The sequence below is a fragment of the Streptomyces sp. NPDC020965 genome, from assembly GCF_044333555.1.
GTDB lineage: Bacteria > Actinomycetota > Actinomycetes > Streptomycetales > Streptomycetaceae > Streptomyces.
This window is the reverse complement of the sequence record NZ_JBIRRE010000001.1, coordinates 758,793-815,055: the sequence shown is the minus strand read 5'-3', so window position 1 is coordinate 815,055 and position 56,263 is coordinate 758,793. Positions and strand designations below refer to the sequence as shown.

51 protein-coding genes and 1 riboswitch (1 of these 52 running past the window's edge) are annotated in these 56,263 nt (G+C 72.0%); of the genes, 24 read left to right on the top strand and 27 right to left on the bottom strand.

The genetic code is table 11. The annotated features are described in order from the left end of the window. Positions 1-118 carry the start of an HNH endonuclease family protein gene (locus ACH4S7_RS03530; RefSeq protein ID WP_398519383.1) on the bottom strand. 542 nt of this gene lie to the left of the window's left edge, so the window shows 118 of its 660 coding nt (coding positions 1-118); it begins with the start codon at positions 116-118; its stop codon lies off the left edge, out of view. A 360-nt stretch (positions 119-478) separates the two neighbouring features. Between ACH4S7_RS03530 and ACH4S7_RS03525 the strand changes: the two genes are divergently transcribed. Together ACH4S7_RS03525 and ACH4S7_RS03520 are read left to right on the top strand one after the other, a co-directional pair. After that, positions 479-1,237, top strand: coding sequence for an ABC transporter permease (locus ACH4S7_RS03525; protein WP_398519382.1), 759 nt, complete (start codon positions 479-481; stop codon positions 1,235-1,237). A 246-nt stretch (positions 1,238-1,483) separates the two neighbouring features. Further along, on the top strand, positions 1,484-2,065 hold the full coding sequence (locus ACH4S7_RS03520; protein ID WP_398519381.1) for a TMEM165/GDT1 family protein: 582 nt from the start codon (positions 1,484-1,486) through the stop codon (positions 2,063-2,065). A gap of 204 nt (positions 2,066-2,269) precedes the next feature. On the opposite strand, the gene ACH4S7_RS03515 is transcribed toward ACH4S7_RS03520, so the two are convergent. Further along, complete coding sequence (locus ACH4S7_RS03515; protein WP_398519380.1) at positions 2,270-2,926, bottom strand: HAD-IA family hydrolase; 657 nt, start codon at positions 2,924-2,926, stop codon at positions 2,270-2,272. Between the two features lie 268 nt (positions 2,927-3,194). Here ACH4S7_RS03515 and ACH4S7_RS03510 point away from each other — a divergent pair, with 268 nt between their 5' ends. After that, on the top strand, positions 3,195-5,246 hold the full coding sequence (locus ACH4S7_RS03510; RefSeq protein WP_398519379.1) for a DHA2 family efflux MFS transporter permease subunit: 2,052 nt from the start codon (positions 3,195-3,197) through the stop codon (positions 5,244-5,246). Positions 5,247-5,350: 104 nt separating this feature from the next. Here ACH4S7_RS03510 and ACH4S7_RS03505 read toward each other — a convergent pair whose 3' ends face one another. After that, on the bottom strand, positions 5,351-5,830 hold the full coding sequence (locus tag ACH4S7_RS03505; RefSeq protein WP_398519378.1) for a GNAT family N-acetyltransferase: 480 nt from the start codon (positions 5,828-5,830) through the stop codon (positions 5,351-5,353). 88 nt (positions 5,831-5,918) lie between these two features. Continuing rightward, entirely contained in the window at positions 5,919-6,251 is a 333-nt protein-coding gene (locus ACH4S7_RS03500) for an antibiotic biosynthesis monooxygenase family protein (RefSeq protein ID WP_398519377.1), read from the bottom strand. Positions 6,252-6,434: 183 nt separating this feature from the next. On the opposite strand from ACH4S7_RS03500, the gene ACH4S7_RS03495 reads away from it, so the two are divergent. The 5 genes from ACH4S7_RS03495 (at position 6,435) to ACH4S7_RS03475 (ending at position 9,349) form a co-directional block, all read left to right on the top strand. Continuing rightward, the gene (locus ACH4S7_RS03495) at positions 6,435-6,659 is read left to right on the top strand and encodes a hypothetical protein (RefSeq protein WP_398519376.1); all 225 of its coding nucleotides are present in this window, start codon (positions 6,435-6,437) and stop codon (positions 6,657-6,659) included. After that, positions 6,652-6,951, top strand: coding sequence for a hypothetical protein (locus ACH4S7_RS03490; protein WP_398519375.1), 300 nt, complete (start codon positions 6,652-6,654; stop codon positions 6,949-6,951). Before ACH4S7_RS03495 ends, ACH4S7_RS03490 begins: the two co-directional genes overlap by 8 nt. Before the next feature lie 110 nt (positions 6,952-7,061). Next, entirely contained in the window at positions 7,062-8,231 is a 1,170-nt protein-coding gene (locus ACH4S7_RS03485) for a helix-turn-helix domain-containing protein (protein WP_398519374.1), read from the top strand. A gap of 125 nt (positions 8,232-8,356) precedes the next feature. Beyond that, positions 8,357-8,608: a hypothetical protein gene (locus ACH4S7_RS03480; RefSeq protein WP_398519373.1), complete on the top strand. Its 252-nt coding sequence runs from the start codon at positions 8,357-8,359 to the stop codon at positions 8,606-8,608. A 465-nt stretch (positions 8,609-9,073) separates the two neighbouring features. After that, entirely contained in the window at positions 9,074-9,349 is a 276-nt protein-coding gene (locus tag ACH4S7_RS03475; RefSeq protein ID WP_398519372.1) for a hypothetical protein, read from the top strand. Between the two features lie 180 nt (positions 9,350-9,529). Here ACH4S7_RS03475 and ACH4S7_RS03470 read toward each other — a convergent pair whose 3' ends face one another. Further along, the gene (locus ACH4S7_RS03470; protein ID WP_398519371.1) at positions 9,530-10,225 is read right to left on the bottom strand and encodes an O-methyltransferase; all 696 of its coding nucleotides are present in this window, start codon (positions 10,223-10,225) and stop codon (positions 9,530-9,532) included. 525 nt (positions 10,226-10,750) lie between these two features. Between ACH4S7_RS03470 and ACH4S7_RS03465 the strand changes: the two genes are divergently transcribed. After that, positions 10,751-12,994, top strand: coding sequence for a bifunctional glycosyltransferase 87/phosphatase PAP2 family protein (locus ACH4S7_RS03465; protein WP_398519370.1), 2,244 nt, complete (start codon positions 10,751-10,753; stop codon positions 12,992-12,994). A gap of 110 nt (positions 12,995-13,104) precedes the next feature. On the opposite strand, the gene ACH4S7_RS03460 is transcribed toward ACH4S7_RS03465, so the two are convergent. Beyond that, positions 13,105-14,352: a cytochrome P450 gene (locus ACH4S7_RS03460; protein ID WP_398520012.1), complete on the bottom strand. Its 1,248-nt coding sequence runs from the start codon at positions 14,350-14,352 to the stop codon at positions 13,105-13,107. Between the two features lie 298 nt (positions 14,353-14,650). Here ACH4S7_RS03460 and ACH4S7_RS03455 point away from each other — a divergent pair, with 298 nt between their 5' ends. Next, a complete protein-coding gene (locus tag ACH4S7_RS03455; protein WP_398519369.1) occupies positions 14,651-15,820 on the top strand; it encodes a steroid 3-ketoacyl-CoA thiolase in 1,170 nt (389 codons plus the stop codon). Positions 15,821-15,905: 85 nt separating this feature from the next. Here ACH4S7_RS03455 and ACH4S7_RS03450 read toward each other — a convergent pair whose 3' ends face one another. From ACH4S7_RS03450 to ACH4S7_RS03415, 8 genes are all read right to left on the bottom strand, one after another. Beyond that, positions 15,906-16,334 carry a transglycosylase SLT domain-containing protein gene (locus ACH4S7_RS03450; protein WP_398519368.1) on the bottom strand — a complete coding sequence of 143 codons (429 nt, stop codon included), beginning with the start codon at positions 16,332-16,334 and terminating at the stop codon, positions 15,906-15,908. A 243-nt stretch (positions 16,335-16,577) separates the two neighbouring features. After that, positions 16,578-17,426 carry an ECF transporter S component gene (locus tag ACH4S7_RS03445; RefSeq protein ID WP_398519367.1) on the bottom strand — a complete coding sequence of 283 codons (849 nt, stop codon included), beginning with the start codon at positions 17,424-17,426 and terminating at the stop codon, positions 16,578-16,580. Positions 17,427-17,440: 14 nt separating this feature from the next. Next, positions 17,441-19,207 (bottom strand): ABC transporter ATP-binding protein, encoded by a 1,767-nt coding sequence (locus ACH4S7_RS03440; RefSeq protein WP_398519366.1) that lies wholly within the window; start codon positions 19,205-19,207, stop codon positions 17,441-17,443. Then, positions 19,204-20,259 carry an energy-coupling factor transporter transmembrane protein EcfT gene (locus ACH4S7_RS03435; RefSeq protein ID WP_398520011.1) on the bottom strand — a complete coding sequence of 352 codons (1,056 nt, stop codon included), beginning with the start codon at positions 20,257-20,259 and terminating at the stop codon, positions 19,204-19,206. Before ACH4S7_RS03435 ends, ACH4S7_RS03440 begins: the two co-directional genes overlap by 4 nt. A 545-nt stretch (positions 20,260-20,804) precedes the next feature. Continuing rightward, entirely contained in the window at positions 20,805-21,437 is a 633-nt protein-coding gene (locus ACH4S7_RS03430; protein ID WP_398519365.1) for an SCO2322 family protein, read from the bottom strand. After that, complete coding sequence (locus ACH4S7_RS03425; protein ID WP_398519364.1) at positions 21,434-22,645, bottom strand: prenyltransferase/squalene oxidase repeat-containing protein; 1,212 nt, start codon at positions 22,643-22,645, stop codon at positions 21,434-21,436. Before ACH4S7_RS03425 ends, ACH4S7_RS03430 begins: the two co-directional genes overlap by 4 nt. 132 nt (positions 22,646-22,777) lie before the next feature. Then, positions 22,778-22,860, bottom strand: a riboswitch (cobalamin riboswitch). Positions 22,861-23,436: 576 nt separating this feature from the next. After that, the gene (locus ACH4S7_RS03420; protein ID WP_398519363.1) at positions 23,437-24,471 is read right to left on the bottom strand and encodes an MBL fold metallo-hydrolase; all 1,035 of its coding nucleotides are present in this window, start codon (positions 24,469-24,471) and stop codon (positions 23,437-23,439) included. Between the two features lie 178 nt (positions 24,472-24,649). Continuing rightward, positions 24,650-25,366 carry a histone deacetylase gene (locus tag ACH4S7_RS03415; RefSeq protein WP_398519362.1) on the bottom strand — a complete coding sequence of 239 codons (717 nt, stop codon included), beginning with the start codon at positions 25,364-25,366 and terminating at the stop codon, positions 24,650-24,652. A 322-nt stretch (positions 25,367-25,688) separates the two neighbouring features. On the opposite strand from ACH4S7_RS03415, the gene ACH4S7_RS03410 reads away from it, so the two are divergent. Together ACH4S7_RS03410 and ACH4S7_RS03405 are read left to right on the top strand one after the other, a co-directional pair. Beyond that, complete coding sequence (locus ACH4S7_RS03410) at positions 25,689-27,161, top strand: aldehyde dehydrogenase (RefSeq protein WP_398519361.1); 1,473 nt, start codon at positions 25,689-25,691, stop codon at positions 27,159-27,161. Further along, on the top strand, positions 27,161-27,394 hold the full coding sequence (locus tag ACH4S7_RS03405; RefSeq protein WP_398519360.1) for a ferredoxin: 234 nt from the start codon (positions 27,161-27,163) through the stop codon (positions 27,392-27,394). The genes ACH4S7_RS03410 and ACH4S7_RS03405 overlap by 1 nt, the downstream gene beginning before the upstream one ends. A 42-nt stretch (positions 27,395-27,436) precedes the next feature. On the opposite strand, the gene ACH4S7_RS03400 is transcribed toward ACH4S7_RS03405, so the two are convergent. After that, complete coding sequence (locus tag ACH4S7_RS03400; protein ID WP_398519359.1) at positions 27,437-28,063, bottom strand: TetR family transcriptional regulator; 627 nt, start codon at positions 28,061-28,063, stop codon at positions 27,437-27,439. 209 nt (positions 28,064-28,272) lie between these two features. On the opposite strand from ACH4S7_RS03400, the gene ACH4S7_RS03395 reads away from it, so the two are divergent. The 3 genes from ACH4S7_RS03395 (at position 28,273) to ACH4S7_RS03385 (ending at position 31,631) form a co-directional block, all read left to right on the top strand. Continuing rightward, entirely contained in the window at positions 28,273-29,712 is a 1,440-nt protein-coding gene (locus ACH4S7_RS03395) for a glycosyltransferase family 4 protein (protein WP_398519358.1), read from the top strand. A 96-nt stretch (positions 29,713-29,808) separates the two neighbouring features. Next, positions 29,809-30,540, top strand: coding sequence for a class I SAM-dependent methyltransferase (locus tag ACH4S7_RS03390; RefSeq protein ID WP_398519357.1), 732 nt, complete (start codon positions 29,809-29,811; stop codon positions 30,538-30,540). After that, entirely contained in the window at positions 30,537-31,631 is a 1,095-nt protein-coding gene (locus ACH4S7_RS03385) for a prenyltransferase/squalene oxidase repeat-containing protein (RefSeq protein ID WP_398519356.1), read from the top strand. The genes ACH4S7_RS03390 and ACH4S7_RS03385 overlap by 4 nt, the downstream gene beginning before the upstream one ends. Before the next feature lie 460 nt (positions 31,632-32,091). On the opposite strand, the gene ACH4S7_RS03380 is transcribed toward ACH4S7_RS03385, so the two are convergent. The 5 genes from ACH4S7_RS03380 to ACH4S7_RS03360 form a co-directional block, all read right to left on the bottom strand. Next, the gene (locus ACH4S7_RS03380) at positions 32,092-32,388 is read right to left on the bottom strand and encodes a hypothetical protein (protein WP_398519355.1); all 297 of its coding nucleotides are present in this window, start codon (positions 32,386-32,388) and stop codon (positions 32,092-32,094) included. Positions 32,389-32,451: 63 nt separating this feature from the next. Further along, entirely contained in the window at positions 32,452-33,462 is a 1,011-nt protein-coding gene (locus tag ACH4S7_RS03375; protein ID WP_398519354.1) for an LLM class F420-dependent oxidoreductase, read from the bottom strand. Positions 33,463-33,621: 159 nt separating this feature from the next. Then, positions 33,622-34,443, bottom strand: a complete 822-nt coding sequence (locus ACH4S7_RS03370; RefSeq protein ID WP_398519353.1) for a hypothetical protein — start codon at positions 34,441-34,443, stop codon at positions 33,622-33,624. Between the two features lie 446 nt (positions 34,444-34,889). Continuing rightward, positions 34,890-35,978, bottom strand: a complete 1,089-nt coding sequence (locus ACH4S7_RS03365) for an N-acetylmuramoyl-L-alanine amidase (RefSeq protein ID WP_398519352.1) — start codon at positions 35,976-35,978, stop codon at positions 34,890-34,892. A 22-nt stretch (positions 35,979-36,000) separates the two neighbouring features. Beyond that, a complete protein-coding gene (locus tag ACH4S7_RS03360; protein WP_398519351.1) occupies positions 36,001-36,648 on the bottom strand; it encodes a class I SAM-dependent methyltransferase in 648 nt (215 codons plus the stop codon). 223 nt (positions 36,649-36,871) lie between these two features. Here ACH4S7_RS03360 and ACH4S7_RS03355 point away from each other — a divergent pair, with 223 nt between their 5' ends. The 3 genes from ACH4S7_RS03355 (at position 36,872) to ACH4S7_RS03345 (ending at position 42,520) form a co-directional block, all read left to right on the top strand. Next, positions 36,872-39,127, top strand: coding sequence for an acyl-CoA dehydrogenase (locus ACH4S7_RS03355; protein ID WP_398519350.1), 2,256 nt, complete (start codon positions 36,872-36,874; stop codon positions 39,125-39,127). Positions 39,128-39,368: 241 nt separating this feature from the next. Continuing rightward, complete coding sequence (locus ACH4S7_RS03350; RefSeq protein ID WP_398519349.1) at positions 39,369-40,592, top strand: lipid-transfer protein; 1,224 nt, start codon at positions 39,369-39,371, stop codon at positions 40,590-40,592. Positions 40,593-41,032: 440 nt separating this feature from the next. Beyond that, positions 41,033-42,520, top strand: a complete 1,488-nt coding sequence (locus tag ACH4S7_RS03345; RefSeq protein WP_398519348.1) for an MFS transporter — start codon at positions 41,033-41,035, stop codon at positions 42,518-42,520. Positions 42,521-42,626: 106 nt separating this feature from the next. Here the strand turns inward: ACH4S7_RS03345 and ACH4S7_RS03340 are convergent, their stop codons facing one another. From ACH4S7_RS03340 to ACH4S7_RS03325, 4 genes are all read right to left on the bottom strand, one after another. Next, positions 42,627-43,268 (bottom strand): response regulator, encoded by a 642-nt coding sequence (locus ACH4S7_RS03340; protein WP_398520010.1) that lies wholly within the window; start codon positions 43,266-43,268, stop codon positions 42,627-42,629. A gap of 251 nt (positions 43,269-43,519) precedes the next feature. Continuing rightward, positions 43,520-44,746, bottom strand: coding sequence for a sensor histidine kinase (locus tag ACH4S7_RS03335; protein WP_398519347.1), 1,227 nt, complete (start codon positions 44,744-44,746; stop codon positions 43,520-43,522). A 223-nt stretch (positions 44,747-44,969) separates the two neighbouring features. Then, complete coding sequence (locus ACH4S7_RS03330) at positions 44,970-45,695, bottom strand: ABC transporter permease (protein ID WP_398520009.1); 726 nt, start codon at positions 45,693-45,695, stop codon at positions 44,970-44,972. Positions 45,696-45,700: 5 nt separating this feature from the next. Further along, complete coding sequence (locus ACH4S7_RS03325; RefSeq protein ID WP_398519346.1) at positions 45,701-46,612, bottom strand: ABC transporter ATP-binding protein; 912 nt, start codon at positions 46,610-46,612, stop codon at positions 45,701-45,703. Positions 46,613-47,023: 411 nt separating this feature from the next. Between ACH4S7_RS03325 and ACH4S7_RS03320 the strand changes: the two genes are divergently transcribed. The 3 genes from ACH4S7_RS03320 (at position 47,024) to ACH4S7_RS03310 (ending at position 50,196) form a co-directional block, all read left to right on the top strand. Continuing rightward, positions 47,024-47,878: a MaoC/PaaZ C-terminal domain-containing protein gene (locus ACH4S7_RS03320; protein WP_398519345.1), complete on the top strand. Its 855-nt coding sequence runs from the start codon at positions 47,024-47,026 to the stop codon at positions 47,876-47,878. Positions 47,879-48,034: 156 nt separating this feature from the next. After that, positions 48,035-49,111: a Zn-dependent alcohol dehydrogenase gene (locus tag ACH4S7_RS03315; RefSeq protein WP_398519344.1), complete on the top strand. Its 1,077-nt coding sequence runs from the start codon at positions 48,035-48,037 to the stop codon at positions 49,109-49,111. 11 nt (positions 49,112-49,122) lie between these two features. Next, positions 49,123-50,196 carry a 3-oxoacyl-ACP reductase gene (locus ACH4S7_RS03310; RefSeq protein ID WP_398519343.1) on the top strand — a complete coding sequence of 358 codons (1,074 nt, stop codon included), beginning with the start codon at positions 49,123-49,125 and terminating at the stop codon, positions 50,194-50,196. A gap of 190 nt (positions 50,197-50,386) precedes the next feature. Here ACH4S7_RS03310 and ACH4S7_RS03305 read toward each other — a convergent pair whose 3' ends face one another. Both ACH4S7_RS03305 and ACH4S7_RS03300 read right to left on the bottom strand, forming a co-directional pair. Then, positions 50,387-50,539, bottom strand: coding sequence for a hypothetical protein (locus ACH4S7_RS03305; RefSeq protein WP_398519342.1), 153 nt, complete (start codon positions 50,537-50,539; stop codon positions 50,387-50,389). Positions 50,540-50,596: 57 nt separating this feature from the next. Continuing rightward, complete coding sequence (locus tag ACH4S7_RS03300) at positions 50,597-51,898, bottom strand: hypothetical protein (protein ID WP_398519341.1); 1,302 nt, start codon at positions 51,896-51,898, stop codon at positions 50,597-50,599. 513 nt (positions 51,899-52,411) lie between these two features. Between ACH4S7_RS03300 and ACH4S7_RS03295 the strand changes: the two genes are divergently transcribed. Genes ACH4S7_RS03295 through ACH4S7_RS03285 form a run of 3 tightly spaced genes read left to right on the top strand, consistent with a single transcriptional unit; the run spans position 52,412 to position 55,265 of the window. Further along, positions 52,412-53,251, top strand: a complete 840-nt coding sequence (locus ACH4S7_RS03295; RefSeq protein WP_398519340.1) for a Nif3-like dinuclear metal center hexameric protein — start codon at positions 52,412-52,414, stop codon at positions 53,249-53,251. Further along, positions 53,248-53,988 carry a zinc ribbon domain-containing protein gene (locus ACH4S7_RS03290; RefSeq protein WP_398520008.1) on the top strand — a complete coding sequence of 247 codons (741 nt, stop codon included), beginning with the start codon at positions 53,248-53,250 and terminating at the stop codon, positions 53,986-53,988. The genes ACH4S7_RS03295 and ACH4S7_RS03290 overlap by 4 nt, the downstream gene beginning before the upstream one ends. Then, positions 53,988-55,265, top strand: a complete 1,278-nt coding sequence (locus ACH4S7_RS03285) for a bifunctional RNase H/acid phosphatase (protein ID WP_398519339.1) — start codon at positions 53,988-53,990, stop codon at positions 55,263-55,265. The genes ACH4S7_RS03290 and ACH4S7_RS03285 overlap by 1 nt, the downstream gene beginning before the upstream one ends. 122 nt (positions 55,266-55,387) lie before the next feature. Here the strand turns inward: ACH4S7_RS03285 and ACH4S7_RS03280 are convergent, their stop codons facing one another. Then, positions 55,388-55,876 (bottom strand): NUDIX hydrolase, encoded by a 489-nt coding sequence (locus ACH4S7_RS03280; protein WP_398519338.1) that lies wholly within the window; start codon positions 55,874-55,876, stop codon positions 55,388-55,390. Positions 55,877-56,263: the final 387 nt, after the last annotated feature.

Here is a 56,263-nt window from a genome sequence, read left to right as displayed (position 1 = left end):
GCGGGGCGGCCTCGGCGGCGGGGGCGGTGGCCAGCAGTCCGCCGACGGTGACGGCGGCCAGGGCCGCGGCGGCGAGAGCGGTCGTACGGCGGCGGTGACGCGCGTAGACATCGGACATGCGAACTCCTTGTGAGTGGGGGGAGCTTGGCCGTGGGGCGTGGCCATGGTTGCGGCGCCGGGTTTCCTGGGGATGGGCGCCAGGTAACAGCGTGAAGACATGGACACGACAGATCAAGTGTTCTGACGTGCCGACATGAGGCGCCGGGCGAGGAGAGGTTGCCGGAGGGGGGTGTGGCGCGGTGGGCGGCGGTGGCGTGCGGCGGGTGCTGGATCGGTGCGTCCGGGGAGTGGGGGACGGGTGCCGGGCGGGTCTCGGGCGTGGGCGATGGGAGCGGGCGATGGGAGCGGGCGGCGTGCCGGTCGGTCGGTCGTGTGCGCGTGCCGGGTCGGGGCTACGGGCACGGCGTAGGGTTGCCGGGTGCTGCTGACGGTCGATGTCACCTTCGGAGTGGTGCTGGCGCTCCTGCTCGCCGTCGCGGCGACCGTCGTCGCGCTCGCTCATCTCGGGCGGGCCCGCGAGATCCTCGTCGCGGGCCTGCGCGCCGCCGCCCAGCTCGCCGCCGTCTCCCTGGTCATCGGCCTGGTGGTGCGCCATGTGCCACTGCTGCTGGCGTTCGTGCTGCTGATGTACGCCGTCGCCGTACGCACCGCCGGCCGCCGGATCACCCGTAACGGCACCTGGTGGTGGGCCTCGCTGCCCATCGCGGCCGGCGTCCTCCCCGTGGTCTCCGTGCTGCTGCTGACCGGGCTCGTGCCGCTCAAGGGCATCGCCCTCGTGCCCGTCGCCGGAATCCTGATCGGCGGCTCCCTCACCGTGACCGTGCTGGCCGGGCGGCGCGCGCTGGACGAGCTGGCGCTGCGGCACGGCGAGGTGGAGGCGGGTATGGCGCTCGGGCTGCTGGACCGTGACGCCCGGCTGGAAGTGGCGCGCGGACCGGCCGCCGACGCCTTGCTGCCGGGGCTGGATCAGACGAGGACGGTCGGCCTGGTCACGCTGCCCGGCGCCTTCGTGGGAATGCTGCTCGGCGGCGCGTCTCCGCTGCTGGCCGGCGCCGTACAGCTCTTTGTGCTGGTCGCGCTGATGGCGGTGCAGGCCGTGGCGGCGGCGGTCGTGCTGGAGCTGGTGGCGCGGGGGCGACTGCACCGCGACGAGAGGGTTCCCTCCGGCGGGCGGTGACGTACCCTTGTCGATGCGGAAGGGGAGTAGCTCTTCGCCGGAACGTCGACATACTGCTGGGCCTCGTGCCCGGCCGGCGCCCGGAGGCGAGTGGTCCGAGAGCACAGAGTTCGTGTGTGTCCCGGCATTCGCCAGCGAGACCTTCGGCCACAGTGTCCTGTTGACGCTGTCGTGCCGAAGCGACCCCTTTTCCACGGGGGCAGGTCTCTCGGTGCGGGCAGCCCGACCGATTGAGGAATTTACCCAGTGATCAGCTTCACCATCATGGCGATCACCTTCGGCGTCGTCTTTCTCGCCGAGCTGCCCGACAAGACCGCGCTCGCCGGTCTGATGCTGGGCACCCGATATCGCGCCTCATACGTCTTTGCGGGGGTCGCCGCGGCCTTCGCCGTCCATGTGGCGCTCGCCATCGCGGCCGGCAGCGTGCTGACCCTGCTGCCGCAGCGGCTGGTGCAGGCCGTCGTCGGGGCGCTGTTCCTGGCGGGGGCGCTCGTCCTGCTCCTGAGAAAGAGCGACGACGACGAGGAGAACATCAAGCCACCGGCCGACCAGTCGTTCTGGAAGGTCTCCGGCGCCGGATTCATGCTGATCCTGGTCGCCGAGTTCGGCGATCTGACCCAGATCATGACGGCGAACCTGGCCGCGCGGTACGACAACCCGGTGTCGGTGGGGCTGGGAGCCGTACTGGCGCTGTGGACGGTGGCCGGGATAGGGATCCTGGGCGGACGCACACTCATGAAGTACGTGCCGCTGAAGCTGATCACGAAGGTTGCGGCGGGACTGATGCTGGCGCTGGCGGGATTCAGTCTGTACGAGGCGATCGCCTGAGCCGGGGCGCCCCTACCGCGGGTGCCCCCGCTCAGGAGAGGCCCCCGGCGCCGATGGGTGCCGGGGGCCAGCCGCTGGACGAGCGCCCGCCCGTACCAGTCGGCGGCCCGGTGCGCGCGGGCGGGGATTGAGCCGGTCCGGGACCGTCGCGGGCGGGAGAGGCCCCGCTCGGACGGTGGCGGGCGTGGTCGTGCGAAGTCCGGCTCAGACGGTCGCGAGGTGGATGAGGCCGTCCGGGTCCACGGTCACCGTCAGGGCGCGGAGGTCCTCCACATGGAGGTCGGGCCCGAGGGCGCGGGCCCTCGGCCCCACGCCCACCACCCGCATCCCCGCCGCCCGGGCCGCCTCGATGCCCGCCGCTGAGTCCTCGAACGCCACGCACTGCTCGGGCGCGAAACCCAGCTCAGCGGCGCCCTTCAGGAAGCCCTCCGGGTCCGGCTTGCTCGCACCGACGCACTCCGCCGTGACCCGGGTGCGCGGCATGGGCAGCCCGGCCGCCCGCATCCGCGCCTCGGCCAGCGCGGCGTCCGCCGAGGTCACCAGCGCGTGCGGCAGGTCGGCCAGGGCCGCCATGAATTCCGGGGCCCCGGGCACCGGGACCACGCCGTCCATATCGGCCGTCTCCCGGGCGAGCATCACCGCGTTCTCGGCGTGGTTCCGCTCCATCGGGCGGTCCGGCAGCAGCGCCGCCATGGTGGCCCAGCCCTGTCGCCCGTGCACCACCTTGAGGGTCTCCTCGGGGTCGAGCCCGTGCTCCACGGCCCAGAGCCGCCAGATGCGCTCCACGACCGCGTCCGAGTTGACGAGGGTGCCGTCCATGTCGAGGAGGAGGGCACTGGCGGTCAGGGTGGTAGCCGGCATCTCTACGTACTCCGTACTCCGTGGTGATCGTGCGGGGGAGGGCAAACGGCCCCGTCCGCCGGTCAGGGGATACGGACGGAGCCAGTTTGTTCCGTCATGATACAAACTGGGCCGTCCCGACGCCACCCCCGCCGCTCCCCAGCACCTCTCCGTGCGCCGTCCCGGACCGCCCCCGTAGGCCGTCCCGAACCGCTCCCCGACCGCTCCGCAGGCCGGAAGCGCCCTCACCCACCACGATGGAAAGGACGCGGACCCCGAGGAGATCGGTATGGCTCAGGAAGTGAGCACGGCCCCCACGAGCCCGGCCCCCGGTGAGGGGCAGAACCGGCGGAGCGTCCTGGTCGCCATCGGCGCGCTGCTGCTCGGCATGTTGCTCGCCGCACTCGACCAGACCATCGTCTCCACCGCGCTGCCCACCATCGTCAGCGAGCTGGGCGGCCTGGAACACCTCTCCTGGGTGGTCACCGCCTATCTGCTGGCCTCCACCGCCGCCACCCCCCTCTGGGGCAAGCTCGGCGACCAGTACGGCCGCAAAAAGCTCTTCCAGACCGCCATCGTCATCTTCCTGATCGGCTCCGCGCTCTGCGGAGTCGCCCAGAACATGCCCCAGCTCATCGGCTTCCGCGCCCTCCAGGGCCTCGGCGGCGGCGGGCTGATGGTGCTCTCGATGGCGATCGTCGGCGATATCGTCCCGCCGCGCGAACGCGGTCGCTACCAGGGTCTGTTCGGCGGCGTCTTCGGGGCCAGCAGCGTCCTGGGGCCACTGCTCGGCGGCTTCTTCACCGAGCATCTGACCTGGCGCTGGGTCTTCTACATCAACCTCCCCATCGGGGTCGTCGCGCTGCTCGTCATCGCCGCCGTCCTGCACATCCCCGCGCGCTCCACCAAGCACACCATCGACTACCTCGGCACCTTCCTGATCGCCTCCGTCGCCACGGCCTTCGTCCTCGTCGCCTCGCTCGGCGGTACCACCTGGGCCTGGGGGTCGGCGCAGATCATCGGGCTCGCGGTGCTCGGCACCGTGCTGCTCGTCGTCTTCGTGTTCGTCGAGCGCCGGGCGGCCGAACCCGTACTGCCGCTGCGCCTCTTCCGCATCCGCACCTTCACCCTCGTCGCCGTCATCAGCTTCGTCATCGGGTTCGCGATGTTCGGCGCGATGACCTTCCTGCCGACCTTCCTCCAGGTCGTCCAGGGCGTCAGCCCGACGTTCTCCGGTGTGCACATGCTGCCGATGGTGTTCGGGCTGCTGATCGCGTCCACCGTGTCCGGGCAGATCGTCAGCCGCACCGGCCGCTGGAAGGTCTTCCCGATCGCCGGCACCGCCCTCACGGCGATCGGTCTGCTGCTGCTCCACCGGCTCACCGAGAACAGTTCCAACTGGACGATCAGCGTCTACTTCTTTGTCTTCGGCACCGGCCTCGGCCTGGTCATGCAGGTCCTCGTACTGGTCGTGCAGAACGCCGTCCGTTACGAGGACCTCGGCGTCGCCACCTCCGGGGCCACCTTCTTCCGCTCCATCGGGGCCTCCTTCGGCGTCTCCATCTTCGGCACGATCTTCGCCAACGGCCTCACCCGCAACCTCACCGACGCACTCGCCGGTCAGCCCGTGCCACCGGGCTCCGGGGCGGCGAAACTGGCCGCCGACCCCCAGCTCATCGACCGGCTGCCACCCGCACTGCGTCAACCGGTGATCCACGCCTATGCGATGTCCATCACCGATGTCTTCCTCTACGCCGTGCCGGTCGTCGTCGTCGCCTTCGCCTTCGCCTGGTTCCTCAAGGAGGACCCACTGCGCGGCTCGGTCACCGCCCCCGACACCAGCCAGACCCTCGCCTCCAACCCCGTACTCCGCTCCTCCCACGAGGAGGCGGCCCGCGCGCTCTCCGTGCTCGGCTCCCGCGAGGGCAGACGCCATATCTACGAGAAGATCACCGCGAAGGCGGATCTCGACCTGCTGCCCGCCGCGAGCTGGCTGCTGCTGCGCGTCCGCCGCCACGGGACGGTGGAGCCCGCGCTGCTCGCCGACACCACGCCCGTACCCCTGCGGGCGATCACGGACGCCTCCCGCCAACTGGAGGAACGCGGCCTGGTCCGCCGTGAGGGAGTGCAGATCCTGCTCACCGAGAACGGGCTGCCGATCGCCGTACGGCTCGCCCAGGCCCGGGAGGACTCGCTCTCCGAGCTACTGGGCGACTGGTGGGGTCCGGAGCGGCCCACCGACCTCGTACAGCTCGTCAAAGAGCTGAACGCGGAGCTGTGCGGCTCCGACCAGGAGACACCGTCGGGACCGGGGCCCGAACGGGACCACCGGGCGCCGTGACCCCGTCCGACCGGGGCGCGGGATCGCCGTGTACGCCCTCCGGGCCGGGGCCGCCAGGGGGCCGTACGCTCCTCCGGCCCGGGACCGCCAGGGGGCCGCCGTGCTCACAGCTCCTTGCCGTACCAGACGTCCATGTACGGGCCCGTGCAGTAGGCCGGTATCTCCGCGTACCCGTGTCGGCGGTACAGCGACCGCGCCTGTACGAGATCGAGCCGGGTGTTGAGCACCATCCGCCGCGCCCCGAGCCCGCGCGCCTCGTCCTCCAGCCGGGCGAGCAGCAGCCCGGCGCCCTTCCTCCCCCGGAACTCCGGGCGCACGAACACGCGGGTGAGCTCGGCCCGCTCCGAGTCCAGCAGCAGCACCCCGCCACAGGCCGCGGCCCGGCCGTCGTACCGTCCGACGACGAACCGGCCCGTGGGCGGGGCGAGCAGTTCGACCCCGTCGGCGGTGAGGCCCCCGTCGATCTCCTCGGCGGTCGCGGGCCGCTGCCAGTAACTACTGGCGACGTCGTCGTAGTAGTCCCGGCGCAGCCGGCTCGCGTCCGGGGTGTCGAACGCTTCGAGGTCGAGGGTCCAGAGGGTCATGACGCCCTTGATACCGGAGGCGGACCCCATCCCACCAGCGGTTTTCCCGCTGCGGATGGGGCCCGCCGCCGATACGATCCGCGCCGGCTCAGCCCTTGGGCGCGGCCGACTGGACCACCTCGAACGACCACACCGTGGAACCGGTCGCCGCGGGCTTCGGACGCTCGCCGCCCTCCTGGCCCTGCGCCCCACCGTGCGAGCCGCGCATGGAGCCCGCCATCCACGCCTCGAAGTCCGCCTCGCTGCGCCAGCGGGTGTAGACGAGGTAGTCGTCGGTCCCCTCCAGCGGACGGAGCAGCTCGAACCACTCGAACCCGTCGGCGTTCTCCACGGACCCGGCGCGCGAGGCGAAGCGCTTCTCCAGGACCTCGCGCTGCTCGGCGGGGACGGTCAGAACGTTGATCTTCACCACACTGGCCACAGGACATCCTTCACATAGAGGGAACTCGACCGTACTCCCCTGCCCGTGGCCCGCTTCGAACGGGCCTGGTCCGCTGAGGGGAGACCCCCGGTGGGCCGCGCCGTTCGACCGCTGTAGCCCGATCGGGGGGTTTGCTTCCCGCTCGGCGCCCGGTCCCGTCGCTGGTGCGTAGAAAGCGATGGCATGGGACTCGGAGACCGACACCAGAAGAAGGATGTTGAGGCGGCGCTGAAAAGGGCGGAGGGTGCGGGCCTCAAGGTGATGCGCAAGAAGAACGGACACACGTGGGGATACGTAATCTGCTGTCCCTGCAACCTGTCTGTGCGGGTGGACTGCACCCCCAAGAGCGCGGGCAACGAAGCCCGGGAAATCGATCGATTCACACGAAGGCATCTGAACCATGCGTAACTGGCGTTTCACCCTGCATCTTCAGGGGCCGCTGACTCCGGAGCAGTCGAACACCCTGGATGGCTTGGCCAGCTTCAGTGACGGGCGCATCTGCCTGGTCGCAGGACCGACCTCGGCCGAGTTCTGGTGCTCCTTCGAGGCGGACCACCTCACGGACGCCATTGCGGAGGCTCTTGGGAGATTCAAGGAATTTCCCGGCGTGCTCGTCCGCAGCGTCGAGCTGGACGAGATGGCGCTGGAAGACAACGGCATGGCGACGCCAGCCGTCCTCCCGCCGCCGCCCCTGCTATAGGCAGCCCCCTCAGCGTCGTGACACCCAACAGCCCCGTTCCCTCAAGTCGGAGGAAGCGGGGCTGCAGTGCGTGGGGGTACAGGGCTCGGTGCCGGGCGTACGCTCGTGATATGAGCGATGCTGGCAAGCACGTGAAGGCGGTACGGAAGCGTCGGGGGCTCACTCAGCGGGGACTTGCCGAAGCCTCGGGCGTCTCGCTGTCGGTGATCCGGAAGCTTGAGCAGGGGGAGCGCGAGACTGCCCGGCTGGAGACGCTACGCAAGTTAGCGGCAGCCCTGCGAGTGCCGACCATGCGCCTCTCCGGCGGTCCGAACGAAGACAAGCCCCGGGTGGGAACCGAGAAGCGATGGGAGGCCGTCCGTGCTGCGATTGAGCAGCCGCCGACGGCACCAGAACTAGATGATGAGCCACCGACTGTTTTAGGCGTCCAACGCGCGTTCGCGAACGTAGAGCCGCTGTTCCAGAAAGATCAGTACGCGGCGCTCTCCGTGCTACTGCCACCGCTACTCCGGGATGCGGAGGCACTTGGCTCTGAAGGGCGTGAAGTCCGCACACGGCTTCTGCAACTTGCCGGGTGCCTCATGGTGCAGACGCGTCAGTACGACGCTGCGGACCTGGCTCTCAGCCGTGCACTGGACGACGCACAGAGCCAGTTGGAGGGCGCGGCAACCGTCAACACGCAGTGTTGGTTGCTCTTGCGGCGCGGGAAGTTGGACACAGCTCTGGACCTGGCTGTCCGATGGGCCGACGAGACCGAGCCGCGTATGTCTCGTGCCACACCCACAGAGCTGAGCGCCTGGGGTCTACTCCTCCTGCGAGTATCTGCTGCGTCAGTGCGTAACTCCCAGAGCGGGCAGGCTGCCGACGCGCTCAGGCTGGCAAGGAGCGCCGCTGTCGCACTTGGCAGGGAGTATGCACCTGAGACTGATTTTCTCCGTACTTTCGGACCGACGACTGTGCACATCAAGCGCACTGAGAACGCCGGTGTTCTGGATCAGCCGGATGTGGTTCTTCGCCTCGCGGAGCGTATGCCCAGGTATGCGCTGAAGCCGATGAGTAGTAATCGCAATCGCCACTTGCTTGAAGTGGCCAATGCCTACGCCCAGACTCGTCAGTATCCAGAGGCTTTCGAAAAGCTGGCGCAGATCCATAGGGATAGCCCGGAGTGGTTGACCAATCAGCGGTATGCCCGGGATGTCTTTGTCAAGATTGCCAAAGGGCGCCGGACTCTGACCAATGAGATGCGGGCCATGGCTGACGTTGTGGGTATGCCGCTGTAGTTGACCCTCCGGGGGTACTTCACTGCGGTGGCTGGTCGAAGTGCCGCAGACGCCCCTGTTTGCGCTGCGTAGTTTCTCCGTCACTTAGCCGAGTAAGGGCAGGTGGCGAGGTGGTAAGAGTGCGTATGAGGCTCGTGCTGGCGGTGAGTGTGGCCGAGATTCGGTTACGGTCCCGCTTCCCGCGTCTGGTGTGGGGATTGACGCCGGATGCGCGTGAACTGCGATGTATCCAGAGTGAGTTACGGCGCCTGGAGTGCGATCCGGAGTTCGCTGCCGAGTGGCGGGCGGAGCTGGCCGAGGGGTGGCGGCGGGTCGAGTTCGACCAGGCCCTTCTGCGTGCGCTGGAGGGGCTGCCGGACGGCGGTGGCCCGTCGTGAGCGGGCCCGTCGAACCGTGGCGGGCGTACCACTGCGATGTGATCGCCGAGGGTGATGTGTACGGCAGCGGTGAGCGCCGCGCGGTCGTGCTCGGCACTTGTCGGACGATTTCCCCGAAGCTGGCGCTGCGCTGGTTGTGCGCACAGGCCCGGCGGATCGCGGACCGGCTCGACCCCGACCCGGGGAGATGTTCGTGGGCCCGGCCCGCCGCTCCGGTCGGGGGCGCGCCCGGCCCGGCCGGTCCCGCGCGACTCCGGGCCTGGTGCGACGACGTCGAGGGGCAGCGGGCCGCCCACCGGGACCTCAAGGACGGTGTGCCTGTGTCGCTGGTGGTCTCGGACGGTGTGAACGGCACCTACTCACTGGCGGTCTGGCCGGTGGCGGCCCGGCCGGACTCCGATCCGGAGATACCCAGCCGGGTGACCCCCCGACCGGTGCCGAGACCAGCGAGAGAGCGAGCGACAGGTGACCGAACCCACGAGGTACCAGGAACGACCGATCGAACTGCCGGTGTACCCGGCTCCCCCGCCGCCCGCCCCGGTGGAGGGCTGCACCCTGTGCACCCTGCTGGATGTGTTCCGGGCCGCGCACAACGACCCGGAAAGCCCCGTCTACGACCCGTCACGAGCCATCGACTGCAACGTCGAGATCCGCAACCACCCCCACACCCCGCCCAGGATGACGCTCCCGACCGGCACCCCGGAACCGACCGGCCCGACGACCACCGACGGCGAAGCTTAGAAAGGACCGGCAGCCATGGATATGGGGCAGTGAGGCACGCGCACCGCCGACAGTGCCGGACGGGTGATCCCAGCCCGTCCGGCGCTTGAGGACACGCCCGCGGGGTGCGCGACAGCTCCGTGCCGGGCGCGCCCCCGCCTGGCGACGCCTCCGGCCCGACCGAAGGCCCCGGGACCCGCCCTACGAGACCACCCGGGCCAGCAGGAAGCCGTCGTACCCCTTGGAGCCCACCGTCTGGACCGCCGTCGCCTCCAGGCGTGGTTCCCGCGCGATCAGTTCGTACGTCTCCCGGGTGCCGACGACCGCCGGGTCGGCGCTGTCCGGGTTCAGCACCGAGCCACCCCGTACGACATTGTCGACAATGATCACGCTGCCGGGGCGGGACAGCCTGAGCGCCCACTCCACGTACCGGGGGTTGTTCCATTTGTCCGCGTCGATGAAGAAGAGGTCGAACGGGCCGGCGCCCGGCTCCGCCGCCAGTTTCGGCAGTGACTCCAGGGCCGCGCCCGTCCGGACCTCCGCGATCGAGTCCAGACCGGCGCGGGCGAGGTTGGCGCGGGCCACCTCGGCGTGCTCGGGGCTGTACTCCAGGGAGATCAGCCTGCCGCTCTCCGGGAGCGCGCGGGCCAGCCAGATGGTGCTGTAGCCGCCCAGGGTGCCGATCTCCAGCACCGTACGGGCGCCCTGGAGCCGGGCCAGCAGATAGAGCAGCTTGCCCTGGTTGCCCGCGACACCGATCGCGGGGAGACCGGCCGCGTCGCTCGCCGCGAGGGCGGCGGTGAGCGCTTCGTCGTCCGGGGCGAGGAGGTCCGTGATGAAGTGGTCGACCTCGGCCCACTGCTCCTGGGGCTCCCGCTGGAGTTCTTCCTGAGTCATGGAACCCAACGTATGCCGGGGCGGGGCCCGCTGGAACGGTCCCACGACGGGGTCGTTCCGTGTCAGTGATGGCGGCGGGCGATTTCCGGACGTTGGACCGGCGCATGCGATGGGGGGCCGGGCGGGCCCGGAGGGGTCGACGGCGGGTGCCTGGATCCCCCCCGGCGGATGCGGGTCCGGTGCTGGTGGGAGCGGTGCGGAAGCAGGTCAGGGGCGGGTCGGACGGGAGCGCGGGGCACCGCTGGCGGGGGCCTCATCACGGACCGGGCAGATGCGGGCGCCCAGGTTCTTGTATGTTCCCCCGCATACCCCCTGTGTGCCGGTTGTGGCACCGACTGGCGAGATTCCCAGGGAGAATCGGGTGACAGTCAGGCAAAGAGGGGGTTGCCCGAGTCTCTTTCTTCGGGCAATGCGAGGCTCTCTGAGCCAGCGGACACACAGACATTACGGAACGTAGGGGAGGCGCGGCGCGACGTGGCGAACGCGGAGCACAGCGTGCGCGGAAGTGCGACGACGGACTCAAGGATGGGTGCGGCGAGGATCGCGCTATGGCTTGTGGCCGCCGTCCTCGCCATCCGGCAGACGGCGGCGGTCCTACGACTACCGCCCGGCGAGCGGTTCATGGATCTGGAAACCTGGATCGGCGAGAACGGCGTCCTCCATGTGGAGGGCTCGCTGTACGACGCCGATCGCTTCACCGGCACTCCGTTCGCGGGACTGGTTCTCAAGCCCATCGCCCGCTCGGCCGAGCAGACCCTCGGCGTCGCCTGGACCTTCGGCACCCTGCTGCTCGTCGTCGGTATCGGCCTCGTCGTCGCCCGGGCCCTGCCCGGACCGGTCTCGCGCCGCAGCGGAGTCCTCGCGGCACCGATAGCGATCAGCCTGCTGATGCTCTCGCTGCCGGTGCGCAACAGCTTCCACCTCGGGCAGACCAGCATCATCCCGGTGCTCCTCGTCCTCGTCGGCTGCTTCGTGGCCCGTGGCGAGAGATCGTCCGGAGTGCTCATCGGCATCGCCGCGGCCCTCCAGCCCACCGTGCTGCTCTTCGCACCGCTCCTCTGGTTCACCGGCCGCAGGCGCGCCGCGATCACCTCGGCCGGGACCTTCGCCGCCCTGTCCGTGCTCGCCTGGGCCGCCATGCCCAGCGACTCCTGGACGTACTGGGTCGAGCATGTGGCCGGCGCCGGACTCGGCAGCCGGCCGGACGGCCTCGCCAACCAGTCGCTGCACGGCGCCCTCCTCCGCTTCGGCCTCGAAGGCCCGCTGGAGATCGCGCTCTACATCGTGCTCGCGGCGGCCGTGGTCTGGCTCGGCCTGCGCCGGGCCGTCCACTACGCCAAGGACGGCCAACTGCTGCTCGCCGTCGCCCTGACCGGCTGTGTCGCCGTCGCCGTCTCGCCCACCACCTGGCAGCACCAGGTCCTGTGGCTGCTGCTCGCCGCGGTCGGCCGGGTCGGGAAGCGGGCGTCCGACCGGATGCTCTGGCCGTTCCTGGTCATCGCCACGGTCTCGCTGCCCGGCAAGATGCTGCTCCCGAACATCCTGATCACGGGACCCATCCGGGACAACGCCGTACTGATCGCCGCGCTCGCTGCGGCCGTCGCGGTGCCGTTCCTGTCGCGCACCGATCCGCATTTCCGGCGCCCCGTCCCCACCGAGTACGTCACGCCCGCCGCGTCCCGCTGGAGCCGGGTCCCGCTGCTGCCGTTCTGGCGGCGCGTGGTGACCCGCCCCAACCTGCTGATGGAACTGATCGCCATCCGCGTCGGCTACTCCATCTACTCCCGCATCCGCCTCGCCGCCACCGGCAGCGTGGACTCGGCACGGGAGCACGGCCGCCAGATCAATTCCATCGAACAGACGCTCGGCATCGATATCGAGCACTGGTTCAATCACGCCGTGGTCAAGGTGGGGTGGCTGGAGGACTTCTTCAACTTCTACTACACCACCTTCCACTTCCCCATCCCGCTGATCATCCTGGCGCTGCTCTACATCCGCCGCCCCGCCGACTATCGCTGGGCGCGTTCGGCGCTCGCCTTCGCCACGGTGCTCGCGCTGGTCGGCTTCTGGTTCTACCCGCTCTCCCCGCCGCGCCTGATGCCGGGCATGGGCTTCATCGACACGGTCCACAAGACGCAGGACCTGGCCAACCCCGAGTTCGGGCCGCTGACGGCGGTCACCAACCAGTACGCGGCGATGCCGTCGCTGCACTTCGGCTGGTCGCTCTGGTGCGGTGTGGTGGTGGTGATGCTGGCGCCGAAGATGTGGATGAAGGCGCTGGGTCTGGTCCATCCGCTCATCACGATCTGCGTGATCGTCGGTACGGCGAACCACTGGATCCTGGACGCGGTGGGCGGCGCCGTGGTGGTCGGCACCGGATTCGCCCTCACCTATGTGCTCTCGGGGCGGCGCAAGCTGCTGACGCCCGACGCGATGAAGGCCAGGGTCCCGGCGGCGCGGACCTCACCCGAGGCGGTGCCCGTCCTGGAGCTGGCGAAGTCCGCGCGGGCCGCGCAGGCCGCGCGCTCTTCACGGCTCGCGGAGTCGTCGGTGGCGGCGCGACCGGCCGCAGCATCGGCGGAGTCGGGCGGGTTGGGCAAGCCGGGCGAGTTGGGGAAGTCGGCGGAGTCGGCGAAGGCCGGGCAGACGGCGAAACCATCACCATCGGTGAAGGCAACGGCTCAGGGGGGTTCTGAAGGTTCCGACGAGCCGCGTGACCCGCGTGACCCGCGTGACGAGGCACCGGGGGTCCCGGCCGCTCCCAAGTAGGGCGTACGTCGGCCCCCGGGGGGTGCGGGACACCGTCTCGCGCCCCCCGGGGGCCGTTTTCTCTGTGCCCAGCCACCGAGGCGCAACTGCCGAGGCTCAACCGCTCAGGCTCAGTGGCCCACGCTGACCTGGAGTTCCTTGATGCCGTTCAGCCAGGCCGAGCGCAGCCGGCGCGGCTCTCCCGCGAGCCGGAGATCCGGCAGCGCGTCCGCGATGGCGTTGAACATCAGGTTGATCTCCATCACGGCCAGTGATTTGCCGAGGCAGAAGTGGGGCCCGCCGCCACCGAAGCCGAGGTGGGGATTGGGGTCGCGGGTGATGTCGAAGACCTCGGGAGAGTCGAAGACCTCGGCGTCGTTGTTGGCGGACGAGTAGAACAACCCCACCCGGTCCCCCTTCTTGATCTCCTGGCCGCCGAGACTGAGGTCCTGGGTGGCGGTGCGCTGGAAGGACACGATCGGGGACGCCCAGCGCACGATCTCCTCAGCCGCCGTCTCCGGGCGCTCCCGCTTGAACAGCTCCCACTGCTCCGGGTGCGTGAGGAAGGCGTGCATCCCGTGGGTGATGGCATTGCGGGTGGTCTCGTTTCCGGCCACGGCCAGCAGGATCACGAAGAAGCCGAATTCGTCCGCCGACAGATTGCCCGAGCCCTCCGCGGCCACCAACTGGGTGACGATGTCCTGGGCCGGGCACTCCTTCCGGGCCGCCGCCAGATTCATCGAGTACGACAGGAACGCCATCGTCGCCTCGGTGCCGGCCTCCTCCGTGATCGCGAACTCCGGATCGTCGTACGAGGCCATCGTGTTGGACCAGCCGAAGATCCGCGCCCGGTCCTCCTGGGGGACCCCGATCAGCTCCGCGATGGCCTGGAGCGGCAGTTCGACCGCGATATTGCTGACGAAGTCGAAGGAGTCGCCCGACTCCGACCGCTCGACGGCCGCCCGTACGATCCGCCGCGCCCGGTCCCCGAGCGCGGACCGGAGCGAGTTGACCGAGCGCGGGGTGAAGCCGCGCTGCACGATCTGCCGTACGCGGGTGTGTTCCGGGGGATCCATGTTCAGCATGATCAGCCGCTGGACGTCGATCTGGTCCCGTTTGATCGACTCGTTGAAGCGGATGACCGCCGTATTGGTGAAGGACGAGAACAGCTCCGGGTGCGTGGAGACGTACTTGACGTCGGCGTGCCGTGTCACCGCCCAGTAGCCCTCGTCGTCGAAGCCGGCCACACCGCGCCGCTGGGCGCACCACGACACCGGGGCGGTCTCTCTCATCAGGGCGAATTCGGGGTACGGCACGCGGGTGCGCAGCAGATCGGGATCGGTGAAGTCGAACCCTTCGGGCAGATGGGGGCAGGACATCGGCAACTCCAGGTCTGGCGGCGGCGTCAAGGCCACGGTCTGTCCGGCATCCGACTGACGGCTGTCCGACACGGAATATCTCTGACGACCCATCAGAAGTTGACCGAAAGCTAGTAACGAGTTCTAGAAGTGGCAAGGGGCGCGACCGGATCTGTTGCGTATCGCCGTCGCAGTAAAGGCGTGCAAGGCCCTTGTGCACCCCGGTCAACTCTCATAAGACTTGACGGGGGAACTAGAACGCGTACTAGTTCTCGCGTGGGGCGCCGGGACGCCCGCGCATGTCAGGAGAGGACGAGTCATGGCCGCGGAACCCGTCATCGTCGAAGCCGTACGCACCCCGATCGGCAAGCGTGGGGGCGCGCTCGCCAATCTCCACCCCGCCTACCTCCTGGGCGAGACCTACCGGGAACTCCTCGGCCGCACCGGGATCCAGCCCGACTGCGTCGAGCAGATCGTCGGCGGTACGGTCACCCACGCCGGCGAACAGTCCATGAACCCCGCGCGCACCGCCTGGCTGGCGATGGGGCTCCCGTACGAGACGGCGGCGACGACCGTGGACTGCCAGTGCGGATCGTCGCAGCAGGCATCCCATATGGTCGCCAACATGATCTCGGCGGGCGTCATCGATGTCGGCATCAGCTGCGGAGTCGAGGCCATGTCCCGGGTGCCGCTCGGGAGCGGCTCCAAGCACGGCCCCGGTAAGCCCTTCCCCGACGAGTGGAACGTCGACCTCCCCAACCAGTTCGAGGCCGCCGAGCGCATCGCCCGCAACCGGGGGCTCAGCCGGGAACGCGTGGACGCCCTCGGGCTCCAGTCGCAGCGGCGGGCTGCCGCGGCCTGGGCGGAGGAGCGGTTCAAACGCGAGACATTCGCCGTCCAGGTCCCGACGACCGAGGAGGAACAGGCCGCCGGGCAGGGCATGTGGCGCCTGGTCGACCGCGATGAGGGACTCCGCGACACCAGTATGGAGGGCCTGGCCGGGCTGAAGCCGGTACTGCCGACCGCGGTGCACACGGCCGGCAACTCCTCGCAGATCTCCGACGGGTCGGCCGCCGTGATGTGGGCGTCGAAGCGGATGGCCCGCGCGCTGAAACTCAAGCCGCGGGCGCGGATCGTCGCCCAGGCGCTCGTCGGCGCGGACCCGCACTTCCACCTCGACGGTCCCATCGACGCGACCCGGACCGTGCTCGGCAAGGCGGGGATGACGCTCAAGGACATCGATATCGTCGAGATCAACGAGGCGTTCGCGTCGGTGGTGCTGAGCTGGGCGCAGGTCTTCGACCAGGACCTGGAGAAGGTCAATGTGAACGGGGGCGCGATCGCGCTGGGGCATCCGGTGGGGGCGACGGGGGCGCGGCTGATCACGACGGCGCTCCATGAGCTGGAGCGCCGGGACAAGGAGTTCGCGCTGGTGACGATGTGCGCGGGCGGAGGGCTGGCGACGGGCACGATCCTTCAGCGGCTCTGACGGCCCGGGCCGATGGGTCAGTACCGGCCCGGGGTCAGTACCAGCGCTGGGTCAGTACCGGCCCGGGGTCAGTACCAGCGCTGGGTCAGTACCAGCCCTGGGTCTGCCAGGTCGACCACGCGTCGCACGGGCTGCCGTAGCGGTCCTTCATGTAGTCCAGACCCCATTCGATCTGCGTCGCAGGGTTGGTCTTCCAGTCCGAGCCCGCCGTGGCCATCTTGCCCGCCGGCAGCGCCTGCACCAGGCCGTACGCGCCACTGGACGGGTTGGAGGCCGTCACATCCCAGCCGCTCTCATGCTTCACGATCTTGCTGAAGCACTGGAACTGCGACTCGTCCTTGATCATCTTCTTGGCGATGGCCTGCGCTGAGGCCGACTCCGCAGCGGTGGGCGCGGCGGCGGCGGTCGGCGCGTTGACGCCCACGACCAGGGCGGCGGAGGCGGCCAGCAGCGTGGAGCCGATCAGAGCGGACTTGGGGCGGACGGCGATACGGCCGAGGAAGGAGCGGGACACAGAGCGGGACCTCTCGTCGGGAACAGGGCCGTCGCACGGCCGGGAACCCCGAGGGACTCCGGAACCGCACCCGGCTCCGAGCGGAGCGCGGGGCGTGCCTGAGCGACCGGATCAGTGTTAGCGGCCCGCCACCCCCGCCGCAACGACCCCACCTACGAGCCGGCCTCGCACCCGCTCCCCCCGGGCGCCCGTCCGGCCGTCCGCCCGCGCCCCGTACCCGTCCTAAGCCGCTTAGTGGAGGACCTAAGCCCTGTGGGGCGCCTCACCCGGGAGGGACCGTTCCGGAGGGTCGAATGTGACCCGCGCCTCGAACGCGGCGCGCCGGGTCGCCCGGCGCAGCGCCTTGAGGACCGTCGCGCCGAGCGTGAGGGTCAGTACGAGCGTGAGCGCGGCCCGCCCCAGGTCCCAGCCGAGCGAGGTGGCCGTGCAGTAGGCGATGAAGCGGACCAGGTTCTCGGAGACCGGATCGCCGGGCTGGAAGGAGATCCCGGAGGACATGCCCTGAAGATAGGTCCAGCCCTGCAGATTCATGATCGTGCCGTACGCGAACGACGCGATCGTCCCGTACGCGCCGAGCATCAGCAGCTCGGCCCGGCCACGGACGCGGTACGGGCCGGGCAGCAGGCCCGCGCCCATCGTGAACCAGCCCATCGACAGCATCTGGAACGGCATCCAGGGGCCGACCCCGCCGGTCAGTAGCGCGGACGCGAACATCGTCACCGAGCCGAGGACGAACCCGAACCCCGGCCCCAGCACCCGGCCGCTCAGCACCATCAGGAAGAACATGGGTTCCAGCCCGGCCGTGCCCGCGCCGAGCGGGCGCAGCGCGGCGCCCACCGCCGCGAGCACGCCGAGCATCGCCACCGCCTTGGCGTCCATCCCGGTGTCCGCGATCGTCGCCACGACGACGCCCACCAGCAGCGGGAGCAGCAGGGCGAAGAGCCAGGGGGCGTCCGACGCGTGTGCGACGACCTGCGACTCCCGGTCGGCGAGCAGTGGCCAGCCGAAGGCGATGACACCGATCCCGGTGATCAGGGCGAGTGCGGCGATCGACCGCGGGCCGAGCCGGACCGGCCGGGTTCCGGTGTTCACAGCAGTTCCGGTGTTCACAGCGCCCGCCCGACCTGGTCGACGGTCAGCCAGCGCAGGGGCGCCAGGATCTTCGCCACCTGGGGCGCGAACGCGGGTGACGAGACCACGACCTCCGCCGTCGGCCCGTCCGCCACGATCTCGCCGTCGGCGAGGATCACCACGCGGTGCGCGAGTTCGGCGGCCAGTTCGACGTCATGGGTGGCCAGCACGATGGCGTGGCCGTCGGCCGCGAGGCCCCGGAGGATCGTGACCAGCCTGGCCTTCGCCGCGTAGTCCAGCCCCCGGGTCGGCTCGTCGAGCAGCAGCAGCGGGGGTCGGCCGGTGAGCACGATGGCCAGGGCGAGGGCCAGCCGCTGCCCCTCGGAGAGATCGCGGGGGTGTGCGTCGTCGGGCACCCCCGGGAGCAGTTCGCCGACCAGGGCGCGGCAGGACCCGGGGGCCGCGCCGGCGTCGGTGTCGGCGGCGGCGCACTCGGCGCCCACGGTGTCGGCGTAGAGGAGGTCACGCGGTTCCTGCGGTACGAGACCGACCTGCCGGATCAGTTCGCGCGGCGGTGTGCGGTGCGGGGTCCGGCCGCCGACGGTGACGGTGCCGGAGGTCGGTTCGAGCATCCCCACGAAGGTGGCGAGGAGGGTGGACTTGCCCGCGCCGTTGCGGCCCATCAGCGCGACGGTCTCGCCCGGGGTGAGGGTGAGGGAGATGTCCCGCAGCGCCTCGATCCGGCCGCGGCGCAGGGTGAGTGCGCTGGCGGTCGCGGTGAAGGTGCCGGAGACGTCGGTGGCGCCGGTGTGCTTGGGCGTGCCCGGCCCCTCGGCGGACGCGTTCCGGGTACGCCGGAAGGGCAGCCGGGACCGTCGTTCGGGGGCTGGTGCTGGTGCTGGTGCTGGTGCTGGGGCAGTCTCCTGGGCGAAGGCGGCCGTGGCCCGGGGGTGCGATGGCGTGGGATGCGGTGGTGTGGGGACGGCGTCGGCCAGCCGGTCCCGCAGGGCGGACGCCCGTCGACGGGCGTCCCGTACCGAGAGCGGCAGTGGGTCCCAGTCCATCAGCCGGCCCAGCTCCACCACCGGGGGGCGCACCGGCGAGACCGCCATGACCTCAGCCGGCGGGCCCAGCAGTGGGGCCCGGCCCGGCCCGGGCAGCAGGATGACCTGGTCCGCGTAGTGCACCACCCGCTCAAGCCGGTGTTCGGCCAGCAGGACCGTCGTCCCCAGATCGTGCACCAGCCGCTGTAGTACGGCCAGCACTTCTTCCGCCGCCCCCGGGTCCAGCGCGGACGTCGGCTCGTCCAGCACCAGCACCTTCGGGTGCGGGGTCAGCACCGAGCCGATCGCGACCCGCTGCCGCTGACCGCCGGACAGGGTCGCGATCGGCCGGTCGCGCAGCTCCGCCAGGCCCAACAGATCGAGCGTCTCTTCGACCCTGCGCCGCATAACGTCCGGGGCGAGCCCCAGGGACTCCATCCCGTACGCCAGCTCGTCCTCGACCGTATCGGTGACGAAGTGCGCCATCGGGTCCTGGCCGACCGTGCCGACGACGTCGGCCAGCTCGCGCGGCCGGTGGGTGCGGGTGTCGCGGCCGTCGACCGTGACCCGGCCGCGCAGGGTGCCGCCGGTGAAGTGCGGGACGAGCCCGGAGACCGTACCGAGCAGAGTCGACTTACCGACTCCGGACGGGCCGACGAGCAGTACGAGCTCCCCCTCGGGAACCGTGAGGTCGACATCCTCCAGGGTCGGCCGCGCCGCCTCGGCGTAGGTGACCGACACCTTCTCGAAGCGGATCACACGGACTCCTTGGGGGCGGGGGCGACGAACGCCGGGAGCAGGCCGATGAGGATCGAGAGCGCGGGCCACAGCGGTAGCGCCGGAGCGACCAGTGGGACGACTCCGGGGTGCAGCGCCTCGGGATCGTACGCACCCGCCCGGATCATCAGGGCGGCGACCAGCGCGCCGGACCCGGCCACCAGCCAGGAGCGGGCGCCGAACCGGTCGGGGCGGTAGCGGGTGCGGACCGAGCGCCGGCCGCCGAGCCGTAGTCCGGCGAGCGCGGCGAGGAGACCGATGGCCATCAGCGGCAGTCCGTATCCGGCGCCCTCGGCCGCGAGCAGTCCGTACGATCCGGCGCAGACGCCGAGGAGGCCGCCGAGGGTGAGCGCGGTGGTGGTGTGGCGGACGGCGGGCGGGACCTGGGCGGTGCGGCCGTAGCCACGGGCGTCCATCGACGCGGCGACGGCGACCGAACGCTCCAGCGCGCCCTCCAGGACGGGCAGCCCGATCTGGGCGACCGCCCGGACGCCGTTCGTGGGCCGGCCGCGCAGTCGGCGGGCGGTGCGCAGCCGGGCGATATCGGCGACCATGTTCGGCGCGAAGGTCATCGCGACCACGACGGCTACCCCGGCCTCGTACAGCGCGCCCGGCAGGGATTTGAGCAGCCGGGCGGGGTTGGCAAGGGCGTTGGCGGCGCCGACGCAGATCAGCAGGGCGGCGAGCTTCGCGCCGTCGTACAGCGCGAAGACGATCTGCTCGGCGGTGACCCGGCCGCCGATTCGGATGCCCTGCGCCCACTCCGGGAGCGGCACCTCGGGGAGGGTGACCAGGGTGTGGGTGCCGGGGATGGGGGAGCCGAGCGCGATGGAGAAGACGACCCGGATGACGATGACGGCCAGCCCGAGCTTGACGAAGGTGACGTAGGAACGGGCCCAGGGGGCGTCTGTGCGGCGGGCCGCGACGACATAGCCCGCGACGGCCACGAGGAGACCCAGCAGCAGGGGATTGGTGGTCCGCGATGCGGCGGCGGCGAGACCGAGGGCCCACAGCCACCAGGCCCCGGGGTGCAGGGCGTTGCGCCGGTCGGCCCGGGGCGCGCGGAGTCGCCGCCACCGGGGGGAGCGGGCGGGGCCGCCGCCGCCCTCCGGGTGCGCCTGGTCGAGTGCGGGGCCGCGCGGCTTCGCTTGCGCGGGCCGGTTGAGTGTTGTGCCGTGCGGGGTCCGGTTCGAGTGCCGGTTGAGTGTTGTGCCGCGCGGGGTTTGGTTCGGGTGCTGGTCGGGTGCCGTGCGGGGGCCGGTTGAGGGCTGGTCGGGCGTAGCGCTGTGCGTGTCCCGGCTTCGGTTCCGGTTCCGGTCCCGGGTCTGGGAGGGGGTCGCGTCGTGCTCGGGCGAGGGCCGGCAGGGCTGATCCGGGTCCCTGTCCGTGCCTCTGTCCCTGGCCCTGTCTCCGGGCCGGTCGGGTGCCGCGCCGTCCCGGGCCGTGTTCGCGTCCCCGGTCCCGCTCCCGCTCCCGGTCCCGTTTCCGTTCCCGGCCGCGCCGGGCGCCGCGCCGTCTCGGTCGGGCGTGCCGGGCCGGAGTCGGCGCCCGCCCGGACCGGCGCCGCTGAAGCCTTCGGTCATCGCCTGCGGCGGCGCGACTGCCACACCGCTGCCCCGCCGAGCGCCGCGATGCCCGCCGCCCCGGCGAGCACCCCCACCGAGGGGCCGTCGTCCGAGCCGGTGTCCTGGTCCGTAGCGGTCGGCGACGACATCTTGTCGCCGCAGCCCGCGCGCGGATAGCCGGAGATCGCGCAGAGCAGCGCCTGGCTGTTGTAGCGCAGCGGCTTCGCCACCTTGGCCAGCGCCTCCGCCGTCGTCGCCGGTTCCGGTACCTGCGCGCAGGCCACCCGGAGCGCCGGGGGCCGCTCGCCGGAGGGAGCGTCGGCGGCGGTGCCCGGGTCGATGACCAGGGCCACGCGCTTCGTCGCCGGCTTCGGCGGCGTCGTACCGCAGATCGCCGCGAAGTCCGGGGCCCGGCGCGGCCGGGCCGCGTCCGCGCTGTTCTCACTCACCGAGAAGCGGAAGCCGTTCACCGATCCGTCAGTCGGACGCGCCGTCGCCGGTCCTTCCGTGGCGTAGCGCCAGGCGGCGCCGTCGTTCTGCCAGAAGGACCAGTAGCGGTAGCCCGCCGCCTGCGCCGGCCCGGTGGAGAGTGCCGTCAGGGCCGCCCCCAGCGCGATGACCAGCGCGAGCAGCCGTCCGCGCCTCACCGCTGGGACTTGCGGCGGCCACTGACCAGGATGCCCGCGCCGATGCTCGCCACGAAGAACGCTCCGACGATCCACCAGGTGCCGGACGGGGAGTCGTCCTCGGTGGACTTGGCCTTCTCCGGCTGCGGGCCGAGCGCGTTGAGCCGCTCCACCAGGTTCGTACCGCCGAAGTTCTTCGGGTCCGTGCCCGTCGCGTGCGCGGTGAGGACAAGCTGGGCGTACGCGGCCGGGCCGGACTCCTTCGCCCAGGCGGCCGAGTTCCCCTTCAGCCACTCCAGCGGCTTCTTCGTCTGCTCACCGAGGCCCTGCGCGGTCAGGGCGATGATCGCGTCCGCCGTGTTGCCGACGTCGGGCTTCGCGGCCGGGTCCGTGGCGCCGGGCATCGGCGCGGTGAGCAGATGCCCGTTCTTCGCCAGCGCGGTGGCGAGGTAGGCGGCGCCGTTGTGCGCGGCACCCTCGATCGTGGTGGCCGGCTCGCAGGCGGTGCCCTTGGCGTCCTTCGGTCCCGCCTTCACCACCAGGTCCTCGCCGTGTGCGCCGATGACGGCGGCGGCCGTGGAGTCCGCGATGATGCCGGGCTGCTTCGGCTGGAACACGAACGCCCCGCCGTCGGGGCCACCGCACGGCTTGGCGAAGGTCAGCAGGGCGTCGTACGGGGACTTCCCGCCCTTCGCCGTCACCTCGCCGGGCTTCTCGCCCGCCGCCGCGAGCGCGCCGATCACGATGGAGGTGGAGTTGGCGTCGCTGGCGCCACCGGGGTTGTAGCCCCAGCCGCCGTCGGGGTTCTGGGTGGACTTCAGCCAGGTCACGGACTTCTTCACGGCCGTGTCCTGGCCGCCGATGGCGGCGAGCGCCTGCGTGGCGGCGGCTGTGGCGTTGGAGTCCAGCGGCAGCTTGGCGGTGCAGGGGGCGGTGGCGTCCGCGCGGTAGGAGGGGAAGCCGCCGTTGTCGCACTGCTGGCCGGCGAGCCAGTCCACGGCCTTGCTGGCCGGGCGGACGCCGACCGTGTCCTGTGCGAGGAGGGCCAGGGACTGCCGCCAGACACCGTCGTAGGTGGGGTCGGCCGCTCCGTAGAGACCGTTGGGCAGTACGGCGGACGGCGTGGGGCTGGTCGCCGCCATGGCGGCCGGTGCGGCTGCGGCGGCGATGGCCACGCCGAGGACGGCGGAAACGGCGAGCGCTGCGGCGCTGCGGCGGACGGTGCTCATGGGCGGGACGGGCCTCTCCTGCGGGAGCCGGGCTCGGGCACGGTCAGGCACCAGGGCTCCGGCCCCGAATTCCTCGACGGTGCCGGCCACCGGCAGGCTGCCGGTGACACGAGCCGGTCACGACCGGGCACAGGGCATTCCGACTCGCCGCCGCCGAGGTTCGACGGGCGGCTCACGGCTGCGGGTCAGTGCCGGATTCGCACCGGCTTCCCCCTGTACGGGCGTGATGACGACTCGCCCACTCTACCGGCCGGCGCGGGGCTGCCCGGAGCGCGATCCCCCGCTTGTGAAGTCCGGGCCGGGTGCGATCTGCCGCTCGGCGGGGTTGCGGGAAGCGGCGGGGGTGGCGGGCGAGGGAACGTTTCCGCAGCCCACGGCTTCGGGAGCCCGTGGTCGTAGCCCGTATCCCGTGTGCGGCACCCCGGACGCCGGACCCGGACCCCGGTCCCGCAGCCTGGACCGCGGTCCGGACCCCGCAGCCTGGACCCGGACCCCGGACCCCGGAGCCCGCAGCCCGGACCCGCAGCCTGGACCGCGGTCCGGCCCCCGGACCCCGCAGTCCGGACCCCTGGGGCCTGTGGCCGGTGGCTTCGGGGAGCCGGCAGCTCCGGAGCTGCCGGCGCTGAAGGCCGGTCGTCCGGCGCGCGGTCCTGGAGCCCTGGGCCCGCTGGTCCAGCCCGTAGCCCTTGGGGCTCTGAGCCCCGCTGGATCCTGGGCCTGCCGGTCCTGCGCCCGCTTGTCCTGCGCCCGCTGGATCCTGGGGCCAGCCTCCGCCCTCGGCCCGGGGGCCGTCACACCGCCACGTACCGCGTCGGCGTCCCCGGCAGCATCTCCGCCCGCCCCAGCTTCACCAGCCGCCGCAGATGCGCCTCCGCCTCCGACACCGCGATGTTCCGCGACCCGTACGGAATCTGCTCCCAGGGCCGGTTCCACTCCATCCGTTCCGCGATCGCCCACGGCGTCAGCGGCTCCAGCAGCAGGCGAAGCAGCGCCGTCAGCCGCTCCTCGTGATGGTCGAGCAGCTCCCGGACCCGGGCCGCGGCGTCGGTGAACGCGTGCTGGTGCGCGGGCAGGACCTCAGCGGGCCCCAGTCGGCCGACGCGTTCCAGCGAGTCGAGGTAGTCGCCGAGCGGGTCGGTGACGGTCGCGTCGTCCGGGTCCTCGTACAGCCCGATGTGCGGTGTGATCCCCGGCAGCAGATGGTCACCGGAGAAGAGTCGCCCGCGCCCCGGCAGCCGGGCCGGGTGCTCCTCCTCCAGGTGGAGGCAGACATGTCCGGGCGTGTGGCCCGGGGTCCATATCGCCCGCAGCCGCCGGCCCGCCAGGTCCAGCAGTTCGCCGGGCACGATCTCCCGGTCCGGCAGGGCGGCCCGCAGCCCCGGTGGCGTCCGGGGCCGGCCCGCCGCGCGGGCGGCCCGCAGCGGAGCGATGTGGTCGTCCGGCGCCCCGGCCCGGGTGAGCTTGTCGGTGAGGTAGTCGAGCCAGCGGGTGGGTTCGGCCTCCCGGGTCCGCCGGATGACCTCGGTGTCGGCCGCGTGCATCGCGATCCACGCGCCCGATGCCTCGCGGACCCGGCCGGAGAGCCCGTGGTGGTCGGGGTGGTGGTGGGTGATGACGACGCCGTGCAGATCGCCGACGGCGACGCCGGCCGTGGCGAGGCCCGCCGTGAGGGCGTCCCAGGACGCGGGGTCGTCCCAGCCGGTGTCGATGAGGACCGGGCCCCTGCCGGTGTCGATGAGATGGACGAGGGTGTGGCCGACGGGGTTGTCCGGAATGGGGACCGGGATGGACCAGACGCCTCCGCCGTGGTCGGTCACCTGCGCCATGACGCCTCATCTCTCAGCTGTCCACGACACGAGCCGCCGCCGTGTCCCGGCAAGGGCGTCGCTCACTTCGCTCACTATAACGAGAACTGATGGAACGTCAGCTCAACTGTGCAGCACGCCTGTTCGCACGGAGGGCGGGACTCGCCGCTCCGTGTGCCGTCGGTGATCCCTCAGTCGGTCAGCGCTCCGGGGCGCCGCGAGGCGGGTCGGCACGGTCCGGCCCCGGGTCCATCAGCCGTGCGACGCCCTCCGGTGTCCAAGCGCCGGCCGCTCCGGGGGCGCGGGACAGATACCGGGCGACGGCTGCGGCGTCCCAACCGCCCGCCGCGAGCAGGCCGGAGGCGAGATGCCGCAGATACGCGCCGGACGGCACGACCGGCTCGACGTCCCCGATGTGCCACGGCGCGGTGAAGGTCAGCACGGGCAGCCCGGCCAGCAGGCCGGGGCATACGAGCGTCTCGTAACGTCCGGGGCCGAGCCGTTGCCGTCCGGTGGCGAGGACCGGTCCGAGGTCCAGGTCCGTCCCCGGTGGTCGGTACATCTCCTGGGCCGCGATGTCGGAGAACTGCCCGGTGGTGATCAGATGCGCGCGCGCCCACACCCGGCCTCCGGCGTCGGGGTCGTAGAACGCCCTACCTCCGGTCCAGACCGATGACTCGGTCGCGAAGTACAGCACCCCCGACAGCTCGACCGATACGGAGCGGGCCGGGGCGCCATGGTCCCGGCACCCGGGATACGTCCGGGCCGAACCGGGCGGTCGCCCGCCCGCGATGTAGTGGTGGAGCCTGGCCGCGTCCATGTTGGAGCCGTACGACGCGTACCAGACCCGCTCCGGGGTGAGGGGTTCGGGCCGGTGTCCGGGGGGTGGGGGTGTCGGGCGGTGGACGGTGCTCAATCGATCCCTCCGGGCTGACGGGTGTCGGGTGTCGGGTGTGGGGGTCGCGCGGTGCCTGGCGGTTGGCGGTTGGTCGGGTCCCGGGTCCCGAGTTCCGAGTCCCGGGGTGCCGGTCCCGGGGTGCCGGGGTCGCGTGGCGCCTGATGCCCCCGGTGGTTGATCCGGTGCCGGGTGTCGGGTGCCGGTGTCGGGGCCGGGTGTCAGGCGCTCTCCCCGGCCTCGCCCGCCCGCATCCCTTGCTCACGATAACTAGAACTGATATCAGTTCTGAAACAGTGTCAGATCCGGTTCGGGCGTCAGGATCGCGCAGGAGGCAGCAGCCATGACCGAGCTTGTGGAACACGGAAAGCTGTTCATCGGTGGGGAGTTGACCGACCCGCTGGGCACCGAGACCATCGAGGTCGTCTCGCCGCACACCGAAGAGATCATCGGCCGGGTCCCGCACGCCTCCCGCGCCGATGTGGACCGGGCGGTCGCCGTCGCCCGCGAGGCGTTCGACCACGGCCCCTGGCCACGGATGACGCTCGCCGAACGCGTCGAGGTGATCACCCGGATCAAGGACGCCATCGGTCTGCGGTACGAGGAGATCGCCCGTTCCATCAGTGCCCAGAACGGCTCCCCGTACTCCTGGAGCGTGCTGGCGCAGGCGCTCGGCGCGATGATGGTCTGGGACGCCAACATCTCCGTCGCCCAGGGCTTCCCGCACGAGGAGACCCGCACCGGAGCACTCGGCCGGATCCTGGTGCGCCGGGAGCCGGTCGGGGTCGTCGCCGCCGTGATGCCGTGGAACGTTCCCCAGTTCACCGCCGCCGCCAAGCTCGCCCCGGCGCTGCTCGCGGGCTGCACGGCGGTGCTCAAGCCGTCCCCCGAGTCCCCCCTCGACTCGTACATCCTCGCCGAGATCGTCCAGGAGGCCGGGCTCCCGGAAGGCGTGCTGTCGATCCTTCCCGCCGACCGCGAGGTCAGTGAGTACCTGGTGGGGCACCCCGGGGTGGACAAGGTGTCCTTCACCGGTTCCGTGGCGGCGGGCCGTCGGGTCATGGAGGTGGCCGCCCGCCATCTCACCCGGGTCACGCTGGAACTGGGCGGCAAGTCGGCGGCGGTGATCCTCCCCGACGCCGATCTGGAGTCGGCCATCGCCGGGATCGTGCCCGCCGCCTGGATGAACAACGGGCAGGCATGTGTGGCCCAGACCCGCATCCTCGCGCCGCGCGCCCGCTACGACGAGATCGCCGAGGCGCTCACCGCCGCCGCCGGTGCCCTGGTGGTCGGCGATCCGCTGGACCCGGCGACCCAGGTCGGCCCGCTGGTCGCCGAGCGCCAGCGGAGCCGGTCCCTCGACTACATCGGCATCGGCCAGGCCGAGGGCGCCAAGATCCTCACCGGTGGCGGGCGCCCCAGCGGGCTGGCGAAGGGGTGGTACGTCGAACCGACCCTCTTCGGCGAGGTCGACAACTCCATGCGGATCGCCCGCGAGGAGATCTTCGGCCCGGTGATCTGTCTGCTGCCGTACGGGGACGAGGCGGAGGCCGCAGCCATCGCCGACGACTCCGACTACGGGCTCAGCGGCAGCGTCTGGACGGCCGACGTCGAGCGCGGCCTCGACTTCGCCCGGCGGATCAGGACCGGCACGTACAACGTCAACACCTTCAGTCTCGACATGCTCGGACCGTTCGGCGGCTACAAGGACTCCGGGGTGGGCCGGGAGTTCGGTCCCGAGGGGTACGGCGAGTACCTGGAGCACAAGATGATCCACCTTCCGGCCGGCTACGGGGACAGCGACGGGGGCAACTGATGGGCGACCGCTGGCACATCGAGGTCGACCGGGCCGTCTGCATCGGCTCGGGCATGTGCGTGGGGACGGCGCCCGACGGGTTCGCGCTGGACAGCGCGCGCCAGGCGCGTCCGCTGGAGGACGATCCGGCCGCGAGTGAGCCGGTGCTCGCGGCGGCGGAGAGCTGTCCGGTGGAGGCGATCACCATCACCCTGCTGGCGAGCGGGGAGGCGGTGTTCCCCCCGGAGGACTGAGGCCGTGGGGCCTGGCCGCCGGGGGAGGAGCGCCGCACCCGGTCAGCCCCGGCGGTCGGGCGGCGGTGTGGTCAGGTCGATCAGCCGGCACACCGTCTCGATGTCGATCTTCACCTGTGCGATGGACGCCCGGCCCGACAGCCAGGTGATCAGCGCCGAGTGCCAGGTGTGCTCGATCACCCGGACCGCCGAGAGCTGTTCCGGCGTCGGATGTTCCAGCCCCATGGCGTCCAGGATGATCACCGTCGTCTGCCGGGAGACCGTGTCCACCTCGGGGCTGACGCTGCGGTCCGCGAAGGTCAGCGCGCGCACCATCGCGTCCGCGAGATGCGGTTCGCGCTGGAGCGCGCGGAACGCCCGCATCAGGGTCTCGGCCACCCGCTCGGCCGCGGTCTCCCCGCCCGGGGGGCGTTTGCGGAGGGTGGTGTGCATGTGCTGGAGCTGGTCCTGCATGGTGGCGACCAGCAGATGGATCTTGGAGGGGAAGTAGCGGTACAGCGTGCCCAGCGCGACGCTGGAGGACTCGGCGACCTCGCGCATCTGCACCGCGTCGAAACCGCCCCGGCTCGCCAGTTGGGCGCTGGCGTGCAGAATACGACGACGGCGCGCCTCCTGGCGCTCCGTCAGGGGCGGTGACGCCGGACCCGGCGACTTGGCTTCGGCTGTCATTTGTCCCGTTCCATTGTCCCGGTCCGTGCCCGTACGGACCGCACAGCATCGCAGTGGTCCCGTCGTGGCGCGAATCACCTGATCCAGCCCTCACGCCGGAGCTACCTGCGGGTAGATTCGAAGCCCGTCGTACGGCGAAGTCTGAAACTTGTTCTAGATTAGCGCGAGCGGTTACGCTCCGGCGAAACGTAGTGAGAAGGGGGCCGTGAGTGACCGCTGAGGCCATCGAGGCCGGCCCTCAAACGGGCCCCACGGGCGCCCGCGCGGGGTCGACCGACGGCGGTGACCACCCGCTGCGCATCGCGCTCCTCACCTACAAGGGCAACCCGTTCTGCGGTGGCCAGGGCGTCTACGCCCGCCATCTCTCCCGCGAGCTGGCCCGCCTGGGCCACAGCGTCGAGGTGATCGGTGCCCAGCCCTACCCCGTGCTCGACGACGGGGTCCCCCTCACCGAACTGCCCAGCCTCGATCTGTACCGCAGCCCGGACCCGTTCCGCACGCCGAAGCGCGACGAGTACCGGGACTGGGTGGACGCCCTGGAAGTCGCCACGATGTGGACCGGCGGCTTCCCCGAGCCGCTGACCTTCTCGCTGCGCGCCCGCCGTCATCTGCGCGCCCTGCGCGGCCGGTTCGACGTCGTCCACGACAACCAGACGCTCGGCTACGGCCTGCTCGGCGACCTCGGCGCACCGCTGGTCACCACCATCCACCACCCCATCACCGTGGACCGCCGACTTGAGTTGGACGCCGCCGCTGACTGGCGCCGGCGCGCCTCCGTGCGCCGCTGGTACGGCTTCACCCGGATGCAGAAGCGGGTCGCCCGCCGGCTCCCCTCCGTACTCACCGTCTCCGGCTCGTCCCAGCAGGAGATCGTGGACCAGCTCGGCGTACGGCCCGAGCGCGTCCACGTCGTGCACATCGGGGCCGACACCGATCTCTTCTCCCCGGACCCGGCCGTCGCCGAGGTCCCCGGCCGGATCGTCACCACCTCCAGCGCCGACGTCCCACTGAAGGGGCTCGTCCACCTCGTGGAGGCACTGGCCAAGGTCCGTACCGAGAACCCCGCCGCCCATCTCGTGGTGGTCGGCAAGCGCGCCGAGGACGGACCGGTCGCCCAGCTCATCGAGCGGTACGGCCTCCAGGGGGCGATCGAGTTCGTCAAGGGCATCTCCGACGCCGAACTGGTCGATCTCGTCCGGAGCGCGCAGGTCGCCTGTGTGCCCTCGCTGTACGAGGGGTTCTCGCTGCCCGCCGCCGAGGCGATGGCCACCGGCACTCCGCTGGTGGCCACCACCGGCGGAGCGATACCGGAGGTCACCGGCCCCGGGGGCGAGACCTGTCTGTCGGTCCCACCGGGGGACGCGGGCGCGCTCGCGGCGGCGCTGGGGCGGCTGCTCGGCGACGCGGAGCTGCGCGCCCGACTGGGCGCGGCCGGGCGGGAACGAGTACTGGCGCGGTTCACCTGGGCGCGGGCGGCGCAGGGCACGGTGGAGCTGTACCGCGCGGCGATGGCGGACTCGAAGCGTTCCCGTGGCGCGGTGCGTTCCGGAGGCGGCGCGGCGGACTCCCTCGGCGTGGTGAAAGCCGGTGGCGCGGCGGACTCGTGCGGCGTCGTGAAGGCCGGTGGCGCCGCGAAGCCCCGTCCGTAGACCCCGCCACGCTCCCCGTCCGCTCTGCCGCTCCACTGCTCCACTGCTCCACCGCCCCGACTGTTTCGACTGCCTCGACTGCGAAAGCGGGATCCCGTGCTGACCGTCGACTTCTCCCGCTTCCCCCTCGCGCCCGGCGACCGCGTTCTCGACCTCGGCTGCGGTGCCGGACGGCACGCCTTCGAGTGCTACCGGCGCGGCGCCCAGGTCGTCGCCCTCGACCGCAACTCCGAGGAGATACGCGAGGTCGCCAAGTGGTTCGCCGCCATGAAGGAGGCGGGTGAGGCCCCCGAAGGCGCCACCGCCACCGCCATGGAGGGCGACGCGCTCAACCTCCCCTTCCCCGACGGGTCCTTCGACGTCGTGATCATCTCCGAGGTGATGGAGCACATCCACGACGACAAGGGGGTGCTCGCCGAGATGGTCCGGGTCCTCAAGCCGGGCGGCCGGATCGCGGTCACCGTCCCCCGGTACGGCCCCGAGAAGGTCTGCTGGGCGCTCAGCGACGCCTACCACGAGGTCGAGGGCGGACACATCCGGATCTACAAGGCCGACGAACTCCTCAGCAGGATCGAGGAGGCCGGACTCGTCCCGTACGGCACCCACCACGCCCATGCCCTGCACAGTCCCTACTGGTGGCTCAAGTGCGCCTTCGGCGTGGACAACGACAAGGTCCTGCCGGTCAAGGCGTACCACCAACTGCTGGTCTGGGACATCATGAAGAAGCCACTCGCGACCCGGCTCGCCGAACGCGCGCTCAACCCACTGATCGGCAAGAGCTTCGTGGCGTACGCGACCAAGCCGCACCGCGCCGGGGCCGAGGCGTGACCACTTCCCCGCGTACCCCCCGTACCGAACATCTGATCCTGCCCGGGGTGCTCACCGCCGAACAGGCCGCCGAGACCGTCGCGGGCGTCCTCGCGGTCCAGCGCGCGGACGGCGCGATCCCCTGGTTCAGGGGGCACCATCTGGACCCGTGGGACCACACCGAGGCCGCGATGGCGCTGGACGCGGCGGGCGAGCACGAGGCGGCGGCACGCGCGTACGAGTGGCTGCTGCGGCACCAGAACGAGGACGGCTCCTGGTACGCCGCCTACCAGGACGGTGACGCGTCCCGGCCCACCGACCTCGGCCGGGAGACCAACTTCTGCGCCTATGTGGCGGTCGGCGTCTGGCACCACCACCTCGCCACCGGTGACGAGCCGTTCCTCGACCGGATGTGGCCGGTCGTCCGGGCGGCGATCGAGTTCGTGCTCCGGCTCCAGCAGCCCGGCGGGCAGATCGGCTGGAAGCGCGAGTCACCCGACGAGGGGGGCGCGCCGGTCCGGGACGCCCTGCTGACCGGCAGTTCGTCCATCCACCACGCCCTGCGCTGCGCCCTCGCCATCGCCGACGCGCTGGAGGAGCCCCAGCCCGACTGGGAATTGGCGGCGGGCGCCCTCGCCCACGCCATAGGCCGGCACCCCGAGCGCTTCCTCGACAAGGGCCGCTACTCCATGGACTGGTACTACCCCGTCCTCGGGGGCGCGGTGACGGGGGCCGAGGCCACCGCGCGGATCGCGGAGCGCTGGGACGACTTCGTCGTACCCGGCCTCGGGGTGCGCTGCGTGCTGCCCAACCCCTGGGTCACCGGTGGCGAGAGCTGCGAACTCGCCCTGGCGCTGTGGGTGATGGGGGAGTCGGACCGGGCGCTGGAGGTGCTCCAGTCGATCGGACACCTGCGGGCCGACGGCGGGATGTACTGGACGGGGTACGTCTTCGAGGGGAACCGCGCCCACTGGCCGGAGGAGCTGACCTCGTGGACGGCCGGTTCGCTGCTGCTGGCGGTGGCCGCGCTCGGCGGCGACGAGGCGACCACGGCGGTCTTCGGCGGGGAGCGGTTGCCCAGGGGACTCGCTCCCGACTGCTGCACTCCATGACGCCGTAGCCCGCGGCGGTGCGGGGCTCGGAGCCGCCGCCGATGCCCTCGTACCGCCGCGCCTCCGCGCCTCCGTACCGCTGAGGAGCCGTACCAGAAGCCGTATCGCTGAGGGGGCGTACCGGCCGCAGCGGGGGACCGGCGCTGTTCGTCCGTCCGGGACCGGACCCCGGCACCGCACCACCCCCGAAGGAGAGCGACGCGACGGAACCCGCTGCGATCGAACCCGCTCCGATCGAAGCCGCCACCATGGCGGGATTCATGGGGTGCTCACCTTGCACCCCTGGATCAGCCGGCAGTACGCGGACGGCACCCTCGATGAGGATGTGTTCGGCCTGGTCAGCACCCGGGGCAACGCCTACGGCCGGCTCGACTCAGTGGTCCCGGCCCCCGCACGGCTGACCCGCCGCGGGGAGGGCCGTCGCACCCGGCTCAGTGGCTCCGGCTCAGACGCACCCGGCTCAGTGGCGGCTGCGTACCCGGCCCGCCACACCGTGTCCGATGACGAGATAGACGACGGCCGCCAGACCGTACCCGGCGACGACGCGCGCCCATTCCTTGTCGAAGGTGAACAGGTCGTGGGACCAGCCCGCCAGCCAGCGCGCGGCATCCCGCACGATCTCGACGAACGAGTTCGAGCTGTTGGCGTCCAGGAGATACATGAGGATCCACAGCACGAGAATGGCGGCCATGACGTCCGCGACGAGCGCGATGACCGTCCCGGCCTGGTGCGATCCGTTGCGATGACGAGGGCTCATGGCGGTCGTGTTACCGCTCGCGTGTCGCTGAAACACGAGGGGTGCCGGGCCGTCGGGCAGGACCTAGAGCACCAGCTCGGCCAGTACCCGCATGGTCCCCGGGTCCGGTGCGGTGATCAGCAGATCGGTGACGGGCCCCGCGCGCCAGGCCGCCAATCGGTCCGCGATCCGCTCCCGGGGCCCGACCAGCGAGATCTCGTCGGCGAACGCGTCCGGTACGGCGAGCACCGCCTCCTCGCGCCGGCCGTCGGCGAACAGCCGCTGGACGCGCCTGGCCTCGGCCTCGTACCCCATCCGTGCCATCAGATCGGCGTGGAAGTTCCGGGTGGCGTGCCCCATCCCGCCGATGTAGAAGCCGAGCATCGCCTTCACCGGCAGCAGTCCTTCGGCGATGTCGTCGCAGACCTGGGCCCGCGCCATCGGCGCGATGGTGAAACCCTCGGGCAGATCGGCGAGCGAGGCGCTGTAGACATCGGTCCGCAGCGGTGACCAGTACAGCGGCAGCCAGCCGTCGGCGATCCGGGTCGTCTGGGCGATGTTCTTGGGTCCCTCCGCGCCGAGCAGCAGGGGCAGCGTGGCGCGCAGCGGGTGGGTGATGGGTTTGAGCGGTCTGCCGAGGCCGGTGCCGTCGTCCCCCCGGTACGGATGGGAGTGGAAGCGCCCGGCCAGCTCCACCGGCCCCCCGCGGCGGAGGACCTGGCGGATCACCTCCACGTACTCGCGGGTGGCGGTGAGCGGGCTGCTCGGGAACGGGCGGCCGTACCAGCCCTCCACCACCTGTGGCCCCGAGAGTCCGAGGCCGAGCATCATCCGGCCGCCGGAGAGGTGGTCCAGGGTGAGTGCGTGCATCGCCGTCGCGGTGGGGCTGCGGGCGGCCATCTGCGCGATGGCCGTACCGAGCCGGATGCGGGAGGTGTGCGCGGCGATCCAGGTGAGCGGGGTGAAGGCGTCGGAGCCCCATGCCTCGGAGGTCCACACCGAGTCGTAGCCGAGGCGTTCCGCCTCGCGGGCGAGGTCGAGATGGCCCGGGGTCGGACCCCGGCCCCAGTAGCCGAGCGCGAGTCCCAGTCGCACGCCACACACCTCCGACGCTCCGTGTTCCCGGCAGGGGTTCCCGGCCGCGATTCCGACAGCGGTCCGCCGTCAGCCGGCAGTGATTCTGATGGTGCGTCAGAATAGGCCGACGGCCCCTCGCCCGGGAAGGGCGAGGGGCCGTCGAATGGCCGGGGGACGTCAGCCGCGCTGGATACCCGAGGTGTCCTGGAGCACACCGCGACGACCGTCCTGCGTCTGCGCGATCAGCCCGGAACCGCGCTGCTCGACCGCGAGGTACCAGGTGCCGGGTGCGAGTTCGGCGATCGGGGTCGGGGAGCCGTCCTCGCCGTACAGCGGACGGGCCACCGGCACCGCGAACCAGAACGGGGCGAACTCGGCACCCCCGCCGGCCTGCGGAGCGGCGGCCGGACCCGGCTGACCGCCGTACGACGGCTGTGGCTGCTGCTGCGACTGGGCGGGCTGACCACCGTAAGGCGGCTGCTGGGCGCCCGGGTAGCCGTAGCCGCCCTGCGGCTGGCCGCCACCGTACGGGGTGGGGGCGGCCGGGCGCGGGGCTCCGATGAGCGGGGCCTTCAGGGCGCCCACGAGCTGCGAGCCGACCGCGCCCGCGGCCAGCACGAGCGCCGCGACGAAGCCGAGGATCAGCCCGGTGCCGGCGTCGGGGTCGACGATGCCGTCGACGTTGAGCGAGCCGCCCGGGTCGAAGACGGCGCCGAGCGCGGACCACGCGGTGAAGAGCGCCAGGGCGAGACCGAGGTGACCCAGCTCGATCCCGAGCACCTTCGGCGGCCGGGGGAGCAGATGCGAGAGGACGATCAGTGCCGCCGCGATGATGCCGGCCAGATAGACACCCATGAGCAGGGACCCGTTGTCCCAGGCGGTCGGCACGTCATTGCAGCTGCCGGAGCAGTCGAACGTGTCGAGGAACGAGGCGATGAACAGCAGCACCGCTGCTCCGATCACCACGCCGTCGCCTCTTGTGAGGGATCGGATGTTCACGTGAAAAGTCCTTCGTCGGTCGTCTCATCGGGGCGGTCGTCGCTGCCGCCAGGGGCGGTGAGCATGGCGCGGGGCTCGGGGGTGACCCCCCATCGTAGGGGGTGAATCTATCGTCTGACCGATCCGGACGTCTGCCGGGTGCGCGGAGTCGCCGCCCCGGTGTGGGGCGGGTGTGAAGCGGGTGCGGGGCTGCCGGGGCGGGCGGTGCGCATGGCGCGGAATGCGCTCGGAAAGTGCTCGGGGAGCGGTACGGGGGCGGTACGAGAGCGGTTCGGGGGCGGTACGAGGGCGGTACGGGAGCCGCTGGGCGGGCCGGGGGCGGCCGGTGGCCCCTCCGGCGGACCGGTGGTTTCCGGCGGCCCAGGGTCGGTGGTTTCCGGCGGTGGCCTGGGGTCGGTGGTTTCGGTGGTCCCGGGGCGCTGGCGGGGCCACGGGAGCACCCGCGCCTACCGCAGCAGGAAGCTGTACAGCCCGTCGGCGATGCCCCGGGCCGCCCGCTGTCGCCACTCCGGGCTGGTCAGCAGGGCGGCGTCCCGCGTGTCCCGCATATTGCCGCACTCGATGAACACCTTCGGCACGGTGGAGAGGTTGAGCCCGCCCAGGTCCTTCCGCACGTCCAGGCCGGTGCCGCCGCCCACGTAGTTGGCGGGCGCGCTGCCCGTGGCGCGGACGAACTTTCCGGCGATCCGCTCCCCGAGGTCGCGGGAGCGGCCCACGATCGGTGCGGTGTCCGCCGTGCCCGCCTGCACCAGACCGGGCAGGATCACATGGAATCCTCGATTGCCCTGGCGGGATCCGTCGGCGTGCAGGGAGACGACGGCATCGGCCTCCGCCGCGTTGCCGATCCGGGCGCGCTCGTTCACACAGGGGCCGAAGGCCCGTTCGCCGTCGTGGGTCAGGACGACCGTCGCCCCCTGTTGCCGGAGCAGGGTGCGGAGGCGGTGGGCGAGATCGCGGGTGAACGCGGCCTCCGTGTAACCGGCGTTGGTCGTGGTGCCGGTGGTGTCGCACTCCTTGCGGTGGGTGCCGGCGTCCACGAGCCGGTTGATCTCGGTGGTGTGCCGGAAGTTGCCCGGGTTGTGGCCGGGGTCGATGGCGATGACCGAGCCGGTGAGGGGCCCGTCCGCGCGGCCGGGCGGCGGCGGGGCCTGCGTGGTGTTCCGCCCCTGCCCGTTCTTCCCGTCGCCGTTCTTTCCGTCCGTGGCCCGGCCGTCCCCGGTCTGATCGCCCCCGGTCTGGCCATCGCCGGTCGGTCCGTCACCAGTGGGTCCGTCGCCGGTCTGTCCGGCGCCGGGGGACGGTGTCCGAGCGCCGGGGGTCCCGGGCGTGGCCGTGCCGGTGTCCGAGGCCCCCGGTGCACCCGGAGTCCGCGCACCGGACGTGGACAGCGCCTTCGCGGACTGCTCCGGGCCGGAGTCGTCCGCCGCCCGCCAGATCAGCCAGCCCGCCAGCGCGACCGGAGCCAGCGCGAGGACGGCCACGGTGAGTCGGTCGGGCCTGCGGCGGCGGGGTCGCTCGTTCTCGTCGTACGACACCTGCGCGATGGTAGTCGTCCCGTCAGACTCCCGGACCCGTACGGCGCAGGACACGCAGCGAGTCGGTCACGGAGATCTCGGTGAACGCGCCGGAGGCGAGCGCGCGCCGATGGACGCGGTACGGGGCCTGGCCACCGTCGGCCGGGTCCGGGAACACATCGTGGATCACCAGCAGCCCGCCGTCGGCGATCCGGGGCGCCCAGCCCTCGTAATCGCCGTTCGCGTGCTCGTCAGTGTGCCCGCCGTCGATGAAGACCAGCCCGAGTGGGCTGGTCCAGACCCGGGCGACCTGCGGCGACCGGCCGACGACCGCGAGGACGTGCTCCTCCAGGCCGGCCCGGTGCAGGGTGCGCCGGAAGGTGGGGAGGGTGTCCATTCGGCCCACCTCCGGGTCGACCAGCGCCGGGTCGTGGTACTCCCAGCCCGGCTGCTGCTCCTCGCTGCCCCGGTGGTGATCGACGGTGACCGCGACGGTTCCGGCGCCCCGGGCGGCGTCGGCGAGCAGGATGGTCGACCGCCCGCAGTAGGTGCCCACCTCCAGCAGCGGCAGTCCGAGCGCCCCGGCGTCGACGGCGGCGGCGTAGAGGGCGAGCCCCTCCGCGACCGGCATAAAGCCCGTGGCGGCCTCGAAGGCGGCGAGGATCTCGGGCTCGGGGGTGGCGGTGGCCATGGCGCGGTTCCTTCGCGTCGTACGGGTGTCCGGGGCGCCCATCGTCCCGTACGGCGGGTGGCGCCGGTCGCGGGGGCGCGGGGCTGACCGGGGGGCGGTGGTACGGGCGCGGGGTTGCGGGGCGCGGGGCTGCTGAGGTACGCCCCGGGTCGGCGCCGCGGTGACCAGGAATTTCGCGCATCTGACCTATCGTCAGATTGAAACGTGTTCTACTCTGCCGCTCATGGGCATCGGAATCACGCACGAACAACGGGAGTTGGCGGCGTCCGTGCGCGGCTGGCTGACGCGCGCCGTACCGCCCGAGGAGGTCCGCAAACTGCTCGACGCGCCCTCGGCCGGGACCGGCCGGCCCACCCACTGGGACGCCGCCGCCGAACAGGGGCTCCACGGGGTGCACCTGCCGGAGGAGTGCGGCGGCGGGGGCGGCGGCCTGCTCGATCTCGCCGTCGTCCTGGAGGAGACGGGCCGGGCCACGCTGCCGGGCCCGTACCCCATGAACGCCCTCGCCGCCGAACTGCTGCTGCGCTCGGGCCAGCACGCCCTCGTCACCGCGCTCGCGGACGGGCGGCGGATCGGCGCGGTGGCGTTCGGCCCCGGCTCGCTCACCGCCGTACACGATGCCGATGGTCTGTCGCTGGACGGCACGGCCCCGCCCGTACTCGCCGGGGCGGCGGCCGATCTGCTGCTGCTGGCGGCCGAGTCGTCGACGGGCACGGTCTGGATGGCGGTGGACGCGTCGACCCTCACGGTCCGCGCCCACGAGAGCGCGGACCCGACCCGCCCGACGGCCGAGGTGAGCGCGCGCGGGGTGGTCGTACCGCGCGCGCGACTGCTCACCGTCGATGTCGATACCGCGCTGGTACGGGATCTGGCGGCGGTGGTCCTCTCGGCCGAGGCGTGCGGGGTGGCGGCCCGCGCACTGGAGACGGCGACGGAGTACGCCAAGGTGCGGGAACAGTTCGGCCGCCCCATCGGCCGGTTCCAGGCGATCAAGCACCTCTGCGCGGAGATGCTGGTCAGCCTGGAGCAGTCCCGCGCACTGACCTGGGACGCAGCCCGCGCGGCGACGGTACGGACGGGGCAGGCGGTACGGACGGGGCAGGCGGGGCAGGCGGGGCAGGCAGGGCACGCTGGGCAGGCGGGGCAGGGCGCTCCGACCACCCCCGAGGTCCGCTCGCTCGCCGCCGCCCTCGCCGCGAGCACCGCCATCGACACCGCCTACACCGCCGCCCTCCACTGCATTCAGATCCTCGGCGGCATCGGCTTCACCTGGGAACACGACGCCCATCTCGTCCTCCGCCGCGCCCTCGTCGCCCGCCAACTCCTCGGCCCCGGCGACTCCCACGGGCTCCGTGCCGTCCGGCTCGCCGCCGACGGTGCCCGGCGCGAACTCCGCGTCGAGCTACCCCCCGAGGCCCTCGCCCACCGGGAGCGGGCCCGCGCCGCCATCGCGCCCGCCCGTGGGCTCGACCCCGCCGCCGCCCGACGTCTGCTCGCCCCGACCGGATACGCCGCCCCGCACCTCCCGCCGCCGTACGGTCTCGGTGCCGGGCCCGTCCAACAACTCGCCGTCCAGCGGGAGCTGGCCGACGCCGGCGTGGTCGTCAGCAACCTGGGTATCGCCACCTGGGTCGTACCGTCCCTCCTCGCCCACGGCACCGACGCGCAGAAGGAGCGCTATCTGGCCGCCACCCTCCGGGGCGACCTCCACTGGTGCCAGCTCTTCAGCGAACCCGGCGCCGGCTCTGACCTGGCATCGCTGCGCACCCGGGCCGAGCGCACCGACGACGGCTGGCGGATCACCGGCCAGAAGGTGTGGACCAGCGCCGCCCAGTGGGCCGACCACGGCATCCTGCTCGCCCGTACCGACCCCGAGGCCCCCAAGCACCAGGGGCTCACCTACTTCGTGATCGATATGAAGAACACCGAAGGTGTCGAGATTCGACCGCTGCGGGAGATCACCGGCGACTCCCTCTTCAACGAGGTCTACCTCGACGGCGCGCTGCTCCCGTCGGACGCCGTCGTCGGCGAGGTCCACGGCGGCTGGCGGGTCGCCCGTCACACCCTCGGCGACGAACGCGTCCATATGGCCGACCAGATGACCTTCGACACCGGACTGGAGGCCCTGCTCGACCGGGCCCCCGGCCTCGACGGTGCCCACCGCGCCCGGATCGGCGCACTCGCCGCCGAGGCCCACGCACTCGCCTGCATCGGGCTGCGGACGACGATGCTCCAGGTCTCCGGGCTCGAACCGGGCGCGGGTGCCGCCGCGCGCAAGCTCGTCCAGACCCGCCACCAGCAGAAGACGGCCGAACTCACCCTCGAACTCCTCGGCCCGGAGGGCGCCCTGTGCGAGGGGCCGGGGGAACGGGCCGTGCACGGGCTGCTGATGTCCCGCTGTCTGACGATCGCCGGAGGCACCACTCAGGTCCAGCTCAACGTGGTCGCCGAACGCGTCCTTGGGCTGCCCCGCGGCTGAGACGCCGGCCGGCTGACCCTCGGCCCCCTGGCCCCCGGCCCCGGGTCGCTCGATCGCCGGGCCACCCGATCGCCGGGCCACCCGATCGCCGGGCCACCCGATCGCCGGGTCGCTCGATCACCGGGCCACTCGATCGCCGGGCCGCAGTCGCCGCCCCTCGACCGTATCCGTGCTCTTGACCGTTCGACCGTACGCGCGCTGTTGACCGTATCCGCGTCCAGGCAGCAAGGAGAGCCACCTCATGGCGAAGAGCTACATCGTCGGCGTCGGCATGACGAAGTTCGAGAAGCCCGAATCACGGGACTGGCAGTACTGGGACATGGCCAAGGAAGCCGGTACGCAGGCCCTCGTCGACGCCCGGATCGCCTACGAGGCCGTGGAACAGGTCGCCGTCGGCTACTGCTTCCAGCCGTCAACGGCCGGCCAGCGCGCCGTCTACGAACTCGGACTCACCGGCGTCCCCGTCTACAACGTCAACAACAACTGTGCCACCGGCGCCACCGCGCTGATGATGGCGCGCCAGTTCGTGGCAGGCGGCCTCAGCGACTGCGTGCTCGCCCTCGGCTTCGAGAAGATGAAGAAGGGGGCGCTGGGCGGTGGCGCGGACGGCGGCGACTTCGCGACCTCGCCCGTCGCCCGCCACTACGGCGTGATGGCGGCGGCCCACGGCTTCGAGATGTCCCCGCCCACCGCACAGATCTTCGGCAACGCCGCCCGCGAACACATGGAGCGCTACGGCACCACCGAGGCCCAGCTCGCCGCCGTCGCGGCCAAGAACCACCGGCACTCGGCGGACAACCCCCGCGCCCAGTTCCAGGACGTCTACTCCACCGCCGACATCCTCGCCGCCAAATCCATCCACCGACCGCTGACCAAGCTCCAATGCTCGCCCACCTCCGACGGATCGGCCGCAGCCGTCGTCGTCTCCGAACGCTTCGTCGCCCAGCACGGACTGCACGACCGGGCCGTGGAGATCGCCGGTCAGGCCATGACCACCGACACCGGCGCGTCCTTCACCTCCGGCTCCTGCATCGACGTCGTCGGCCGACCGATGTCACGCCAGGCGGCGCGGCTGGCGTACGAAGCGTCCGGGCTCGGCATCGAGGACATCGACGTGATCGAACTCCATGACTGCTTCTCGGTGAACGAACTCCTGACCTACGAGGCGCTCGGCATGTGCGCGGACGGCGCCTCCGGCGAACTGGTGGAGAGCGGGGCGACGACCCACGGCGGACGGTGGGTGGTCAATCCGTCAGGCGGACTGATCTCCAAGGGGCACCCGCTGGGCGCGACCGGACTAGCCCAGGCGGCCGAACTCGTCTGGCAACTGCGCGGCGAGGCGGGACCCCGCCAGGTACCGGGGGCGCGGGCCGGGCTGGCGCACAACATCGGCCTGGGCGGCGCCGCCGTGGTGACTGTGTTTTCTAGGGCTCGGTTCACCTCCGGGGCGCCCCTTTCCTTTTAGGGCGGTTCGCCTCCGGGGCGCGGTGAGCGTGCGCCGACGGTCGATCGTGCTCGATCCCTCGTACCTCGGGACCGCCCGGGTCCCGTCGGGCCCTCACTCTCGACCCCCGCGCGCCCCTTCGGCTCACTCGCCCCGGGTGCGCGGGCCAGCCCTTTCGGTGCCGCGCAGCCCCCCGGCCACTCACTCGCCGGAGTGTGCCAGGTCCTCCCCTCGCCGCCCGCACGGGCTCTCGGGCCGCCCGCACGGGCTCTCGGGCCGCCCGCACGGGCTCTCGGGCCGCCCGCACGGGCTCTCGGCTGGCTGGCGCGCCCCGTCCCGACTCGTCTCCACCCATCTCCACCTGCGGCATTTCGGCTACAGGACCGTGACCCAGGTCGCACCGGGCCTTATGCCGATAATCGGGATGTACGGGCCAGAGGGGGCCTGAGACCATGACACTCATGGTCCAAGCCCCGTCAGAGACATCAGACCCCCGGAAGCCCCGGAAGCCTCGAATATCCGACCCCACCCTTCCCGCCACCCTCGCCGACCCCGTCGCGCGCCCCGCGCGCACCTGGCTGGTGGTGTTCGCCGCCTGTGCCGGACAGTTCCTCGTCGTCCTCGACGTCTCTGTCGTCAATGTGGCCCTGCCCTCGATGCGCGCGGATCTCGGGCTCTCCACCACCGGGCTCCAGTGGGTCCTCAACGCCTACTCCATCGCGTTCGCCGGGTTCATGCTCCTCGGCGGGCGGGCCGCCGACATCTTCGGACGCAAGAGCACCTTCCTCTTCGGCCTGGGCCTGTTCACCGCGGCCTCCCTCGCGGGCGGGCTCGCCCAGGAGGGCTGGCAACTGCTCGCTGCCCGTGCGGTCCAGGGGCTGGGCGCCGCCGTACTCGCCCCCGCGACCCTCACCATCGTGACCGCCGCCGTCCCGGCCGGGGCGGCCCGTACCCGGGCGATCGGCACCTGGTCGGCGGTGGGCGCGGCAGGTGGTGCGGCCGGCGGCTTCGTCGGTGGAGTCCTCACCGACCTGCTCTCCTGGCGCTGGGTGCTGCTGATCAACGTGCCGATCGGGGCGCTGGTGCTGCTGGGTGCCGTGATCTGGCTCCGGGAGAGCCGCGACGGCGCGGGACGCAAGCTGGACCTGCCGGGCGCGATCCTGGTCACCGGGGGACTCGCGGCGGTCGCCTACGGCATCGTCTCGACCGAGCACTCCGGCTGGACCGCCCCCGGCACGCTGCTGCCCCTGTTCGGCGGGCTCGCCGTGCTGGGCCTCTTCGTCGCCGTGGAGGCGCGTACCGCCGCGCCGCTGATGCCGCTGAGGCTGTTCCGGTCCCGCGCGGTCTCCGCCGCCAACGCGACGATGATGATCATCGGCTCGGCGTCGTTCTCCATGTGGTTCTTCATGACGGTGTACGCGCAGAACGTGCTCGGCTACACCCCGCTGGAGGCCGGACTCGCGCTGGTGCCCAGCTCGGTCAGTGTGATCGTCGGCTCCAAGCTGGCGCCCCTGCTGATGGCGCGGGTCGGCGCCAGGCCCATCGCCGTCATCGGCGCGCTGATCGCCGCGACCGGCTTCGGCTGGCAGTCCCTGATGACCGCCGACGGGACCTTCCTCGCCTCGATCCTCGGCCCCGGCATCCTGATGATGATGGGCATCGGCCTCGCCGCCACCCCGCTCGCCTCCCTCGCCACCGTGGGTGCCGAACCGGGTGAATCGGGTCTGGTCTCCGGCCTGGTCAACACCTCGCGCACGATGGGCGGCGCCCTCGGTCTCGCCATCTTCTCCACGGTCGCGGCCGCGGGCATGGCGGGCGGCACGACCCCGGCCGATCTGGCGGCCGGCTACGGGCTCGCGTTCCGGACGGGGGCCGGGCTGCTCCTGTTCGGTGCCGTGGTGATGCTGTTCTGGCTGCCGCGCCGGACCGAGGCGTCCACCACCGGGTAGCGGCGGGAGAGAGCGCCGCCGTCCGCTGGGTGCCGGGAAGGTGGGCAAGCCGGGGAAGCGGAGAGGCGGGTGGACCGGGCTTCGACGGCACGGTCCCGGAGGCGGCCTACAGCCAGCCCTGGCGACGGGCCGCCCGCACCGCCTCCATGCGGTTACGGGTGGCCGTCTTGCCGATCGCGGACGAGAGGTAGTTCCGTACGGTCGACTCCGAGAGCCGCAGCACCCCGGCGATATCGGCGACGGTCGCGCCGTCCACGGCCGCGTTCAGCACATCACGCTCCCGCGCGGTGAGCGGGTTCGGCCCGGCGCTGAGCGCGGCGGCGGCGAGCGCCGGATCGATCACGGTCTCACCACCCAGCACCCGGCGGATCGCCCGCGCCAACTCCTCCACCGGTCCGTCCTTGACCAGGAAACCGGCCGCACCGGCCTCCATGGCCCGCCGCAGATACCCCGGCCGCCCGAAGGTCGTCAGGATGAGCACCCGGCAGTCCGGCACCTCGTCCCGCAGCTCGGCGGCGGCGTCGAGACCGCTGCGCCCCGGCAGCTCGATGTCCAACAGTGCGATGTCGGGTCGCACCTCCTGCGCCTTGCGCGTGATCTCGTCGCCCCGGCCGACCTGGGCCACCACTTCGATGTCGTCCTCCAACCCGAGCAGCAGCGCGAGCGCGCCCCGCATCATGCCCTGGTCCTCGGCGAGGAGGACACGTACGGACTGGGCGGGGCGGTGGGCCCTGGGCATCTCGTCCATGTGGTCGGCCATGTGATCAGGTTAGGGTCTTTCGTTTGGATCAGGCTGGGTTGGTGAGCGGGGTCTGGTGCGTGGGGCCTTCCCGGGCCGCGGGGTCTGGTGCGTGGGGCCTTCCCGGGCCCGCAGTGACCCAGGCGTGGGGCCTTCCCGGGACGCAAGGGCCTGGGGAGACGTGCGGTGCCAGCGCACGCGAGGCCAGCAAGGTCCAAACGAGAGGCCCTGGGTCCGGAGCGGGTCGGCGACCTCGGCTATCAGCCATCGGCGCGGGTCGGGCGCGCGCCGAGCCAACCCGAAGGGCGGGGCGCCGCGGTAGCCGATTCGAAGCGGTCCAGTGGGTCCAGTGGGGCGAGCGGGTCGGGCTCGGTCTGATCCAGCGGGAGTTCGGCGTGGACCCGGAAGCCGCCCCGGGAGGTCGGTCCGGCCGTCAGCGAGCCGCCCGCCGCCGCGAGGCGTTCGGTGAGTCCGGTGAGTCCGGTGCCACCGACGCGGCGCGGCGCGTCCGGCTCCGGCGATTCACCGGCCGCCGTGCCGATGCCGTCGTCCACGATCGTCAGCCGGGCCCGTTCCGCTGTGCCGTGCAGGGTGATCTCACAGGTCGTCGCGCCACTGTGCCGTACGGCGTTGGTCACCGCTTCCCGGACCACCCACCCCAGCAGCGCGGCGGTCCCCGGCTCCAGCGGTGGTCCCGACTGACGGACCACTGGTTCGATACCGGCCGCCGTCAGCGCCGAGCGGGCCCGGTCCAGATCGGTGGCGAGGCTGCCCTCCCGATAGCCGGTCACGGCCTCCCGGATCTCGGTCAGCGCCTGGCGGCCCACCGCCTCGATATCGGCGATCTGCGCCAGCGCCGCGTCCACGTCCCGCTGGGCCAGCCGGCGCGCGGCCTCCGACTTCACCACGATCACCGACAGGGTGTGCCCGAGCAGATCGTGCAGGTCGCGGGAGAAGCGCAGCCGCTCCTTCTCGACGGCGGTACGGGCCAATTCCTGCCGGGTCTCCCGCAATTCGCTGACGGTCTCGGAGAGGGCGAGGATCGCCGCCGTCACCATCCCGGAGATGAAGGTGCCGTAGGCGATGCCGATCGCGCTCCAGACGTCCCGCAGCCCCGCGACCACTCCGGCCGCCAGGGTCAGCGCGAGCAGCGCCGCCGGGACCCACCGCCCGCGCAGCACGGCGCCCGTTGCCAGCCCGAGCAGGGGGAGGAAGAGCAGCCACGCGCCGCCGTACCGGGCGGCGAGCGCGAAGGTGACGGCGGTCAGTGCGAGCAGCAGCCAGTTGGTGGCCGGGGCCTCCCTGGCCTTCTGGTCGAAGGCGCGGAAGACCAGGGTGATGTAGAGGGAGTTGAAGACGAGCAGCCCGATGCCGCCGACCCAGGGGTTGGGGGTGTCGCCGCGCAGGAGGTTGGAGAGCGCACCCAGGCCGAGTAAGAGCCAGGGGAGCATCGCGAATCCGCTGGGCGGGCCCAACTCCTCGGTCATGGTCAATGGTCCGGTACGGGGCTTCTTCCGGCGGGTCCCCGGGAACCACGCGGCCGGCCCCCGGGACCGCCCGTCGGACCGCCCGCCGTCGGACCGCCCCTCGCCGGGCCGCTCGCCTCGTGTCCCGCTGTTGGCCATCGTCGCTCCCGTCGCCCCGTACATCACGCGTGCGCCATCACGCTGCCATGCCGTCAGGTCATCACGCTGCCACGGCGGTACCTCATTACGCCGTTCGCGCGGACCGGCGGTACGAGATGGCGGCGTACGAACCGCACAGCGCCGCCCACACCGCGATGACGGAGACCGTCAGCAGGCCCGGCCCGCCGCCGTCGGTGATGGACCAGCCCAGATCGGCGAAGCGATTGGCCGGGGTGAACCGGCACAGCGACTCCAGCCAGCCGGGGAACATGGCGATCGGGAACCACAGCCCGCCCAGCACCGCGAGCCCCAGGCTGAGCGCGGTGTTCACCACGCCCGTGGTCTGGGCGGAGAGCCGGTAGCCGTTGCCTATGCCGAGCAGGGTGAACGGGAGCGCGCCGAGCCAGAGCAGCACGGTGATCACCGCCCACTTCCAGAGGTCCATCCGGACGCCGTTGGCCAGTCCGCCCGCCGCGAGCACGGCGACGATGGCGGGCAGCACCACCACGGAGCCGGTGATCGCCCGCCCCAGCACGACCTGGCCGGGCCGCATGGGCGTGATGCTCAACTGCCGCAGCCAGCCGGTGGACTTGTCCTCGGCGACCCCGGTACCGGTGGAGAGGGCCGCGCCGAGCGCCGCGTACGCCGCCATGCCGACCATGGACATGGTCTTCCAGCCGTCCACCCCCCGGGTGCCGCCGACATTGGTCAGCAGGAGGTACATCAGCACCGGCAGTCCGATGCCGAAGACGACGAAGCCGGTGTCGCGCACCGCGCGCCGGATCTCCAGCCTGACGTACTCCACGGTCATCGTGTTCATCGCACGGGCTCCAGTCGTGAGGTCAGGGTGAGGAACGCGTCGTCGAGCGAGACCGCGGCCACTTCCAGCCCCCGGATCGCGTCGAGCCGGGCGAGCGCCATGACGGTGGCGTCCGAATCGTCCGTACAGAGCCGGGCGCGGTCGCCGCGTATCTCCACGGAGCGGACGCCGGGCAGTTCGGTGAGGCCCTCGCTGCCCCGGCCGGTCAGATCGAAGGAGACGACGGTGCCGCCCGCCGAGCGCCGCAGCTCGTCGCCGCTGCCGTCGGCCACCAGCCGGCCGCGGTCGATGACGACGATCCGGTCGGCGTTGTCGTCGGCCTCCTCCAGATAGTGGGTGGAGAAGAGCACGGTGTTTCCCCGGGAGGCGTATCCGCGCATCGACGCCCAGAAGGCGTGCCGCGCCTCGACGTCGAGGGCCGCCGTGGGTTCGTCCAGGACGATCAGCTCCGGGTTCCCGGCGAGGGACATGGCGAAGCGGACGCGCTGGACCTGGCCGCCGGAGAGCTTGTCCACCCGGCGCTCGGCCAGGTCGCCGAGCCCGGCCAGCTCCAGGGCCTCGTCCACCGGGAGCGGCGCGGGGTAGGTGTGGGCGATGAAGGCGACCAGCTCGCGGACGGTGACGCGGGAGATGGCCCGGCCGTCCTGGAGCATGGCGCCGACGCGGCCCGCCGCGACCATCCGGCCGGGGGTCTCGCCGAAGAGCCGGACCTGTCCTGCGTCGGGTTCATTGAGCCCGAGCAGCAGGCTGATGGCGGTGGACTTGCCGGCGCCGTTCCGCCCGAGGAGGGCGACCGTCTCGCCCCGGTGGATGTCGAGGTCCAGGCCGTCCACCGCGCGTACGGGTCCGTACGCCTTGGCGGCTCCGGCGAGGCTCACCGCGAGCGTCGTCTCAGAGGTCTGTGTCATGGAAATCGACGGTACGGAGCGGGCGGGCGGGCCCGGTAGATGCGCCTGTACGGACTCGACGGTGACAAATGTCCTGGGTGGCGGGAGTTCCCGCCCACCGTAACTGACGGACCGTCACATGTTGGCCTGACGTGGCGTCAGCCCCCTTCACAAGTGCTGGGGGCTGCGTTATACATAGGGCCAGCCGGCCCTGGAACGCGTTCTAGAAAGGGTGCTGGTCCGGGTCCCGCGCCCGTTCCGGAGACCGGGCCGGCGCCCGTACGACCTCGGTGCGGCCGACGGTGCGGACGGCCGCGCCGGGGTCTCCGTCCGACCGGGGGCACCACGCCCGTACCGCCTCCGTACGCCCCGTACCCACCGCCGGAGCAGCACCCCGAGCGCCACCAGGAGCAGCAAGGGAGCAGCAGCCTCATGCCCATCGATCCCGCCAGGGCCATCGCCGCGGAGCCGCGCCGCGCCGAGATCAGCTGGGACCACAAGGACGTCCAGCTCTACCATCTGGGCCTCGGTGCCGGAGTGCCCGCCACTGACCCCGCCGAACTGCGCTACACCCTGGAGTCACGCCTCCAGGTGCTGCCGAGCTTCGCCACCGTCGCGGGCGCCGGCCGGAGCCTCGCGGGCGGGCTCACCGTGCCCGGTGTCGACATCGATCTGACCTCCGTACTGCACGGCGGTCAGACCGTCCGGCTGCACCGGCCGATCCCCGCCGTCGGGACCGCCGTCTCGACATCGCGGATCGCCGCCGTCCACGACAAGGGCAAGGCCGCCATCCTCGTCCTGCGCGCCGAGGTGGCCGACGACGCGGGCCCGCTCTGGACGAGCGACGCCCAGATCTATGTCCGCGGCGAGGGCGGCTTCGGTGGCGACCGGGGGACATCCGTCCGCCCCGACCCCCCGTCCGGCGAGCCGGACAAGACCGTGGAGAAGCGCGTGCGCGAGGACCAGGCGCTGCTCTACCGGCTCTCCGGTGACCTCAACCCACTCCACGCCGACCCCGACTTCGCCGCGCTCGCCGGCTTCGACCGGCCCATCCTGCACGGGCTCTGCTCGTACGGGATGGCACTCAAGGCGGTGGTCGACACCGTGCTCGGCGGGGACGTCGGCCGCGTCCGCTCGTACACCGCGCGCTTCGCCGGGGTGGTCTTCCCCGGTGAGACCCTGCGCATCCGGATGTGGGCCGGGGACGGTCGCGTACGGGTGGGGGTCACCGCGGTCGAGCGGGACGACGCACCCGTCGTCGTCGACACGGTCGTCGAACACGACTGACGCGTACCGGGACCTGCGTACCGGGACCTGCGTACCGGGACCTGCGTACCGAGACGCGCGTCCGCGTACCGGGACCTGCGTACCGGGAGCCGGAGCCCGCCGGATACCGGGACATACGACCTGACACGTACCGAGACATACGAGAGGAGCCGCACCGTGCGCGCTGCCGTACTGCACGAGACAGGTCAGGACAAGCTCGAAGTGCTGGACGACGTGGAGACCGTGGGCTTCGGCCCCGGCAAGGTCAGGATCCGGATGCGGGCCACCGGCCTCTGTCACTCCGACGTCTCCGCGATGAGCGGCGTACTGCCGCAGCCCGCGCCGTTCATCCCCGGGCACGAGGGCGCCGGCGAGATCCTCGATGTCGGCGACGGGGTGACGGGGCTCAAGCGGGGCGACCGGGTGCTGCTCTGCTGGCTCCCCGCCTGTGGAGCGTGTCCGTCCTGCAAACGCGGGCAGACCCATCTCTGCCTCGCCGGATTCATGAACGCGGGCACCCCCAACTTCAAGCGCCCCGGCGGCGATGTCTTCGGGTTCGCGGGCACCGGCACCTTCGCCGAGGAAGTCGTGGTCGACGCGGCCTGCGCGGTCCCGATCCCCGACGATGTGCCGTTCGACATCGCCGCGCTGATCGGCTGCGGAGTGACCACCGGTATCGGGGCGGCGATCAACACGGCCGAGGTGGCGGTTGGTTCGTCGGTCGCCGTCATCGGCTGTGGCGGCGTCGGCGTCTCCGCGATCCAGGGCGCCCGGCTCAAGGGCGCGGCCCAGATCGTCGCCGTCGACCTGATCGCGTCCCGGCGTGAGGCGGCCCTCCGCTTCGGCGCGACGGAGGCGGTGGCGCCGGACGGACTCAACGACGCCAAACAGCGGATCACCGCGGGCGAGGGGTTCGACTACGTCTTCGAGGTCGTCGGCAAGTCCGCCACCGCGCGGACGGCGTACGAGGCGACCCGGCGCGGCGGCACGCTCTGCGTCGTGGGCGCGGGTGCCATGGACGATCACCTTCAGCTCAACATGTTCGAGCTGTTCTTCGACGAGAAGCGCATACTGCCCTCGATGTACGGGGGAGGGGACGCCGTCGCCTCGTACGAACGGGCCATCACGCTCTGGCGGGCGGGCCGCATCGATCTGGCGGGCATGATCACCCATCGGGTCGCGCTCACGGAGATCAACGACGCGCTGGAGCAGATGCGTACGGGTGTCGCGCTGCGCACCTGCGTCGAGATCTGAGGAGGTCGACGATGCCCCAGCCCGAGTCCCAGCCCGAGTCCGAGTCCCAGTCCCAGCCCGAGTCCGAGTCCCAGCCCCCGTCCGAGCCCGCGTCGCCGGACCAGACCCCGCCCCCGCCCGCGGCGCCGACCCCCGCGCCCGCTTCCCCGTCCCGGCCGCTCGACGGCCTCTCCGCCGTCGTCACCGGCGCCGGTCGGGGACTCGGCCGTGCCGAGGCGCTCGAACTGGCCCGGCTCGGCGCGAGCGTCGTCGTCAACGACTACGGCAGCCCCGGCCGCGACGGCTCCGGCGAGGCGTCGGCGACCCCCGCCCAGTCGGTCGCCGACGAGATCCGCGCGGCCGGCGGCTCGGCGGTCGCCCACCACGGCGACATCGCCGACTTCGAACACGCCCGTGAGCTGGTCGGACTGGCCGTGTCCCACTACGGAAAGCTCGACATCCTGGTCAACAACGCGGGCATCCTGCGCGACCGCATGATCTTCTCGATGAGCGAGAACGAGTGGGACTCGGTGATACGCGTCCACCTCAAGGGCCACTTCAACACCACCCACTTCGCCGCGATCCACTGGCGGGAACGGTTCAAGACGACGGGCGCGCCCGTCTACGGCCGGATCGTGAACACGTCATCGGAAGCGTTCCTGGCCGGGTCGGCGGGCCAGCCGAACTACGCGGCGGCCAAGGGCGGCATCGTCGGCCTGACCACCTCCACCGCGCTCGCCCTCGCCAAGTACGGCGTCACGGCCAATGTGATCTGCCCCCGGGCGCGGACCCGGATGACGGAGGACGTCTTCGCAGGCTTCCAGGAGCCGGAGGAAGGCTCCCTGGACCTGCTCTCACCCGAGCACGTCGCGCCGCTGGTCGGCTATCTGGCGTCGCCGGCCGCCGGTGTCGTCAACGGCCAACTGCTCGTTGTGCACGGCGGGATGGTGGCGATCGTGGAACGCCCCAAGGTGTCGGCGAAATTCGACACGTCCAAAGAGGCGTTCAGCTACGACGAACTCGACGCGCTGCTCACGCCGCACTACGGCGGTCGGGCGGGGGAGACGTTCGCCGCGGCGGAGGTGCTGGGCCTGAAGCGGGGTTAGGGCGTCTCTGACGGATCAGGCCGGGCGATCCGGGCGATCTCCGCCCGGGGCCCGCCGATCCCTCAGAAACGCGCCAGGGCCCGCGGAAACGTCCCAGGGGCCCGCGGAAACGCCCCAGAGGCTCTCGGACATGACACAGGGGCGGGAGGTCTCCCTCCCGCCCCCGGTCCTACCCCCGGAAGGTCAGACCTCAGGCCGCCTCTTCCGTGGCCGCGGGACGGCGGTGCTTGCCGTGGGGCTGCGTCGCCGCGTCTTCCTCGGCCGCCACTCCCCGGTGCTTACCCGCCGCCCCATCGGCCTCCCGCGGACGCTCCTGAGCCGTGTCGATCCTGGCTTCAGACATCTGGGAACTTCCCCCGTTGCAATCGCTGAACATATGACCATTCGCAGGCCGAAGAGTCTAACCAAGCCCCTTCCGGCCGACGAGAGGCGCCTGCTGCAACGGCACCGGCCGGCACATCGCCGTCACGGTTTTCGCCACCACGGGAGCCACCGGAGCAGGCACCGGAGCCGTGGGAGGCGCCGGGGTCGCTGGAGCCGCCATCGCAGATGCTTCGGGTGTTCCTGGTGTTCCGGGTGCTTCAGGTGCCTCAGCCAGCTCAGGCGCTCCCTGTGTCACCTCCTGCGTCTCCTCCCGTGCCGGTGCCTCCGGAGCGGTCTCCGGCTTCGCGGGCGCACCCGGCGCCTCCCGGGCGAAGATCCCCGTGGTGTCCAGCCGCGCCACCCCGCACCGCTGCGCCGCCGTCACGCACGGCAGCCTCAACATCCCCTCCCGGCTCCACAGCCCCGCCCCGGCCAGCCATCCCTCCGGCACCGGGAGCTGATGGAGCAGCCGGCCCGATGGGCGCCAGAGCCCCAGCCAGCTCCCCGCCGCCCCGTCGATCCGCAGCGCCACGCCACTGGTCTCCGGCGTCAGGGGCTGGCCTGGCTGGACCGCGAACGGTGTCACCGTGTGGTCCGTGAGCCCCAGGCACTCCGGGAAGCGCACCGGGCGCGGACTTCCCAGGACCCCCCACCCGAGCCGGTCGCGACCCGGTGCGTTCGACCGGATCAGGAGGAGACCGCTCTCGGGGGCGGCGAGCAGCAGCCGGTCGTCGCTCTTCTCGGCGATCTGGAGCAGTGGTGACACCTCGCCGCCGCGCTCCAGATCGACCGCGACCGCCTTCACCGGGCCGTCGTCGAGCCGGCGGTCCAGTGCCAGCATCCGTCCCGTACGGTCCAGCCACACCCCGCCCGTGCAGTGCCCCGGCACCTCCGCGATCCGTTCCGGGCCGGCGGAGCCCCCCGCCACCAGCCAGACCGCCGTCGATCCCGCCCCATGGGTGACGGCGTACGCCCGGGTGCCGCCGGGTGACGGTGGCAGCAGGGTCAGCTCCGTCGACTCGACACCGCCGATGAGGAGTTCCCCGGTCGCCGGTCCCGTCGGGTAGAGCAGCGAGAAGAGATGCCGTTCCGCCACCCGTCGCCGGATCAGTACCCGCCCGTCGGTGAGCGGCAGTACGTCGGTGTCCCGTTCCTCGGGCTGTCCGAGCGGCAGGGGTACGGCGTAGGGCTCGGGGCCGTCGAGCGTCCAGCGCTCCGGGAAGAGGGCCTCGCCGACTCCCGCGATCCGGGCCGCGTAGGCACCGTTCGCGCTGATCGTGATCCCTCCGCGGCCGACGGCACCGTCCTCCGCGACGGCTTCGATGGCACAGGCTGTCATCGTTTCGTCACCTCCGGCCACGAAGCTAAGTTCGTACTCCCTGCCGAACAACGCGAGACCCGGCTGTTCACACAGAAGGGTGGCCAGGGCGGGATTCGCCTGAAGAGGGGGCTCGGTTGTGCTGCCGGAACCGGCGGTGCGCGGACGGGCCGGGTGGCGCCCTTCGACAGCCGCCCCCCGGTGAGCACGGCGCCCCGGGCTCGGTGCGCGCCCGCCGCCAGCGGCCCCGGGCCCCGAGCCCACTCCCGATCAACAGCGGCCCGGGCCCGGGCCCGACTCAACAACGACTCCGAGCCCGCCTCGATCAACAACGACTCCGGGTCCCGAGCCCGCCCCGGTCAACGGTCAGCATGGTCCCGAGCCCGCTGCCGATCAACGGTCGGCATGGCCCCGAGCCCGCTGCCGATCGGGGCGGGTCGCGGCCGGTCGTCGTCGCTTCCGGCCCCCGCCCGTACCGGAGGTGGCGGGGGAGGCCCAGACCGAGGGGGCGTGCGGCGCGGGTAACCTGTTTCCGTGCCCCGTCTGTCTGAAGTCATCGCCGCCCTCGACGCCCTCTGGCCCCCCGAGCGGGCCGAACAGTGGGACGCCGTCGGCACGGTCTGCGGCGATCCCGACGCGGAGATCCGGCGAGTGCTGTTCGCGGTCGATCCGGTCCAGGAGATCGCCACCGAGGCGATCGAACTCGACGCCCAACTGATCGTGACCCATCACCCCCTCTACCTCAGGGGCACGACCACGGTCGCGGCCGGTCATTTCAAGGGCCGGGTCGTGCACACCCTGATCAAGAACGACGTCGCCCTGCATGTCGCGCACACCAATGCCGACTCCGCCGACCCCGGAGTCTCCGACGCCCTCGCGGGCGCCCTCGACCTCCGGGTCGTCGGGCCGCTGGTGCCGGACCCCACCGACCAGGCGGGCCGTCGCGGCCTCGGCCGGGTCTGTGAGCTGGACCACCCCGAGACGCTCGCCGCGTTCGCCGACCGGGTCGCCGAGCGGCTGCCCGCCACCGCGCAGGGCATCCGCCTCGCCGGCGACCCGGACGCGGTCGTCCGTACGGTCGCGGTCAGCGGCGGCTCCGGCGACAGCCTCTTCGACGCGGTACGGGCGGCGGGCGTCGACGCCTTCGTCACCGCCGACCTGCGCCACCACCCGGTCTCCGAGGCCACCCAGCGCTCGCCGCTCGGTCTGGTGGACGCGGCGCACTGGGCCACCGAGTGGCCCTGGTGCGAGCTGGCCGCCGCCCAGCTCGACGAGATTTCCGACCGGCACGGCTGGGACCTCCGGGTCCATGTGTCGCGCACGGTCACCGATCCCTGGACATCCACACACTCTTCTCCTGGAGCCCCCAACTGAACGCCGCGCCCGCCGACCAGATCCGCCTTCTCGACGTCCAGGCCCTCGACGTACGTCTGTCCCAGCTCGCCCACAAGCGCAACCAGTTGCCCGAGCACGCCGAGATCGCGTCGCTCACCAAGGACCTCGTCCAGCTCCGCGATCTGCTGGTCGCCGCGCAGACCGAGGAGAGCGACCTCGCCCGCGAGCAGATCAAGGCGGAGCAGGACGTGGACCAGGTGCGCCAGCGCGCCGTACGCGACCAGCAGCGGCTGGACTCCGGGACGGGTTCGCCCAAGGACCTGGAGAACCTCCAGCGCGAGATCGTCTCCCTCGCCAAGCGCCAGGGCGACCTGGAGGACGTCGTCCTCGATGTGATGGAGCGCCGCGAGTCCACCCAGGAGCGGGTCGCCGAACTGACCGACCGCGTCGCCTCCGTCCAGGCCAAGAACAACGACGCCACCGCCCGCCGCGACGCGGCCCAGGACGCGCTGGACGCCGAGGCCGCCACGGTGACCAAGGAACGCGAAGCCGTCTCGGCCGTCGTCCCCGCCGATCTGCTGAAGCTGTACGAGAAGCTCCGCGTCCAGCAGGGCGGGGTCGGCGCGGCCCGGCTCTTCCAGCGCCGCTGTGAGGGCTGCCAGTTGGAGCTGAACATCACCGAGGTGAACGACATCCGCGCGGCGGCGCCCGACACGGTGACGCGCTGCGAGAACTGCCACCGCATTCTGGTCCGTACCGCCGAGTCCGGCCTCTGATGCCCCGGTTCGTCGTCGAGGCCGACGGCGGATCCCGGGGCAATCCGGGACCGGCGGGCTACGGCGCGGTGGTGCTGGACGCGACGACCGGGGAGACGCTCGCGGAGGCCGCCGAGTACATCGGTGTCGCCACGAACAACGTCGCCGAGTACAAGGGCCTGGTCGCGGGTCTGAAGGCGGCGCACGCGCTCGACCCGGAGGCGAAGGTCCACGTCCGCATGGACTCCAAACTGGTCGTCGAGCAGATGTCGGGCCGCTGGAAGATCAAGCACCCGGACATGAAGCCGCTCGCGGCGGCGGCCGGGCGGGTCTATCCCGCCGCCGCGGTGACCTACGAGTGGATTCCGCGCGAGAAGAACAAGCACGCGGACCGGCTCGCCAACGAGGCGATGGACGCGGGCAAGCGGGGCAAGCAGTGGGAGCCGGCGCGGTCGACCGCCGAGCTGGGCGCGCGTGACGCGGGCCCGGCCCGGGTGGTGGGCGACGCCGCCGCGGGCGCCGCGAAGGCCCGTGCGGCGCTGTCGGGCGGTGCTGGACCGACCGTCACGTCCGGTACGGCGGCCGTGAGCGAGCCGGTGCCGCTGTCGGAGGGGACGGACGCCACCGACACCTCCGCGCCTCCGGTCGGCTGGGCCGCCCCCGCTGACCTCGGCGCCCCGGCCACCTTCGTACTCCTCCGGCACGGCGAGACCCCGCTCACCCCCGAGAAGCGCTTCTCGGGCAGCGGCGGCAGCGATCCCTCGCTCTCCGCCGCCGGCGTCCGCCAGGCCGAAGCGGTGGCGGCCGCGCTCGCCGCGCGCGGCACGGTCCAGGAGATCGTCAGCTCACCGCTGAAGCGCTGCCGGGAGACCGCCGAGGCTGTGGCGGCCCGGCTGGGTCTCGACATCCGTATCGAGGACGGGCTGCGCGAGACGGACTTCGGGGCCTGGGAGGGGCTGACGTACGCGGAGGTCAAGCAGCGCCACGGGGACGACCTGGCGGCCTGGCTCGCCTCCCCGAAGGTGGCTCCGACCGGCGGCGGCGAGAGCTTCGCGACGGTGACCCGTCGGGTGGCGGCGGCCCGCGAGAGGCTGCTGACCCGCTCGGCGGGCCGTACGGTCCTCCTGGTCACCCATGTCACGCCGATCAAGACCCTGGTCCGCCTCGCCCTCGGCGCCCCGCCGGAATCCCTGTTCCGGATGGAGCTCTCGGCGGCCTCGCTGTCGGCGGTGGCGTACTACGCGGACGGCAACGCCTCCGTACGGCTGCTGAACGACACCTCGCACCTGCGGGACTAACTCGCGCCGAAGCCCCTGCTCAGGTGTCCCGCTCAGGGGCCCGCCCGGGTGTCCCGCTCAGATGTTCCGAGCGGGACACCCGGGCGCGGCGGGGCCCGCGGTGGCCTCGGGCCGGGAAGCGCTCAGACCGGGTCGTTCGGGACGAACCCGAAGTCGACCGGTGTCGCGGGCGGGCCGTCCCGGCGTACGACGGTGAGCAACTCGGCCAGCCGCGGCGGCCAGAGCGGCTCCGTGGCGGCGGCCAGCTCCTCCGGCGACCACCAGCGCCAGCGCAGAATGCCGTCCTCCGTGTGCGCGGCGGTCAGATCACCCGAAGGATCCCGGCGCGGGCCGTGGGCGAGGAAGATGTCCTCGCGCTGCCGGACGGGGACCCCGGCCCGGGTGAAGTCATGCTCCCACCGACAGAGCGCCGGACCGGGTTCGACATCGGTCCAGCCGGTTTCCTCACGCACCTCGCGCCGGGCCGCCGCCCGGGGCGTCTCACCGGGGTCCGTACCGCCGCCGGGCAGCGCCCAATACACGCCGACCTCGACGTTGTCGTAGCGGAAGAGGAAGACGGCGCCGATGGGGTCCAGTACGGCGACTCTGGCCGCGGTGCGGGGTATACGCATGTGATCATCCAACCAGGCGGCGCGTGCCACCTAGGGCCGCTCGTTTGGATCGTGCTGGCCTCGCGTGCGCTGGCACCGCACGTCCCCTCGGCCCCGCGGGCCTGGGGAGACCCCATGCCTCGGCCCTTGCGGGCCTGAGGGAGGCCCCACACCTCGGCCCTTGCGGGCCTGAGGGAGGCCCCATGCCTGGGCCTGGCGGCCCGGGAGGTGCCCCCACGCCGCGTTGTCGTCGGTCGCCAACGGGCCCCCGTAGCCCTGCGGGCACGGGAGGTACCCCCACCCTGCGCCCTGGCGGGCACGGGAGGTACCCCCACCCTGCGCCCTGGCGGGCACGGGAGGTACCCCCACCCTGCGCCCTGGCGGGCACGGGAGGTACCCCCACCCTGC

Bases quoted from the DNA above. Each gene is read 5' to 3' on its own strand.
- ACH4S7_RS03505 (WP_398519378.1), bottom strand. From the start codon at position 5,830: ATGACCCTCTGGACCCTCGACCTCGAAGCGTTCGACACCCCGGACGCG.
- ACH4S7_RS03335 (WP_398519347.1), bottom strand. From the start codon at position 44,746: ATGACCGAGGAGTTGGGCCCGCCCAGCGGATTCGCGATGCTCCCCTGG.
- ACH4S7_RS03300 (WP_398519341.1), bottom strand. From the start codon at position 51,898: ATGACAGCCTGTGCCATCGAAGCCGTCGCGGAGGACGGTGCCGTCGGC.
- ACH4S7_RS03360 (WP_398519351.1), bottom strand. From the start codon at position 36,648: ATGGCCACCGCCACCCCCGAGCCCGAGATCCTCGCCGCCTTCGAGGCC.
- ACH4S7_RS03325 (WP_398519346.1), bottom strand. From the start codon at position 46,612: ATGACACAGACCTCTGAGACGACGCTCGCGGTGAGCCTCGCCGGAGCC.
- ACH4S7_RS03350 (WP_398519349.1), top strand. From the start codon at position 39,369: ATGGCGAAGAGCTACATCGTCGGCGTCGGCATGACGAAGTTCGAGAAG.
- ACH4S7_RS03405 (WP_398519360.1), top strand. From the start codon at position 27,161: ATGGGCGACCGCTGGCACATCGAGGTCGACCGGGCCGTCTGCATCGGC.
- ACH4S7_RS03495 (WP_398519376.1), top strand. From the start codon at position 6,435: ATGGGACTCGGAGACCGACACCAGAAGAAGGATGTTGAGGCGGCGCTG.
- ACH4S7_RS03305 (WP_398519342.1), bottom strand. From the start codon at position 50,539: ATGTCTGAAGCCAGGATCGACACGGCTCAGGAGCGTCCGCGGGAGGCC.
- ACH4S7_RS03340 (WP_398520010.1), bottom strand. From the start codon at position 43,268: ATGGACGAGATGCCCAGGGCCCACCGCCCCGCCCAGTCCGTACGTGTC.
- ACH4S7_RS03490 (WP_398519375.1), top strand. From the start codon at position 6,652: ATGCGTAACTGGCGTTTCACCCTGCATCTTCAGGGGCCGCTGACTCCG.
- ACH4S7_RS03380 (WP_398519355.1), bottom strand. From the start codon at position 32,388: ATGAGCCCTCGTCATCGCAACGGATCGCACCAGGCCGGGACGGTCATC.
- ACH4S7_RS03470 (WP_398519371.1), bottom strand. From the start codon at position 10,225: ATGACTCAGGAAGAACTCCAGCGGGAGCCCCAGGAGCAGTGGGCCGAG.
- ACH4S7_RS03355 (WP_398519350.1), top strand. From the start codon at position 36,872: ATGGGCATCGGAATCACGCACGAACAACGGGAGTTGGCGGCGTCCGTG.
- ACH4S7_RS03410 (WP_398519361.1), top strand. From the start codon at position 25,689: ATGACCGAGCTTGTGGAACACGGAAAGCTGTTCATCGGTGGGGAGTTG.
- ACH4S7_RS03280 (WP_398519338.1), bottom strand. From the start codon at position 55,876: ATGCGTATACCCCGCACCGCGGCCAGAGTCGCCGTACTGGACCCCATC.
- ACH4S7_RS03330 (WP_398520009.1), bottom strand. From the start codon at position 45,695: ATGACCGTGGAGTACGTCAGGCTGGAGATCCGGCGCGCGGTGCGCGAC.
- ACH4S7_RS03320 (WP_398519345.1), top strand. From the start codon at position 47,024: ATGCCCATCGATCCCGCCAGGGCCATCGCCGCGGAGCCGCGCCGCGCC.
- ACH4S7_RS03345 (WP_398519348.1), top strand. From the start codon at position 41,033: ATGGTCCAAGCCCCGTCAGAGACATCAGACCCCCGGAAGCCCCGGAAG.
- ACH4S7_RS03485 (WP_398519374.1), top strand. From the start codon at position 7,062: ATGAGCGATGCTGGCAAGCACGTGAAGGCGGTACGGAAGCGTCGGGGG.
- ACH4S7_RS03400 (WP_398519359.1), bottom strand. From the start codon at position 28,063: ATGACAGCCGAAGCCAAGTCGCCGGGTCCGGCGTCACCGCCCCTGACG.
- ACH4S7_RS03510 (WP_398519379.1), top strand. From the start codon at position 3,195: ATGGCTCAGGAAGTGAGCACGGCCCCCACGAGCCCGGCCCCCGGTGAG.
- ACH4S7_RS03515 (WP_398519380.1), bottom strand. From the start codon at position 2,926: ATGCCGGCTACCACCCTGACCGCCAGTGCCCTCCTCCTCGACATGGAC.
- ACH4S7_RS03465 (WP_398519370.1), top strand. From the start codon at position 10,751: ATGGGTGCGGCGAGGATCGCGCTATGGCTTGTGGCCGCCGTCCTCGCC.
- ACH4S7_RS03285 (WP_398519339.1), top strand. From the start codon at position 53,988: ATGCCCCGGTTCGTCGTCGAGGCCGACGGCGGATCCCGGGGCAATCCG.
- ACH4S7_RS03425 (WP_398519364.1), bottom strand. From the start codon at position 22,645: ATGAGCACCGTCCGCCGCAGCGCCGCAGCGCTCGCCGTTTCCGCCGTC.
- ACH4S7_RS03420 (WP_398519363.1), bottom strand. From the start codon at position 24,471: ATGGCGCAGGTGACCGACCACGGCGGAGGCGTCTGGTCCATCCCGGTC.
- ACH4S7_RS03460 (WP_398520012.1), bottom strand. From the start codon at position 14,352: ATGTCCTGCCCCCATCTGCCCGAAGGGTTCGACTTCACCGATCCCGAT.
- ACH4S7_RS03455 (WP_398519369.1), top strand. From the start codon at position 14,651: ATGGCCGCGGAACCCGTCATCGTCGAAGCCGTACGCACCCCGATCGGC.
- ACH4S7_RS03480 (WP_398519373.1), top strand. From the start codon at position 8,357: ATGAGGCTCGTGCTGGCGGTGAGTGTGGCCGAGATTCGGTTACGGTCC.
- ACH4S7_RS03310 (WP_398519343.1), top strand. From the start codon at position 49,123: ATGCCCCAGCCCGAGTCCCAGCCCGAGTCCGAGTCCCAGTCCCAGCCC.